Genomic DNA, 56,217 nt, shown 5'->3' with positions numbered 1-56,217 from the left:
ATGGTGATCGACGCCGCCAAGGGCATCGAGGCGCGCACGCGCAAGCTGTTCGAGGTCTGCCGCCTGCGGGACATCCCCATCGTCACCTTCGTCAACAAGCTCGACCGCGAGGCCCGCGACCCGTTCGAGCTGCTCGACGAGATCGAGAAGACGCTGGCGCTCGACGTCGCCCCGGTCACGTGGCCGATCGGCACCGGCCGCAACTTCTCCGGCACATACGAACTCGGCGGCAACCGCGTGCGCCGGCTCGACGCCGCCGAGGATGCCGGGATGGTCACGGTGTCGGGCCCGCAGGATCCGCTGTTCGACGAGCTCCTCACCGAGAACGGCGCGGCCGACGCGTGGCGCGAAGAGGTGGAGCTCGCCGAGGGCGGGCTGAAGCCATTCGACCTCGACGCGTTCCGCGAGGGCCACCTGACACCGGTGTTCTTCGGCTCGGCGCTGCGCAATTTCGGCGTGCGCGATCTCATCGACGGTCTCGCCAAGGTTGCGCCGCCGCCGCGCGGCCAGGACGCCGACAAGCGCCTGGTCGAGCCCACCGAGCCGCGCATGACCGGCTTCGTGTTCAAGATTCAGGCGAACATGGACCCGAACCACCGGGACCGGATCGCCTTCATGCGGGTCTGCTCGGGCAAGCTCAACCGGGGCATGAAGGCCCGGCTGGTGCGGACCGGCAAACCGATCTCGCTCTCGGCGCCGCAATTCTTCTTCGCGCAGGATCGGGCCATCGCCGACGAGGCCTATGCCGGCGACGTGGTCGGCATCCCGAACCACGGCACGCTGCGCATCGGCGATACGCTGACCGAGGGCGAGGATCTGCTGTTCCGCGGCGTCCCGAGCTTCGCCCCCGAACTCCTGCGCCGGATCAAGCTCACCGACGCCATGAAGGCCAAGAAGCTGCGCGAGGCGCTCCAGCAGATGGGCGAGGAGGGCGTCGTCCAGGTGTTCATCCCGCAGGACGGCAGCCAGGCGATCGTCGGCGTGGTCGGCGCGCTGCAGCTCGACGTGCTCAAGGAGCGCCTGCAGGCGGAGTACGGCCTGCCGGTGGACTACGAGACCTCGCGGTTCTCGGTCTGCCGTTGGGTGTCTTCGGACTCGGAGGCGGAGCTCGACAAGTTCATCGATTCGCACGGCTCGGCCATGGCCAAGGACCTCGACGGGGCCCCGGTCTTCATGGCGACCACGGCGTTCTCGCTCCGCTACGAGGAGGAGCGCTACCCGGCGGTGCGCTTCACCGACGTGAAGGATTACCAGAAGCGGGCGGCCTGAGGCGGTCCCGCGCCTGATGCCGCCGCCGCCCTTGTCTAAGGTGCCCGCATCCGCGGGCAACGCGGGTGCCCGTCGGGCAGCGCGGCGGTCGCGTCGGCATCTCGGGACGCGGTTGAGGGTGCTGGATGCCCGGTCTGACTTCTCTCAGAACTTCCCCAGCATCGGAAATTCCACGCTCAGGGATGATTCCGCCGCCATCGGCGCCTCGCGCCGGCGCGGCTTGCGGTTGAGCACCTGCTTCAGCTTCGCCTTCAGCACCGCCATGTCGAACGGCTTGAGGATGAAGGCGTCCGCCCCCGCCTGGTGGGCGAGGTTGATGTCCTCGAAGTCGAAGGACGATTCGGTGAGCATGAAGGGCGTGTTCATCAGCGCGTCGTCGGCGCGGATCTCGCGCAGGAGGCTGAGGCCGTCCATCGGCTCCATGTCGAGGTCGGAGATCACCAGGGCGTAGCGGCGCTGCCGAAGCCGCTCCAGCGCCTCGGGCCCGCTGGTGACGCCCTCGACATCCGGGAATCCGATCCGGGTCATCAGCATCACGATGAGGCGCAGGAGCTTCTCCTGGTCGTCGACGATGAGGATCGGGGGCGTATCGCTCTCGGACATCGCTCGGCTCAGACGAAGAGGTGGTCGATGCCCTGGCGGGTCATCGTGTCGGATTGCAACAACAGGCACAGACCGTGGATCGCCGAGGCCTTCGGCGTGCCGCGTTGGAGCATAGGCAGCAGATTGGCCTTGGCAAACAGCGTGTCGTTGGCCGCCGTGCGCTGGGCGCTCTTGAAGGAGTGGACGAATTCCCGCTTGGCGATCTCGCGCCACTCGCTGATCTGGACGTCCCGGTGGCGGGTGTCGGCGCTGATCCGGTCGAAGGTCTCGTGCACCGACGAGCGCTCGCCCTCGATCACCTGGCAGGCGAAGTTGCCCTCGATGACCAGGAAGCTGGTGATCACCGCGAACTCGTTCTTCTTCTGCGCCGTCCGCCCGATCTCGCCGATCTGCTCGGACCGCTTGGCCGGGTCCGACGACAGGTTCAGGCGCGAGAAGTAGATGATGTGGACGAGGCTCGTCCGTTTCGCCCGCATGATCCCGAGATCCGAAATCCGTCCCACGCGTACCGGACCGGACGCTCCGCACCCGATCCCGGTCCGCGCACGACCCTGTCCGCGCACGACCCTCGCACGCGCCGGATAACACGCTGTAAACGCCGGCCGCCCCGCGCGGACGCGCCGGACGGGCACCGCCCGGCAGGATCTGCCGGGCCAGCCCGCCGGGTGGGTCAAGCCTGCCGGGTCGAGGGCGGCCGACCTCTGATCCGTCAGTGACTTAGCGGTGGCACGGCGGTTGCCAACTCCACGGTCTGCGGGCCGTCGCGGCGCGCATCGGGATCGCTCGCCATGGACCTCTTCACCGCCCTGCAGACCTCGGTCTCAGGACTGCAGGCGCAGTCCTACGCCATCAGCAACATTTCCGGGAACATCGCGAACTCGCAGACGACTGGATACAAGCGCGTCGACACCAGCTTCGTCGACATGATGTCCGAAACGACACCGAAGCGCGAAGTCGCGGGCTCTGTGCTCGCCCAGTCGCAGCTGACCAACACGATCGCCGGCAATGTCGTGGCGTCGAGCGTGCCGACCAACATGTCGATCAGCGGCACGGGCTTCTTCACGGTGGTGCAGAAGACGGGTGACGCGAACGGGGCCGCCACGTTCGGCGGCACCAACGCCTACACGCGCAGGGGCGACTTCGCCCCGACGGCGGACGGTTACCTGATGAACGGCGCGGGCGGCTACCTGACCGGCAACAATCTCGACCCGCTCACCGGTCAGGTCACCAGTTCTGGGCCGGTCGTGATCGGCAACCCCGTCCTGCCGGCCCAGCCCACCACGACGGTCACCTACGCGGCCAATCTGCCGGCGACGCCGACCACGAGCGCGTCGACCACCCCGCCGAACAGCATCGCCGGCCCCTCGATCACCGCCTACACGCCCAGCGGCGCGCCCGTGGCGATCAACATGCGCTGGACGCAGCTCACCAGCACCGCGACGGGGTCGACGTGGAAGCTGTCCTACGACAGCGGCACCACGGGCAATCCGACCTGGACGGACGTGGCGACGCCGTTCGCTTTCGACGCGACCGGCAAGCTCACCTCCCCGAGCGCGAGCGCCGCAGCGCCCAACACCGTGACGGTCGATCTGAGCGGCGACACGTTCTCAGGTTACACGTTTCCGAACCTGACCTTGGACATCTCCGGGGGGCTGACCCAGTACGCCGATGCGAGCGGCGCCGTCACCACCGGCACGCTGAGCCAGAACGGCAACACCTCCGGCACGCTCACGAGCGTCGCGGTCGGCACCGACGGAAAGATCAGCGGCACGTTCTCCAACGGGTCGGTGAAAACGCTCGCCACCGTGGGGATCGCCCAGTTCGCCAACCCGGACGGTCTGAAGGCCGATTCCAAAGGCAACTACCTGCAGACCGCCGATTCCGGTCCGCCCCTCGCGGGCCTCGACGGCAGCACGATCACGGGCGCCAGCAACGAGCAATCCAATACCGACATTGCCACCGAGTTTTCTAAGATGATCGTAACGCAGCAGGCCTACTCTGCGAACACGCGCGTCATGTCGACGGCCCAGACGATGATGTCGGACCTGCTGAATGTGATTCGCTGAGTGAGGACGCGCACCCGAACGCGGAGGCCGTGACATGTCGCTGAACGCGCTTTCCACCGCGACCGCAGGGCTCGCCGCGACGCAGGCGGCGATCAACCTCGTCTCGCAGAACGTCGCGAATGCCGGCACCGCGGGCTACGTCAAGCGGACGATCACGTCGGTCGCCACCGGGCCCAACAATTCGGGTGTCGCCACCGGCACGATCACCCGTACCTTCGACGCGGCGGCGCTCAAGCAGCTCCGCCTCGAGACCTCGGGCGCCGCCTACACCAGCACGAAGGCGGGGATCATCTCCCAGCTCGATTCCCTGTACGGCACGCCGGGGAGTTCGACGTCGCTCGACGGCACGATGAACACCTTCACCGAGTCCCTTCAGGAACTCTCCGCCAATCCGACGTCCGCGGCGGCGCGCACGACCGTCCTGGGCAACGCGTCGGCGGTGGCCAGCCAGATCAACAGCGCAGCCAGCACGGTGCAGACCCTGCGCAGCGGGATCGAGTCTCAGCTCGGCACCGACACGACCACGGCGAGCACGCTCCTCTCCAGCATCGCGAGCCTCAACACCAAGATCCAGAACACCACCGACGACACGTCCCTGGCCGATTTCCAGGACCAGCGCGATCAGGCGATCAACAGCCTGTCGAGCTACATGGACGTCAAGACGGTCTCGCAGAGCGACGGAACCGTCTCCGTCATGACCCAGTCGGGCGCGACTCTGGTGGACCGCGGAAACGCTGCGAAGCTGACCTTCGACGGGCGGGGCAGCCTCGACCCCAATTCGACCTACTCCACCGATCCGAGCCAGCGTTCGGTCGGGACCATCACCGCCACGCTGGCGGGCGGCGGCAAGATCGACCTCGGCGAGCCCGGCGTGCTGCGCTCCGGAAGCCTGGCCGCCCAGTTCGAGCTGCGCGACCAGACGCTGCCGCAGGCCCAGCGCCAGCTCGACGACCTCGCGGCGGGCCTCGCCACCGCGCTCACCAACACCGGCACCACCGGCACGCTCAGCGGCGGCGCCAGCACCATCACCGTCGGAGTTATGCAGCCCGGCAACACGCTCACGGTTCCGGTCACCGACACCACCGGGACCGTGCGCAACGTGACCCTTGTGGCCTCGGCGACCGCGAGCGGAACGATCGTGCCGGCCGGGCAGACCAGCGACGCGAACGGCCTGACGCTGACCTTCAACGCCAGCGGCGGCCCGGCCAGCTACGCGACGGCGATCCAGGCGGCGTTCGACACCTTCGCGGCCAGTCCGGCCGCGGCCGCCTACAAGCTTCCGGCGCTGGGCGTGACCGGCGGGACGGCGACCAGCTCGAGCGTGCCCCTGACGCTGACCGCGGGCGGCAAGGTCGCTGCCGCCGCGACGTCCAGCGTCTCGGCGGTCTCGGTCTCCGACCTCAACACCGGCAACCCGTCGATCGCCCTGTTCGTCGACGGCAACGCCAACACGCTCTACACGGGCTCCTTCGACACCGGTTCGCAGCTCACCGGCTTCGCCCAGCGCATCACCGTCAACAGCAACGTGCTGGCCACGCCGTCGGCCCTCACCGCGACGAGCGCGACCGATACGAGCACCTCCGGCGCGCGCGCGCAGAAGCTGTTCACGGCGCTGACCTCCACGCCGCAGACCTTCTCGTCGTCGAGCGGCATCGGCGGCGTCTCCGCGCCGTACCACGCCAGCGTCATCGGATTCGCGCAGGACATCATCGCGTCGCAGGGGGCCGCCTCGGCCAACGCCTCGGCTCTGGACGACACCCAGCAGACCGCTCTGTCCACCGCCCAGGGCCGGTTCGCCGCGGGGGCGGGGGTCAACATCGATCAGGAAATGTCGAACCTGATCGCCCTGCAGAACGCCTACGGCGCCAACGCCCGGGTACTGAGCGCGGCCCGCGACATGCTCAACCAGCTGCTGCAGATCTGATCATGACGACGATCACCCCCTTCGCGGCCGGCTCCTACCTCACCAGCCGCAGCGCCTCGCAATTGCTGACGCTGAAGAATCAGCTCAACGACCTGTCGAACCAGGTCTCGAGCGGGCAGGTGTCGCAGACCTATGGCGGCCTCGGATCCGGCCGGTCCACGGCGCTCGGCGCCCAGGCGACGCTCAGCGCGCTCACCGGCTACGCGGCCGGCATCACCGCCGCCCAGACCCGGACGACCCTGGCGGTGACCAGCCTGACGCAGGTCGCCAGCCTCGGCACCGGCGCCCGCGCGGCGCTGAACAACGGATTGCAGAGCGTCTCGGCGGGGTCCGTCTCGGGGCGCGTGACCGCCCTGGGCGATCTGCAGACCGCGCTGGACGCCCTCAACCAGTCGGCAGGGGGCAACTACCTGTTCGGCGGAAGCGATACGACGACGCAGCCCGTGGTCGACGGGGATACGATCCTGAACGGAACGACCGATTCCAGCGGCAACACGCTCGACGGGCTCACGACGCTGATCAACCAGCGCGTCACCGCGGAACTCGGCGCCGGCAAGAACGGCCGCCTGACGCAGTCGCCGCCCCCGACTTCGCCCAACACCACCACGTCGGTCACGATCACGGACGAGACCAACAGCCAGACCCGGGGCAAGTTCGGCTTCACCCTGGCCGCGGCACCGACGGCGACCGGGGCAATCACCGCCACGTTCAGCACCCTGCCCAGCGGCGCCAACAGCTTCACCCTCGGCCTGTCGGGACAGCCCGCCGCCGGCGACAGCGTCACCTTCAAGCTCAACATGCCGGACGGCACCGCGACGACCCTCACGCTCACGGCGGCGGCGACCGCGGATTCCACCTCGACGACCAGCTTCGCCATCGGGTCGAGCGTCACCGACACGATGAACAACCTGTCCAAGACCCTGGACAACGCGCTCAAGGGCGCGGCCAGCGGCACGCTGGCGGTGAACGCCACCGCGGACGTGGCGTCGAACTTCTTCACCGGATCGGTGAAGGGCGGACCCTCGGGCACCGGCGTGATGCCCGAGCGCATCCAGTACGATGCCGGTGGCAACCCGATCGGCTACCAACCGGCGACCCCGCAGGACACGGTGCTCTGGTATCAGGGCGAGAACACCTACACGGCCACGACACCCCCGACCCAGACCCCGGCGATCGACACGCAGTCGGTCCAGGTCAGCGGGAGCGCCAGCATCGGCACGGGCGCCCGGGCCATCGACCCGGCGGTCCAGAATGTCCTCGCCGGCCTCGCCACCATGGCGTTCGCCCTGCCGACAACCAGCGACGCCAACACCCGCGCGACCTATCAGACGGTGCTCAACAAGGCCGGGACGCTGCTCGCGTCCGCCGACACGAGCCCCAGCGTCCAGGACACAGTCACCCAGCTCTCCCTCGCATCGTCGCACCTGTCCGGCGCCAGCACGACCAACAAGGCCACCCAGAACACCGTGCAGAACACCCTGGACGGGATCGAGCAGGCACCCACCGAGGAGGTGGTGGCCAAGCTGCTCGACGTGCAGAACCGGCTGCAGGCGAGCTACCAGGTCACCGCGACGCTCTCGAAGCTCTCGCTGGTCAACTACATCAGCTGAGGCGGGTCCCGGATGTCGACGGCGCCTGCGCTATGAACCGGCATCCCTTTGTCGTGATTTGAGTCTCGATCGGCCGCCGCGATCACAGTCTTGCCGTTTTCCCACGGTGAACCGCGGTGCGTGGACCTGTTTGCGCGCCGCCGTTGATCCGAGGGGAGGTTCGCATGACGCTCTCCGAACCCGTCGAACTCGTCCGTCGTCTCGGGGCCGCGCCGCGGGACGGGGCGATCGCCACGGTGGAGCAGGCGGTCGACGCGTACGGCGCCGGATATCACCGTCCCGACGACCGCTCCACCGCCCTGGACATCCTGCTCCGCGACCTCGCGCGGCTGCGCGTGCAGGAACCCGCCCTCGACCGGCTCATCGGCACGGTCGAGCGTTACATAGACCGGCTGCACCGGGATCTGGTTTGGCCGGACGGGATGCGCGCGCTTGCCTGAGATCCGTTTGCCGCAGATCCGCCTGCCGGGCGCCGTGATCGCCTGTGCCGTGCTGCTCTTGGCTGGCCAGGCTCTGGCGCTCGACCTCCGCCAGATCCCGACGGCGCCGAAGCCGCTGCCCTGCCCGTCGAAGGGCCCGGGTTTCGTTCGCATGCCGGGGACCGACAGCTGCATCCGCGTCTCCGGCCACGTCGCCGCCGGGCTGGATCTGCGCGCGGGACACGCCGCCGCCGCAGCCCCGACGGTCGCCGGCCGCCTCGCCATCGACAACCGCGCCGACACGGACCTCGGCGAAGTGCGGACCTACCTGCGGATCGGCAACGGCCGCCGCTGAAGCCGGGGCCGGTCGGCTACAGGTCCCGCGACAGGACCAGCGGCCCGCTGCGGACGCCGCGGCCGTAGGGAGACGGGGCCGGCGCCTGACGGCCGTAACCCGCCGGCATCTGCGCCCGCGCGATCTCCTCCGCCAGCGACTTGATCAGTCCCTCCGAGACCGTCCGGGCGCTGTCCAGCACCGACTGGTTCGCCTCCACGACCACCGTGAAGCGCTTATGCGCCGTCCGCAGGGTCTCGACCCCCTCCGGGTTGAAGCGCTTAAGCGCGACGGCGTTCGCCTTGGCGACCTCCAGGCCCTGCATGTAGGCGGCGGCGAGCGCCGCCTTGGGCTCGGCCGCCACGATCCCCTCGCGCAGCCGCCCGGCCCGGACGTGGCCGGCCTCCTCGGCCAGCACCGTCTCCAGGGCGGCCATGTTGCCGAGGACGCCCGCGACGAGCGCCTCCGCGCTGAGGCGGTCCGCGACGCGGAGCGGTTCAGCTCTTTGCACCGGTCGCTCCATCGGCGGTGGTCCCCTGCAGCTTCATGATCTCACGGAACACCGAGTCGGCGATGCCGACGCCGCCGCTCTTCACGATCTGTCCCGCGTATTCCTTGGTCAGCATCGAGCGGTAGATCCCGCCGCCCGTGCCGTTCTCGCCCAGCGGCCCGTCGGTGCCCTCCGACTGGGTCAGCCGGTCCAGGCTGGATTCCAGGAACATCGATTCGAATTCGGTCGCGGTCTTGTGCGCCTTGGCGGTCTTGGCGGCCTTGATGATGCCGTCGACGGCGCTCCCGGCCGCGCCGGTCCCGACGCTGGCGGCGGCCTTGGCGGCGATGGTGGCGAGCTGCAGCATGGTTCGGCCCTCCTGGTCCCTCGGGTTACATCAGCTCGATATCGGCCTGCAGCGCGCCGGCCGTCTTGATCGCCTGCAGGATCGAGATCAGGTCGCGGGGGCCGACGCCGAGGGCATTCAGCCCGTCCACGAGCTCGCGCAGGCTCACCCCTTCCTTGACCAGGGCGAGCTTGTTGCCGTCGCCGGTATCGACCTTAAGCCCGGTGCGTGGGACCACGGTGGTGCGGCCGTTCGACAGGGGGGCCGGCTGGCTCACCTGCGGCTGCTCGGTGATGGTCACGGTGAGGTTGCCCTGCGCGATCGCCACCGTGGAGACGCGCACGTCCCGGCCCATGACGATGATGCCGGAGCGTTCGTCGACCACCACCCGGGCGGTCTGGTCGGGTTCGACCTTCAACTGCTCGACCTCGGTGATCAGCCGGATCATGTTGCCGTTGTAGCGGGCCGGGATCTGGATCGTGATGGTCGCCGGATCGGTGGGCTCGGCGGTGTCGGCGCCCATGAAGTCGTTGATCGCCGCCGCGATGCGCTTCGAGGTGGTGAAGTCGGGATTGCGCAGGGACAGGCGCAGCGTGCGGGCGTCCGTCAGCTTGAACGCGACCTCGCGCTCGATGTTGGCGCCGTTGGAGATCCGGCCGTTGGTCGGAACGCCCCGGGTGATCTTGGCGGCGTCGCCCTCGGCGGAGAAGCCCGCGATCGCCACCGAGCCCTGCGCCAGGGCGTAGACTTCGCCGTCGGCGCCGAGCAGCGGCGTCACCAGCAGGGTGCCGCCCTGTAGCGACTTGGCGTCGCCGAGCGACGAGACGGTCACGTCGATGCGGGTGCCCTGCGCGGCGAAGGGGGGCAGGCTCGCGGTCACCATCACGGCGGCGAGGTTCTGGGTGCGCATCGTCGCGCCGCGGGTGTTGACGCCGAGGCGCTCCAGCATGGCCTGGAGCGACTGCTTGGTGAACGGGATGTTGTTGAGCGTGTCGCCGGTGCCGTTGAGGCCGACCACGATGCCGTAGCCGACGAGCTGGTTCTGGCGCACCCCCTCGATCGAGGCCAGGTCCTTCACCCGCGACAGGGCCGCAGCGGGGCCCGACGCGGCGGCGAGCAGCAGCATGCCCGCGAGGGCGCCGAGCAGGGCGCGGAGGAGGAACGCGGGACACGGACGCATGCCGGTATTTCGAGGGTGAACGGACATGCCGTCAGCCTGCGAACGGCGTGCCAGCCGGACCGGATCGGCAAGCCGTTGACAGGACTGAGTTTTCGCAATCGCATGACCGACCCGGCAGCGATCGGCGCCGGGACCGAAGCTGCCGACCCGGCAGCTTCTGCCGCCCCGTTTACCGGCGCTTAACCATAGGGACCGAGGGTCCGATCCTGCGCAGCGGCGCAAGATCGTTCGGGCGCATCGTCGTCTTCCGAAAGCCGGACGATCTTGCAAAACGATATGCGGGGAGCAACGCGGACCGGATCATGCGCGTCGACACTCGCCAGCCGATCCAGAACGCGGGCGGCGTCGCAGCCAGCCGGCGGCCCGAAGGCGGGGGCAGCTTCAGCCTCGGCGCGTCCCCGAGCGCCCCCGCGGGCGCCGGGGCCCCGGCAGCGGCAGCGACGCTGGCGGGCCTCGATGCGGTCCTGCTCCTTCAGGCGGAGAGCGAGACCCCGCAGGAACGGCGGCGCCGCTCGGCCAAGCGCGGCCACGACCTGCTCGACGGCCTCGACCGGCTCAAGGCGGCGATCCTGGGCGGCCGCGTCGCGACCGGGGAGCTGCGCGCCATCGCGGGCCGCCTTGCGGAGCGCGCGGGCTCATCGGGCGATCCGCATCTCGATGGGCTCATGGCCGAGATCGAGCTGCGGGCGGCGGTGGAACTCGCCAAGCTGGAAGCCCGGCGCGGCGCCTGACCGGCCATCCCGGCGCACTCCCATCCGCCCCGTCCGGATGAGGGAAGACAATCGGACATGCCGCAGGCTTGCGGCGTCCGGGCCACCGCGTCGCGGACCGTTACCCCGCCCGCCGCTTCGGCCCCGTCGGCATCAGCTGCGGCTCGCCCGGGCCGGTCTCGACGCCGAGATCCGGCACCGCGATGATCGGCGCGCCCCGCAGGTCCTTGCGGGTGACGATCGCTCCGCGCTCCTCCAAATAAGCCAGCATCCGCCGGGCCCGGCCGCCCGAGCTGGTTCCGTAGGCCTCGGCCAGCATGGTGTCGGTCGGGCAGGGCGCGCCTTCGATCGCCGCCCGAGCGACCACCAGGAACAGCCCGGCCAGATCGTCCGGCAGGCCGGCGGCGATGCCCTGCGCCCGTTCCCAGCCGGAATTGTCGGCGACCGCGCCGCCGGCCTCGGCCCGGGCCACGGCGAGCCGCCGCTTGAATTCGGGCAGGCCCATCGTGTCGCCGCGCAGGCGCCGGATCCGGCAGCGGACCGTGAAATCCTGGTAGAGCGTCGCGGGGGTGCAGGCGGCCGCGTCGGCATCCGCCAGCACTGAGGCCAGCACCTCGGACAAGGCCGGCTCGCGGGCCTCCGGGTCCATCGCCTCCTCTTCCGGCTCCTCCGCGGGGGCGGGCGGGCGATAATTCGCCAACTGGACCAGAACGTCCGGCGCGGCCGCCGGGCGCGGCTTCGGACGGGGCGGAAGCGGCGTGCCGGTCTCCCCCGCGCTCGCCGTCAGGATTAGGGCACGCGCATCCTCCAGCGGGCCGGGGAGGGGGACGAGCACCGGCGAGCCGCTCCGGCTCACGGTGCGGGTCGGCCCGACCGCGATGGTGAGCGGGCGGCGCGACAGAGCGGGCCCCAGCGCCACGAAATGCCCGCGCGGCAGGTCGCGAAACGTCTCGGCCTGCCGGCGCTCCAGGCCGAGGAGGTCGGCGGCGCGGGCCATGTCGATGTCGAGGAAGGTCCGGCCCATCAGGAAGTTCGAGGCCTCGGCGGCGACGTTCTTGGCGAGCTTCGCCAGCCGCTGGGTGGCGATGATGCCCGCCAGTCCGCGCTTGCGTCCGCGGCACATGAGGTTGGTCATGGCGCCGAGCGAGAGGCGCCGCGCCTCGTCCGAGACCTCGCCGGCGGCGGCCGGCGCGAAGAGCTGCGCCTCGTCCACCGCGACCAGCATCGGGTACCAATGGTCGCGGTCGGCGTCGAACAGGCCGCCCAGGAACGCCGCGGCGGCGCGCATCTGCCCGTCGGCGTCGAGGTTCTCCAGGGACAGCACCACCGAGACCCGGTGGGTGCGCACCCGGGCGGCGATCCGCTGCAGCGCGACGTCGTCGCCGTCGGCCTCCACGACCACGTGGCCGTAGAGGTCGGCGAGGCTGGCGAAATCGCCCTCCGGGTCGATGATCGCCTGCTGCACGAGCCCGGCGCTCTGCTCCAGCAGGCGCCGGAGCAGGTGCGACTTGCCGGAGCCGGAATTGCCCTGGACCAGGAGCCGCGTGGCGAGCAGTTCGGTGAGGTCGAGGAGCGCGGGGCGCTCGCCGGTCAGGCCGAGATCGATGTCGGAACGCATGGCGCCTCATAGCATGCCGCCGGCGGATCGGGACGCCCCGCCGGGACTCTGTCCACGCTTCGCATCACGCCGCGCCGTGGTGATGGACCCGTCTTTCCGGGGCCGCGCAGCAAGCCCGCAATCCGGAACGTCGACCTGGGCCAGGGCCGGCTCTGTCGGCGGTTACGGGTCCCGGGCTCCGCTGCGCGGCTCCGGGACGACCAAGAGGGTGTGGTGAACGGATGGGGCAAATGCCGGATCGCGGGTCGCCAGCACCCGTTCCGGACCGATCGGCTCCCCCCGGCCTGGACCCTGGCGCCGCGGCCCTGTAGGCCCACGGCCCTTCCCCGAAATGAATCCGGACACGCGACACGATGGCGGCCTGCGGCCTCGATTTCGGCACGTCGAACACCACCCTCGGGGCCGCCGGTCCGGATGGGCCGATCCTTCTGCCCCTCGAGGGTGCGCACCGGACGATTCCCAGCGCGATCTTCTTCGAACTCGGGCGCGAGCCGGTGATCGGCCGCGCCGCCACCGCCGCCTATGTCGAGGGCCATTCCGGCCGCCTGATGCGCGGCCTGAAATCCGTGCTCGGCACGCCGCTGATGGAGGAGGCGACCCCGGTAGGGCGCCAGCGCCTGCGCCTGCGCGACATCATCGCCCGCTACCTCGCGGCGGTGAAGGAGCGCGCCGAGGCCGCCTGCGGCCGGAGCCTCGACAGCGTGGTCCACGGCCGCCCGGTCCATTTCGTCGACGGCGACCCGGAGGCCGACCGCCGCGCCGAGGAGACGCTGCGCGCCATCGCCCGCGATGTCGGCTTCAAGGACGTCTCGTTCCAGTACGAGCCGATCGCCGCCGCCCTCGACTACGAGCGCCAGGTCCGCTCGGAGGAGATCGCGCTGGTCGCCGATATCGGCGGCGGCACCTCGGACTTCTCGATCGTGCGCCTGTCGCCGGAGCGCCGGGGCCGGACGGACCGGGGCGGCGACATCCTGGCCAATGACGGCGTCCGCATCGGCGGCACCGATTTCGACCGGCAGCTCAGCCTCGGCACGGTGATGCCGCTGCTCGGCCTCGGCAGCCCCATGCGCCGGGGCGACCTCGCCGTGCCGAACGCCTACTACCACGACCTCGCCACGTGGTCGGCGATCAACCGGCTCTACAACGCCAAGACCCTGCGCGAGATCGACGAGGTGATCCGCGACTGCGCCCGGCCCGACCTCGTCGCGCGGCTGCGCGCCGCCGTGGAGGGCGAGCGCGGGCACGCCCTGGCGGGCGCCGTGGAGGGCGCCAAGATCGCGGCCTCCGAGGACGGCGCCACGGACCTCGATCTCGGCCTGGTGGAGGGCGGGCTCACGGCGCGGATCGACCGCGCGACCCTGTCGGGGCAGACGGGCGACCTCGCCCGGGCGGTGGCGGCCCGGATCGGCCGCTGCCTGGCCCAAGCCGAGCTGGCGCCGGAGCGCATCGACGCCCTGTTCCTCACGGGCGGCTCGACGGGCCTGCCGCATCTGCGCGCCGCGCTGACGGCGGCGCTGCCTGCCGCCCGGGTGGTGGAGGGCGACACGTTCGGCTCCGTGGGCCTGGGGTTGACGATCGAGGCGGCGCGTCGCGGGGGGTGAGCGGTTCAGCCGCCCGGGGGCGGGCCTGCACCGTTCCAGGGTTCAGGATCCGTGCGGTGACGGTCACCACCGACCCTCCCGACAGCGACGAGGTTCGAACGTTTGAACGACGCGGTTCCGGGGACCGGACCCCGATTGACGCGTCCGCGCCGATCCCCGACAAGGCGGTCCCTCCCGCTCGGAGACACCGGCGGCCCTTCCGGGCTCCTCCCCGCCGCCCCGCCCGATGCTGTTCAACTCCTTCGTCTTCCTCCTGGCCTTCCTGCCGGCCGCCCTGATCCTGCACGCTCTGGTGGCGCGCGCGGCGCCGGCATGGCGGCTGCCGCTCCTCGTCGGCCTGTCCGTCGTGTTCTACGGCTGGTGGGACGTGCGCTTCGTGCCGCTGCTCGCCGGCTCGATCCTGGCGAACTGGGGCATCGCCCGGGCCTACCGACGGCGACCCGGACGCTGGCTGATCCCGGCCGCGATCGCCGGCAACCTCGCCCTGCTCGGGGTGTTCAAGTATCTCGACTTCTTCGCCGGCCTCGCCAGCCTGATCCCGGGTCTGGAGGCGCCGCGGCTCGGCCTCGCGCTGCCGCTCGGAATCTCGTTCTTCACCTTCCACCACATCATGTACCTGGCCGACCTGCGGGCCGGCCGGGCGCCGGCCTTCGGACTGGTGAAATACGCCCTCTACATCGCCTTCTTCCCGCAGGTTCTCGCCGGCCCGCTCGTGCGCTGGAGCGAGATCATGCACCAGTTCGACGCGCCGCCCTACGCGCGGCCGGACGCCGCCGAGCGCTTCGCCCGCGGGCTGATGCTGCTCACGGTGGGGCTCGCCAAGAAGGTGTTCCTCGGCGATCCCCTGGCCGATTACGTCAACCCGGTGTTCCAGGCCGCCGCCGCCGGCAAAGCCGTCACCGTCGCCGAGGCGTGGCAGGCGACGCTGGGCTTCACCTTCCAGATCTATTTCGACTTCTCCGGCTACACCGACATGGCGCTGGGCATCGCGCTGCTGTTCGGTCTGGTGCTGCCGCAGAACTTCGACGTGCCCTACCGTGCCACCTCGCTGCGCGACTTCTGGCGCCGCTGGCACATGACCCTGTCCCGGTTCCTGCGCGACTACCTCTACGTCCCGATGGGCGGGAACCGGCACGGCCTGCCGCGCCAGATCGGGGCGCTCGCCGCCACCATGACCCTCGGCGGTCTCTGGCACGGGGCCGGGCTGACCTTCCTGGCCTGGGGCGGGCTGCACGGGCTCGGGCTCGGGGCCGGTGTCCTGGCCCGCCGGGCCCGGGTGACGATCCCGGCGCCGCTGGGCTGGCTGCTCACCAGCCTGTTCGTGGTGCTGACCTGGGTGCTGTTCCGCGCGTCGAGCTTCGAGGCGGCCCTGGTGGTCTTCAAGGGCCTGTTCGGGCTCGCGCCCCGGGGCTCGGGCTTCAAGTGGCGCACCATCGCGGTCGCCGCCCTGATCGCCGCGGTCGGACCCACCGCCTGGACGGCGGTCCACCGTCTGCCGCCGCGGCGGCTCCTCGCCTTCGGCTTCGCATTCCTGTTCGTGCTCGTCCTCCTGAAGATCGGCGACGATGCGAACTACGAATTCATCTACTTCCAGTTCTGAGGATGGACGCCGCCCGCCCCAAGACGGATCGGACCTGGCGCGGCTTCGCCCGTACCCTGCTGCTGTCCGTGGCGGGCCTGTTCGTGGGCTACCTCGCCGTGGTGGTCCCGGTCGACCCCTACGACACCGGCCGCTCGACCCTCCTGTCGCGGGGCGCGGTCCGGCCGCAGGGGCCGCGGACCGCGTCGGCCGTGCGCGGGCGCGACCCGGCCTATACCGGTGCGGTGATCGGAAATTCGCATATTCAGCTCATCGAACCGGCGGCGCTGAGCCGGCTCACCGGCATCCCCTTCGTTCAGCTCTCGGTGCCGGCGACGGGACCGATGGAGCAGTTCGCGCTGCTCGGCTGGTTCCTGCAGCACCACGCCCGGCCCGACGCGATCGTGCTCTCGGCCGACGCGTTCTGGTGCGCGGACGACCCGGCCTTCCCGAGCGAGCACGGCTTCCCGTACTGGCTGATCGGCGACTGGCCCGGCTACCTGAGGGGCCTGATCCGGTTCTCCGCCGCCCAGGAGACGGTCAACCGCCTCGGCTGGCTCCTGAACCCGCACCGCAAGACCGCCGCCGTGGATGGCTGGTGGGACTACGAGCGCAACTACCTCGGCCAGGGCTTCGGCATCGACCCTGCCAAGAAGGCGGCGCTGGACAAGCCGGTCGGATCCGAGGCCGAGCCGCATCACGGCGGCCCGTTCCCCATCGCCGACCGCCTGCGGGCCGAACTGGGACGCATTCCCGCCCGGACGCCCGTGGTGCTGGTCTTCCCGCCCGTCTACGCTCGCGGCGAGCCGTCCCCCGGTACGCCCCGGGCGGCAGCCGAGACGGCGTGCCGGGCGCAGGTCCGGTCCGTGCTGGCGGCGCATCCCCTGAGCACGGTGGTCGACTGGCGCGACGGACGTCCCGAGGCGTCGGATCCGGAAGAATTCTTCGACCAGACCCACTACCGGCTGCCACTCGCCCGTTCGCTCACGATTGAAATCGCCGCTGCGATCGTTCGATTGCGGACACGGATGACAGAGTAAAAGGTCTGTACCGTGGCCGGTTTGCCGCATCGCGCCGTGCAATGATGCCCTGTTACAGGCCCCGCGCCGGTGCGCGTTGTAGCGTTGGGACACCTCGACTATACGGCAGCTCACGTTAGCGCCGCGCACCGGCCCTCCCATGGTGGGCGGCTCGAATCCAGCGAGGGTGACGCATGGCGAAGGTGACGCTGGAGGACGGCTACGTCCCGTCCGACGACGAGCCCTTCATGAACGACCGGCAGCGCGAATATTTCAGACGCAAGCTGCTGAGCTGGAAGAACGATATCCTGCGCGAGGCGCAGGACACCCTCGTGGCGCTCCAGAGCGAGAACGAGAACCACCCCGACCTCGCCGACCGGGCATCGTCCGAGACGGACCGGGCGATCGAGCTGCGGGCGCGGGACCGCCAGCGCAAGCTCACCGGCAAGATCGACGCGGCGCTGTCCCGCCTCGAGGACGGGTCCTACGGCTTCTGCGAGGAGACCGGCGAGCCGATCTCCCTGCGCCGGCTCGACGCGAGGCCGATCGCCACCCTGTCGCTTGAAGCACAGGAGCGGCATGAGCGGCGCGAGCGGGTCTATCGCGACGATTGAGCCCGATTCGGCCCGCGCCCGTCAGTGACGGGGGGCAGGTCCGGACAGCCGTTGCCCCGCAGCGCGGCCGCGCCGGCCCCTACTGCGTCAGCCGCAGCGCGCCGATGCTCGCCTGGATCTTCTGGAACGCTCCGATCAGGTCGTCGGCGGTATTGGCGAGGAAAAACTGGCCCGGTGACGAGGCGCAGTTCATGAGGAGCGACTGGCCCGCCGAATCGATCGGGTCTGAGGGGATGCTGAACCCGATCGTGTAGATCGAGATGTTGACGGCCTTGGCGTTGGTGCAGGCCTGCGCGGTGAGCGCGTCGAGCGCGCTCCGGGCGCTCGGGGAGTCGGAGACGTTCTGGTTCGTCGAGGGCATCCGCGCATTGGCGCTCGTGCCGTTGGCGTTCTGGAAATAGCCGGCGGCGAAGTAGAGGGACCCGGTAGGCGCGTTCGGGTTGGCCGTCCAGCTGTTCGTGCCGTCGGTCATCAGGATGATGATCTTGTTGATCGTGGTCGCATTCGTCGTGCTGGACGACGTCGTGTAGGCGGCGGGCGCGTTCAGGCTCGAATAGGTGCTCGAGAACACGCTCTTCGGGGACAGCGTCCGCCAACCCCACATGAAGCCCTCGTGGATGTTGGTCGAGCCCAGCGGCGCCATGTTGCCGATGAGCGTCTTGAGGGCGTTCTGATCGCTCGTCAGGGGCAGCAGCGGCTGGGTCGTGCACCCGAAGTTCGGGCCGTTCGGGATCCCGATGTAGCTGCTCGACGTGGCGTTGCGCGGGCTCACGTATTTGCAGTCCCGCTTCAGCGCCAGATTATATGTCAAGGTCTTGATCGGGCAGCTGCCCGTTGAGCTGCTGGTGTCGTCGTCGATATAGCTGTTGTACGAATAGGACGTGCCGTTGGAGTCGCTGAAACTCCGATAGGTCGAGCTGGCGTCACCGGGCTCGTCGGGGGCGAAGAGCGGGACGAAGTACGAATCCTTGTTCCCGGAGGTCGGCGCACCGTCCTGCACGTTCAGCGGGTAGGGGAGCGACTCGAGGCAGCCGCCCCAGCCCCAGTTGGCGTTGACGCCCTGGAGCTTCGCGAAGATGTCGAACCGGCTCGTGAAGTTGGAGGTGTTCGGGAAGGTCACGTTGGTCCAGTGCAGGCTGGACAGCCCGCTCTGGTCGATCCACGAGGCATAGCGATAGGTCGCCGGGTTCACCGCCACGGCGCCCGCGAAGGGCACGATCGAGACCCGGGTCGCGCTCGAGAAGGCCGAGTTGGTGTAGACATAATTGACGAAGTTCGTCGCCGCGGTCTGGACCGCCTGCAGCTTCGACTGACCGCCGCTCGACTCGGCCATCGATCCGGTGTTGTCGAGCACGAGCGCGATCTCGAAGGTCTTCGGCAGGGGCGTGGCGCATTGCGACTTCGCGCCGGGGTTGATGCGCGTGGTCCCGGTAAGCTTGCCGAAGAAGGTCGTCGACACCTTGTGGGCGGTCAGGGTGATCTGGCGCGGGTTGCTGGTGATGACCAAGGGGTCCACCGACAGATCGGTCGCCCCCATGGCGCCGACCATCGTCGTCTGCGCGAGGGTGTTGAGATCGGGCGTCGTCGTGGTCAGCGGCGTCTGGCACAGGAGGAGCGCGGTGGCGTCGGTCGCCGCCTGCAGCTTGGTCTCGAGCCGGGTCGCGAATCCGTAATCGACCGCGGCACCGGAGAGCATCAGCATCGGCATGCTGATGAAGGCGAACAGGATCGCGACGTTGCCGCGGCGGTCCCGCGTCAGGCTGCGCCGGGCGGGGGGGTCAGGGTGTCGAGCCATCACACGCCTTCGCACCGCTCATCGGCACCACCACCTCGGTGTAGGTGTTCGTTCCGTACGCCTTGCCGCCCCGGGTCGGCCACGGCACGCTGCTGGCGAACGTGATGGTGCTGGCGACGCCCTTGGCGAGCTTCACCAGCGCGCTGCCGATCATCGGCGTGTAGCTGACGCTCACCTCGGCCAGGACGTAGCGCATCCCGGCGGTCCGGTAGCCGGCCGGCACGGTGAGGTCGTTGGCCGCGCCCGTGACCCGGGCCGTGGCGTTGGCGTTGGCGGTGCTGGAACAGACCGTCGCAGTCGCAACGGTGCCGTTCAGGCTCACGCCGATGGCGCTCACGACGACCTTCACCTTCGAGGTGTCGAACGGGCGCATCACCAGCGTGGCCGACGCGATGATGTCGTTCATCACTGTCGTGCTGATCGGGTTCTGCGCGTCGCCCTGGGCGGTCAGGTCGGCCACCGTGCGGGTGAGCAGGGTGAGCTTGCGCCACTCGTCGATGGCGTGCGCCAACTCGGTCATGCCCGCCCAGATCGCCAGGAGGACCGGCAGGATGATGGCGAATTCGACGATGGCGGTGCCCCGGCGGTCGCCGCGAAACCCCCTCGACCTGCGGGCGAGGCGCCTCAGCACGGGCTCGCTCCGACGATCTGGTAAGGCTCGGTGCGGAACACCGCCGTCGAGGTGAGGAGGCTCGATCCGACCCCCGGCCCGCTGGTGAACTTCTTCGTGCTCAAGCTCATAAGGTTGAAGAAGGTCGGGAACTGCACGGCGGCGGTGACGACCACGATCGTGCCCGGCTTGGCGCAGGCGTAGTTGGTGCCGAAACTGGTGTTCCACGTCCCCGTGGCGGCGTTGATGGGCGTCGTCGGCGTGGCGCTCGAGAAGGTGCTCGACGTCGCCACGTCGATCTTGACGCTCTGACAGTTGAACACGTTGGCGATGGTGGCGCTGGCCGGGCCGCACATCACCGTCTTCAGGGCCGCGAGCAGTGTTGCGGGATCGGTCTGGCCCGCATTGGCCTGCTGGAACTGCCCGGTGAAGATCGTGCGGACGGCGTTCTGGAGCGCGCGATCGAAGTTCTGGGTGGCCCAGATCTGGAAGGCGATCTGGAACACCGCGCCGCACAGTGCGAGGAACGGGAGGGCCACGAGGGCGAACTCCACCGCGGCCGCGCCTTCGGAATTCCTCCGCAGGCCGGACAGCAGGCTACCGAACGTAATTCCCTTCAGTCGGTGGATGTCTGCTCGGCCATTCATGCGATTTGGCGGCTGCCGAAAATAAGCATCCAAGCAGATGTGGCGCTGAGCCTTTGCAAAAGTCTTAATATAAACGCTCGCTGTGACGCGTTCGGGCATTTCGGTGTTGACGCGCCCGGTTCCTGAGCGCCGCGTCCGGTGGACGCGGCTTGACGCGTCGGCTCCCCGCGCCACCTCGTCGTGACCAGGCTCGGCCGGAGACCCGTATGAGATCCACCCTGACGGCGCTCGTCGCGGCCGCGGCGCTCGCGCTCGGCGGCTGCGACGCCCCGAAGCCGGGCCCGTCCGGGCCGCCCGGACCGAAGGGAGATCAGGGACCCGCCGGGCCGCAGGGTCCGGCGGGCCTGAACGGCGCCACCGGGGACCGCGGGCCCGCGGGCGAGCGCGGTCCGGCCGGTCCACCCGGGGCTCCCGGACCGGCCATGAACACGCAGATCCGGCTCGACGTGGCCTGCCACCGGGACGAGGAACTGATCGGCGCCTATTGTCGGGGCATGGCGGTCCTGCCCTCCGTCACCGTCACGGACGGTGTCGCCACGGTCGGCTGCCTCGACATGAATGCCAAGACCGCACACGACGCCCAACCGGTGGCCGTCTGCATGAGGAAGCCATGACGCCCGCGATCCCCGCTGCGCCGATCGCCCTGCTGTTGGCCGCGCTGGTCTCTTCGGCGGCGGCCGCACAGACGGTCGTGCCGACGGAGCGCACGGCGATCGACCTCGTGCGGGACCGGCGCACGACCGGTTTCACCACGATCGCCCGGACCCTGGCGTATGCCGAGCGCGCGACGGGGGGCGCCTTCCGGCTCGGCGGCTACAAGGTCGATTACCGCCCGGCTGCGCCCTTCGCCCGGGTGCGGATCTGCTACCGCCTGGGGATCGATCCGCCGACCTGCGGCCTCGATTATCGCGTCGCGGTCAATCCGGCCCATGTCGAGCCCGCCGACCGCTACGACGGCCTGACCCGCGACCTCGAACACGGACCGCAGGCCTTCCTCCGGGCGCTCGCCCGGGAGGCCGACCTCCAGCGCCAGCCCGTCTTCCTCCGCAAGGTCGAGGCTGCGCTCGAGGCGTTCAACCCGTACGACTGGCGCTGAGGTTCGGGGCGGCGCAGCGTCCCCGAGATGTCTTGCGTCGTTCCGGTCCCGTCATCCGGCCCGCGCGAGGCGGCGCGGCCAGCCGAGCAGGCGCTCCGGCGCGAAGGCGGCGACCGGCACGGACGGCGCCCGGCCCGTTGCGAGGTCGGCCACGATCTCGCCGGTGATCGGGCCGGTGGACAATCCGATATGGCCGTGGCCGAAGGCGAAGATCAGGCCCGGGTGCCGGGGTGCCCGCCCGATCACCGGCATCCCGTCCGGCGTGGACGGCCGGGATCCGAGCCACGGCTCGTTGTCGAGCGGTCCCCCGAGGCGCAGCGTGCCCTGAGCCTCCCGCGCCGCCGCCTCGATCTGCGTGTGATCCGGGGCCGCGTCGCGGGCGTTGAGCTCCACGCCGGACAGCACCCGCACCCGGTTCTCGCCCATCGGCGACAGGATGGACCCGGCCCCGGTGTCGAGCACCGGCCGGGTCAGCGGCGGGCTGTCCGGGTGCAGCGCGTAGTGGCGGTGGTAGCCGCGCTCGGCCGCCACCGCGAACCGGTAGCCCAGCGTCCGGGCGATCGCCCCTGAGGCGGCGCCGGCCGCCAGCACGACCTGCCGGGTCCGGACCGCGCCGGCCTCGTGGTCGACCCGCCATCCGGCTGCCTCCGGCACCATCCGCGCGACGCTGCCGCGCAGCCGGCGGCCGCCGAGACCGGCGAACAGCGTCTCGCAGGCTTCCACCAGCCGGCCCGGCTCACGCAAAGATCCGGTCTCGGTGAGCAGCATCGCCCGGGCGTAGGGCCGGACCAGCGCGGGTTCGAGGTCGCGCAGTCCGGCCGTGTCGAGGATCTCGAAGGTCACGCCGTGGCCGGCGAGGATCTCGCGTTCGAGGGCGGCGGCCGCGAATGCGGCCTCGGTCCGGTAGGCCTTGAGCCACCCGGTCCGCTGCAGCCGATCGCCGGTGCCCGCCCGGGCGGCGAGGCGCTCATGGGCCGGATAGGCGGCGCTGGTCAGCGGCAGCAGGGCGTCGGCCGCCCGGCGCCAGCGCGACGCGCGGGCGCTCGCCAGGAAATGCGCGGTGTAGGGGAGGATCCGCGGCAGGTGCGCATAGCACAGGCGCAGACCGCAATCGGCGTTGCGCAGGTAGGCGGGGAGCTTGCCCCACAGGGCCGGGCTCGACATCGGCAGGATCGAGCCGCGGCTGATCACGCCGGCATTGCCGTAGGAGGTCCGGGCCCGCGCTTCGCCGGGATCGCACAGGACGACGTCGAGCCCGCGATCCTTGAGCGCGATGGCGCAGGCAAGCCCGACCATCCCGCCGCCGACCACCACGATGTCGGCCTTCTCGTCCGTTGCCATCCCGCCTCGTCCCGCGCCAAACGGCACCTTCTGGCGGGTTTTCGCGGCGCGGGATAGCGGGCCCGGATCGGGGAGGCATGATGGGTGCGCCCGCGCGAAGACCCGCGCACATCCTCGCGCAGATCGGCTAGAGAACGGGTCATGACCCTCGTTCGCTTCGCCCCGTCGCCGACCGGCTACCTCCATATCGGCAATGCCCGGCCTGCCCTGCTCAACGCCCTGTTCGCCCGCAGGACCGGGGGGCGCTTCCTGTTGCGCCTCGACGACACCGATGCCGAGCGCTCCACGGAGGTGTTCGCCGACGCCATCCGGGAGGATCTGGCGTGGCTCGGCATCGAGCCCGACCTGTTCGCCCGCCAGAGCGCCCGCAAGGCGCAGCACGACGCCGCCGCCGAGCGGCTCCGCGCGGCCGGCCGGCTCTATCCCTGCTATGAGACGCCGGAGGAGCTGGAGCGGCGCCGGCGACGCCAGCTCGGGCGCGGCCAGCCGCCCATCTACGACCGGGCGGCGCTTCAGCTCACCGCGGAGGACCGCGCCGCCCTGGAGGCCGAGGGGCGCCGGCCGCACTGGCGCTTCCTCCTGGAGGCGCGGACCGTGACTTGGGACGATCTCGTCCGCGGCCCGGCCCACGTCGACTGCGCGTCCCTGTCGGATCCGGTGCTGATCCGCGCCGACGGCAGCTACCTCTACACGCTGCCGTCGGTGGTGGACGATGCCGATCTCGGCATCACGCACGTGATCCGCGGCGAGGACCACGTCACCAACACCGGCGTGCAGGTGCAGATCTTCGAGGCTCTCGGTGCGGCGGTGCCGGTCTTCGGCCACCACAACCTCCTCACCACGGCGGACGGCGAGGGGCTGTCGAAGCGGCTCGGCCACCTGTCGCTGCGCGGCCTCCGCGAGGCCGGATACGAGCCCGCCGCCGTGCGCTCGCTGGCGGTCCTCACCGGCTCGGCCGAGTCGGTGCGGGCGGTCCCCGATCTCGACACGCTGGCGGGCCTGGTCGATCTCGGCGAGATCTCCCGGGCGCCGGCCCGGTTCGACCCGGCGGAACTCGACGGCCTCAACGCACGCCTGGTCCACGCCATGCCGTACGCGGAGGTCGCCCCGCGTCTGGCCGGTCTCGGCATCCCGCGGGAGAGCGCTGAGCCGTTCTGGCGGGCGGTGCAGCCCAATCTCGGTCGGGTCTCGGAGGCGCGCGATTGGTGGACCGTGGTGGCCGGCCCGGTCGACCCGGTGATCACCGACGCGGCGGTGATCGCGGCCGCCCGCGAGAGTCTGCCGCCGGAGCCCTACGGCCCGGAGACCTGGAAGGCGTGGACGACCGAGATCCGGAGCCGCACCGGCGCCAAGGGGAAGGGCTTGTTCATGCCGCTGCGCCTCGCGCTGACCGGGCTGGAGCACGGGCCGGACCTCGGCGGTCTGCTGCCGCTGATCGGCCGGGAGCGCGCCGCGCGGCGGCTGGCCGGCGCGACCGCCTGATCGGCGACCCGCGCGGCGCGCGGGTCAGCGCGGGCGGGCCTCGATCAGCGCGGAATCCAGAAGGAAGCTGCCGTCGGCCTCGATGCCGAAGTGGCTGGCGACTTCGGCGGGCGCCGCCGCCTGCAGGGCCCGGATCGCCGCCACATGGGTCGCAGGCGTGCGCATCCGGGCGATCCAGCTCGCGAACTCCATCCGCGGCCGGCTCGCGACCGCGACGCCGGGGCTGAAGCCGGCGGCGTCCAGCAGGGCGCGCCATTCCGACACTCTGTAGTCGCGCACATGCGAGGGGTCGCGCAGCAGTTCCACGGCCTGCAGATGCGTATCGAGCAGCGGATCCTCGGGCGCGACGATGTCGCTGACCACGAGAAGTCCGTCCGGCCGCAGCACCCGCCGCGCCTCCGCCAACGCCGCCGGCACGGCGCGCCAGTGATGGGCGCTGTACCGGGTCAGGACCGCGTCGAAGGCCGCGTCCGCGAAGGGCAGGGTCTCGGCGGCGCCCTGACGGGTGTCGATGCGATCGAGACCGCGTCGAGCCGCCTCGGCGGCGACCGCCGCCAGCATCGCCTCGGACAGGTCGTAGGCGGTGACCACGGCGCCCGCGGCGGCGGCCGTGAAGGCGACATGCCCGCCCCCGCAGCCGAGATCGAGCACCCGCGCGCCGGGCCGGGCCTGGATCACCGCGCCGATCCGATCGAGATCGGCGCCGGCCGCGTGCACGGCGCTGGTCACGTAGGCGGCGGCCTGCGAGCCGAACTGATCGACGACGTGTCGGGCGTGATTGCGCGCGCTCATGGGCGGATCTCCGGTTCAGTTCGTCAGCGGCGCGAGGCGGGACAGCCGCAGGGCGACGATCAGCGCCAGACCGTACAGGCCGCCCACGAACAGCACCACGCCGGTCCAGCCGGCATGGGCGAAGAACCAGCCGCCCGCGGTCCCGAGCACCGAGGAGCCGAGGTAGTAAAGGCACAGGTAGACCGAGGAGGCCTGCGCCCGGTCGCGCCGGGCGCGTCGCCCGACCCAGCTGCTCGCCACCGAATGCGCCCCGAAGAAGCCGACCGTCGCCACGACGACGCCGGCGACGATCAGCAGGAGGTTGTCGGCGAGGGTCATCAGGATACCGGCGAGCCCGACCCCGGTGGCGAGCCACAGCACCCGCCGCCGGCCGAAGCGGCTCGCCAGCTCGCCCGCGACCGGGCTGCTCACCATGCCGGCGAGGTAGACGGAGAAGATCAGGCCGATCACCGTCTGGCTCAGGGAGAACGGCGGATCGAGCAGGCGGAACCCGATGTAGTTGTAGATGCAGACGAAGCCGCCCATCAGCAGGAACGCCTCGGCAAACAGCCAGGGGAGGCCGGCATCGCGAAAATGTTGGGTGAAGCTGCCGGGCACGTCCCGCCAGGCCATCCGCCGCGGCACGAAGCTGCGCGAAGGCGGCAACCAGCGCCAGAACGCCAGGGCGGCGACCAGCGCCAGCCCTCCGATCGTTGCCAGCCCGACCCGCCAGTTCACATGGTCCGCCATCACGCCGCTGATCAGGCGTCCCGACATGCCCCCCAGCGCGTTGCCGCCGACCAGGAGCCCCATCGACAGGCCGATCGCCTGCGCGTCCATCTCCTCGGCGAGATACGCCATCGCCACCGCGGGCAGGCCGCTCGCGGTCAGCCCCGCGAGGGCCCGCAGGACCAGGAAGCCGTGCCAGCTCGGCACGAGGGCGGCCACGATGGTCAGGATCGCGGAGGCGAACAGGGAGGCCAGCATCACCGGTTTGCGGCCCCAGATCTCCGAGAGCGGACTCACCACCAGCAGGGCCAGGGCCAGCAAACCGCAGGGCAGCGACAGGGCGAGGCTGCTCTCGGCCGGCGACACGCCGAATGCGTCGGAAAAAATCGGCAGCAGCGGTTGCACCGCGTAGAGCACCGCGAAGGTCGAGAACCCGGCCGCCGCCAGTGCCAGCGCCGTGCGGCGGAAGACCGGCGTCCCCGACCGGATCAGCCGCCCGTTGCCTTCGCTCTCCATCATGGTCCCGCGCTGCCGGTGTCGCCGGGTGGTGGAACGCAGGGTGCCTCGCGTCAACCGCGGTAAACGCCCCGCCATCGCGCGGGTGATGCAGACCGGATCGAGCGCCGCGACAGGCCGTGGCCCGTCGCGGTCGGATTTGACGGCCCGCTCAGCGCGGCGGCGCAGCCTGTCCCGTTCCCTGCTGCAGAAGCGGCGTGATCCGCCGGACCGTGACGCGGCGGTTCTCCCGCGAGGCGTTCTGCGTGTTCACCTTCAGGTACTGCTCGCCGTAGCCCTGGGTGGTCAGGTTCTCGGGCGGGACCTGGAACTGCTGGGTCAGCACGGTCGCCACCGATTGCGCCCGGCGGTCCGACAGGGACAGGTTGTCGATGTCGGAGCCGACCGCGTCGGTGTACCCTTCGATCAGGAAGACCTCCTGCGGATTGGCGCGGATCGCCCGGTTGATCGCCCCGGCGATCACCGACAGCCGCGCCGCCTGGTCCGGCGTCACCGTGAACGATGCGGTGTCGAAGTTGATCGTGTCGATGTCCACCGAGCGCATCCGGGCGCGCAGGTCGGGGCTGTAGCGGACCTGATCCAGGGTGTAGCGTCGGTCGATCGCCACCACCGGCGGGGCCGTGAGCGCCTCGTAGACCGAGCCCTCGTCCGCCTGGTCGTACTCCACCACGTAGCGGTCGCGGGGGATGCGGATGTCGGGCGGCGGCAGCACCACGACGTCGTCGTAGATCGGCCGCGGCGGCCCGGCGTAGCTGTTGTCGATGATGACCACCTCGCGGCCGTCGCGGAACCGGCGATAGCGACGCAACATCCGTCCGTCGTCGTCCGTGACGGTGACGATCTGTTCGCCGCCGGGCCGGTCGATGAAGCTGTAGAAGTCGGCGCCCCGCCGTTCGGAGCGGAAGCCGCGCGGGTCGATGTCCCGGAACCGCTCGTTCTCATCGTGGCGGATCAGGTAGGTGTCGCGGTCGCGCACGATGATGCGGCCGGGTTCCCGGTAGAAGGTGCGGCCGCCCTCGCTGTACTCGCGGCGGTCGCGGCGGACCTGTTCGTAGTCGCGCACGTCGTCGTCCTGGCGGAAGCCGCCGGCGACGTAGCCCGGCTGACCGGGCGTGTTGAAGCCGCCGTTCTGCCGGGCGGAGCCGCCCGGACCCGGCTGTCCGGGCTGCGCGGCGCCCAACGGCGCTTGGCCGGGGACGGGCGCTTGACCGGGAGCGGGCGCTTGACCGGGAGCGGGCGCCTGGCCCGGTGGCTGGAACGGCCGACCGGGAAGCCCGGGCGCCATATTGGGAGGTGCCGGCCGGCCGGGATCGGCGCCGGGACCGGTGTTGGGTTGGGCACGGCCGTCCGGCCGCGGCTCGGGCTGAACATCCTGGCGCTGAACCGGGCGGCCCGGCACGCCGGGTGCCATGTTGGGCGGCAGCGGGCGGCCCGGTTCCCCGCCGGGACGCGTGTTCGGCTGAGGAGCATTGCCGGGCTGCGTGTCCTCACGCCGGCCCGGGCCGCCGGGGATAGGCGGTGCCGCGCCTGGCCCCGTCGGCCGCGCATTGGGGGCGGTCCCGCTTGAGCCGTCGGGACGCGGGCCTGGAGGCCCGCGATCGGGCGCGGCATCGCGCGGCCCGGGACGGTTCGGTGCCGCGTCCGCAGGAGCGCGATCCCGGTCCGGGGCCTGCCGCTGCTGCTGCTGGACCGGTGGGCGCTCCGCGTTCGGTCGTGAAGGTGGCGCCCGCCCGTCATCCCGGTCCGGGGCCTGCGGCCGATCGGGGCCGGGCCGCCCGGGCGGCGTCGCACGCTCCTGAACTCCCCTGTCCTGGGGTCCCCTGTCCTGGCCTCCCCGGTCCGGACGATCGGCTTGCGGGTCCGGGCGTTCCGGCCGTGCGCGCGGGCGCTCCTGCTGCCGCTCTTGCGGCCGCTCCGGCTGTCGCTCCTGGACCGGTGCCCGCTGCGGTGCGTCCGGCCTGCGGTCCGGCGCATGGTCGCGCCCTCCCGGCTCGGCCTGCGGCTGACGCGGGGCCGAAGGCTCGGGACGCTCGCGCGCGGCCGGGGCAGGCGCCGGCCGCTCGGGTCTTGGCTCGGGCCGCTCGCGACCGGCCGGCGGACCCGCCGGTCCGGGACGCTCCTGCGGCGGCCGCTCCGGGCGTGGTCCCCCATGCGGCGGCTCGCCGCCGCGCGGTCCGCGCTCGTCCGGTCCGCCCTGCGCCATCAGGATCCGGTCCGGCGATGCCGCGGCGAGCGGCGGGCCAACGAGGATCGGAAGCACGGTTCCGGTGAGGAGGACCAGTCTCAGCAGGCGCATCGCGACCCCGTGTCGGTTCAGGACGAGCCGAACACGGAGCGCAGCCTTTGGTTCCCCGCCGACGCGTGGGGACGGCGTCAGGGCATCAGGCGCTGGGGTACCGCGATCACGCCGGGGGCGATGATGCGCACGGCAATGTGATCCGGCTTGGCTTCGCCGGCCTTCGCCGCCTCCGCCTTTCCGGCCTCGTCGGCGGACAGGCCGTCCCCGACTCGGGTCTCGGCCGAGACCCGGCCGGCGGCGTCGGCGGCGATCTCAGCCGCGGTCCGGTCGGCCCGGCCCACCAGGGTCAAACGGACCTTCGGCCGCGAGAGGGCCTCGGCCTGCATCGGCGTGACGAAGATATCGCCCTTGTGCCGCACCAGCATGCTCTCGGCTTTCACCAGGGATTGCGCCCAGGTCTTGCCCTCCGGCTTGCAGGAGCAGTTCGGCACGAACTCCTTGCGGAACTTGAAGGCGTTCGCGAGGCTCGTGTAGGCGCGGCTGCCTTTGACCGAGGCTGCATGCTTCAGCGCGTCGTCCCCGTACGGCATCGAGTAGGCCTGGGCCTCGGCTCCGGGGCAGAGCGCCTGACACATCTCGTCGGCGCCGCCGCGCCCGTCGGGCAGGTTCCGCATCGGGAAGAAGCCGCCGTCGCAGGTCCGTACGCAGACCATCTGCGGACCGCCCCGGGCATAGCTCTCCCCGGTTCCGGCATAGGTTTCCCGGGCCGGGCAGGTGGAGGCGACGAGGCCCTGAAGCTCGCGCTTGCGGCTGACGCTGTCATCGATCGCCGCGCCGCCATACGTGGCCTTGAGAGCGCGGATCCGCTGCTCCACGGCGCCGCATTGCGGCGGGCGCGTATCGAAGAACAGGAATTTGCCGCCCTCGCAGTTCAGGCCCCGGAAATACGCCTCCAGCCGCCCGATCTCGTCGTTGAGGGCACGGGTCGTGCTCGCCCCGTTCTGGAGCGCGGCCAGCTCGGCCCGGTAGCGGCGGCACTGCGGCGACGGCAGCGGCGCGACCGGCTTCACCTCCGCGACGGGCGGATCGGCCGGCGCGTCCTGCGCCGCGGCGGGAGCCGTCAGACGCCCGGACAATCCGAGGGCGAGGAGTGCGATCAGGATAAATCGGCCGCGCGGACGGACGATCGGGCGGTGAGGCATCGGCTGCATCGCGTTGATCGGCTGCGCGCGACCCGGAGGGGACCGGGCTTGCACGCATCCGGCTTCGGGACCGAAGCAGCGCCACTCTACGCCCCCTCGAAAGGGGGCAACACCCCTCCTACATGGCGCCGGCAAGCTTCAGGGGGGATTGGCGCGTGATGTGGTTTCGGAGTCTCACCTATGTTGGGTTCCTGGCCCTGGCTTCGGCGGCGGCCGGACCTGCGGCAGCCCAGGAGCCGGATCGCATCTTCGACAAGTCGACCGTCTGGCGCCCGCTGACGCCCAACGACAAGCTCGTGGTCTACGGTATCGACGATCCGGCGGTGGCGGGGGTCGCCTGCTGGTACACGCAGCCCGAGAAGGGCGGGATCAAGGGTACGCTCGGCCTGGCCGAGGACGTCTCGGACATCTCGCTGGCGTGCCGTCAGACCGGTCCGGTGGCCTTCAAGGGCAAGCTTGCCCAGGGCGAGGTGGTGTTCAGCGAACGCCGCTCGCTGATCTTCAAGTCGATGCAGATCGTGCGCGGCTGCGATGCGCAGCGCAATACGCTGATCTACATGGTCTATTCGGACAAGGTCATCCAGGGCTCGCCGAAGAACTCGACATCCGCGGTCCCGATCGCGCCTTGGGGAACACAGCCGGCGCCACGATGCGCCGAGGCCATGAAGTAGCGAGCTCCGCGGGGGGGCGTCGCCGCCGCGATGCGGTCAGTCGCGACAGGTGATGCGGATCGGGCGCTCCGAGGGGCTGGCGATCGGCTGGCTGATGGCGCCGGTGTATTCATCGGCTGCGGCGACGCCGTACGCGTCGGCGGCCGCATAGCCCTGCGCCTCGCACCACGCGTTGGCGACCACCTGGCCGCAGGCGCTGTCCGGCGTCGTCAGGCACTCGCCGACGCCGTAGCCGTCGCTCGAGGGGATCAGGAAGGTCTTCTCGACATGGCCCGGCGCCTTCGCGGGCGTCTCTCCGTCGCTTCCGGCCAGGGCGGCGTGCGCCAGCCCGGCGGTGGCGAAGGTGAGAGCGAGGAAAACGGCGGCCGAGCGTCGCATGGAGGGTCCTTGGCAACAGGATCTGTGCTGAGAGGCGCGTGGTCCGGACGGTCCGACGACGCGGTTAAGGAAGCCTTACCCGCAGGACCGGGCGTGCTTCTCGAATTCCTCACGCTTTTGGGTTAGCCCCATCGGGCGGGCGACGCCGTCGCGGCGATGCAACAGGATGCTGTGGCGACGCCGGCGGGACCGCCACGTTTCGGCCGTTCTTCGCCGCGCGACCCTCGGCGGACGGAGCGGGTCGAGGCCGGGGCGGCGGCGCGATCCGGCCAAGATGCCGGCAGGGGAGGTGGGTTTCATGGCGCCGATGTTGCGGCTCTACAACACGCTCACCGGCGCCAAGGAGGACTTTGCGCCGATCGATCCCGGGCACGTCCGGTTCTACGCCTGCGGGCCGACGGTGTACGACGCGGCGCATATCGGCAACGCCCGGCCGATCATCGTCTTCGACCTGCTGTTCCGGCTGCTGCGCCACCTCTACGGGCCGGCGCACGTCACCTACGCGCGCAACGTCACGGACGTCGACGACAAGATCAACGCCCGCGCCGCCGAGCGCGGCATCTCGATCCGCGAGCTCACGGACGGGACGCTGGCGCAGTTCCACCGCGACGTGCGCGACCTCGGCGTGCTGATGCCGGAGGATGTGAACGTGGCCGGCGAGCGCCTCCGCTTCGTCGAGCCCCGGGCCACCGACCACATCGCCGAGATGGTGGCGATGATCGACGCGCTGGTCCGCTCCGGCCACGCCTACGTGGCGGAGGAGCATGTCCTGTTCGACGTCCCGTCGATGCCCGAGTACGGCCAGCTTTCCGGCCGCCCGCTCGACGAGATGGAAGCCGGGGCGCGGGTCGAGGTCGCGCCCTACAAGCGCTCGCCGCTCGACTTCGTGCTCTGGAAGCCCGCCAAGCCCGGAGAGCCGTCCTGGCCGTCGCCCGCCCGGATCGCGGCGCCCGGGCGCCCGGGCTGGCATATCGAGTGCTCGGCCATGTCGGCCAAGCACCTCGGGCGGACCTTCGACATCCATGCGGGCGGCATCGACCTGATTTTCCCGCATCACGAGAACGAGGTCGCGCAGTCGCGCTGCTGCTTCAGCACCAACGTCATGGCCAATGTCTGGCTGCACAACGGCTTCCTCCAGGTGGAGGGCGAGAAGATGTCGAAGTCGCTCGGCAACTTCATCACCATCCGCGACGTGCTGAACGACTGGCCGGGCGAGGTCGTGCGCCTCACCATGCTCAAGACCCATTACCGGCAGCCGATCGACTGGACGCTGCGCGGGCTGGAGGAGTCGCGCCGCGTCCTCGAGCGTTGGTACAACGCCGCCGGCGACGAGGCCCCGGCCCCCGGCGTTCCCGACGCGGTGGTCGAGGCGCTGTGTGACGATCTCAACACGCCGGCGGCGATCAACGAGCTTCATCGGCTCTCGGGTGGGCCGGAGGCCCGGCCGGCCGATCTGCGGGCCGGCGCGAACCTGTTCGGCTTCCTCGCCAGCACCCGGAGCGACCGCGCGCGCAAGCGCGTCGAATCCTCCGGCGTCGACGTGGCGGTGGTCGAAGCGCTGATGGCGGAGCGCAGGGCGGCCCGGGCCGCCAAGGACTGGGCCGCCTCCGACCGGGCCCGCGACGCGCTCGCCGCCCTGGGTGTCGCCGTGAAGGACAACAAGGACGGCACGACCACTTGGACGGTGGCCGGCTGACGGCGGCGCGAGCGCGGCGGCCGCGTCCTTGCGACCGCTTGCCCTGCCGCCTCCGGGCGGCATCTGTGGTCAGGGGCCAGTCGCCGCGAGAGACCAGCACGTGAGAAACTTCTGGACCAACGGCGTCTCCCGCGCGGCCGCCGGACCGGCTTTGGCCTGCGTGCTCGCTTTGTGCGGGCCGGCTTCGGCCATCGAGGGCGGTGCGCCTGCGGGTCGCGACGCCCTCGCGCAGGCCACGGTCGCCATCGGCACGATCACGCAGCCCGAGGAGGCCCTGCGTCTGACCCGCTGCACCGGCGTGCTGATCGCGCCCGACCTCGTGCTCACGGCGGCCCATTGCGTGAACGGGGATCCGCTCGGCGCGCTGGTGGTCTTCTTCCGCGGCACCGAACCGGCGCCGCCGGTCTACGGGGCGCGGGTCGCCGCCCGCTACAGCCCGGATCCGGGCGAGATGCTGCCCAACGCGGCACCCGACGTCAGCCTCTCGGATCTCTCCCTCGACCTCGCGGTGCTGCGCCTGACCGCCCCGGTGCGCGACCGGCGCCCGGTGCCGCTGGCGTCCGACCCCGGCCGGGTGCCGAAGAGCCTGCGGATCGCCGGAGCGGGCCTGTACGGACGCACGGTCGGGCGCCTGCGCACCGCGACGCTGACCCCGCTGGCGGCCAGCAGCACCGGCCTGACGATCGCCCGGGCGAAGGGCGCCCGGATCTGCTTCGGGGATTCCGGCGGCCCGGTCGTCGCGCAGGATCGGCGCGGCTTGTACATCTGGGGCGTCGCCAGCGCGGTGATCAGCCGGGCCGCCCCCTGCGGCGGCTACGTGGTGATCGCGCCCGCGGCCCAGGTCTTTTCCGCGACCGGGATGCGGTGAGGCCCCCGGACGTGCTTCGCCGGGGCGTGCGCCCCCTCGAAATGCGAAAACCCCGCGCGGCCTGACCGCACGGGGTTTTTCGAATACCGGTGAGCGGGCGGATCAGACCGCCATCCGCTCCTCGCCGTCCATCGGCTCGCGCAGGACGTAGCCGCGGCCCCAGACGGTCTCGATGTAGTTCTTTCCCTGGCTGGCGTTGGCGAGCTTCTTGCGCAGCTTGCAGATGAACACGTCGATGATCTTCAGCTCCGGCTCGTCCATGCCGCCGTAGAGATGGTTGAGGAACATCTCCTTGGTGAGCGTCGTGCCCTTCCGGAGCGAGAGGAGTTCCAGCATCTGGTACTCCTTGCCGGTGAGATGCACCCGGGCGCCGCCGACCTCGACGGTCTTCTGGTCGAGGTTCACCACCAGGTCGCCGGTGGTGATGACCGACTGCGCGTGGCCCTTCGACCGGCGCACGATGGCGTGGATGCGCGCCACCAGCTCGTCCTTGTGGAACGGCTTGGTCAGGTAGTCGTCGGCCCCGAAGCCAAGGCCCTTCACCTTGTCCTCGATGCCGGCCATGCCCGACAGGATCAGGATCGGCGTCTTGACCTTCGCCACGCGGAGCGAGCGCAGCACCTCGTAGCCCGACATGTCGGGCAGGTTCAGATCGAGGAGGATGATGTCGTAATCGTACAGCTTACCGAGATCGACACCCTCTTCCCCGAGGTCGGTGGTGTAGGTGTTGAAGTTCTCGGACTTGAGCATCAGCTCGATGCTCTGCGCGGTTGCGCTGTCGTCCTCGATCAAAAGTACCCGCATCGTCGGTCCCCAGCCCAGCCGGCCGCATCAGCGCGCAGACACGTCCTTATCGCTCGCCCGCCCACCGGCCTGTGGACGGGCGCCCCGTCGCCCTTGACGTGAACGCTATGGATTAATCGTTAACAAAACCTGATTCCTGCCCGCAAGCGTCTCGTTCGCAGTTCCGTCAGCTTGACAGGAGAAACTTTGCGTCTCCGGTCCCGCTCAGGGTCCTGATTCCAAACCGTCCGCGTCCAGATCGTCCGCCCATCGCGGCCTAAGTACTTCCCGCGTCACGCTTCGGTCGCCGCTGTGATCCGTGGGCCACAGCCGACCGCCTTCGTTGAGCTCGGCCGCGACCGATCCCGGATCGAGCCGCTACGTGCCCGTGGACCGCAGTGTTAAGGAGGCCGGTAAACGAAGCGTTGAGAGCCAGGCCGATGACACAGGATCCGGCAAGAACCGTTTCTTCCCTCGCAACGGCCCGTGCCGCCCTCGAGCGGGTGGGCGTGCTCGAAACCTTCGGCCGGGTGGTGGCGATCCGCGGCCTGCTGGTGGAGGTCGCCGGGCCGGTGGCCGCGATGCGGCTCGGCGGCCGGATCGACGTCGAGGGCGCCAACGGTCTCGGTCTCGTCCCCTGCGAGATCATCGGTTTCCAGGGCGACCGCGCGCTCGCGATGCCGTTCGGCTCCCTGGACGGGGTCCGGCGCGGCTGCCCGGCCTATGTGCGCGACGAGGCCGCCGGCGCCATCCGTCCGTCCGGGGGATGGCTGGGACGGGTGATCGATGCCCTCGGGCGTCCGGTCGACGGGCTGGGTCCGCTGGCGCAGGGACAGGACGTCTACCCGCTCCGGGCCGACCCGCCGCCGGCGCATGCCCGCACGCGGGTCGGCGGCCCGCTCGACCTCGGGATCCGCTGCATCAACACCTTCCTGACCATGTGCGCCGGCCAGCGCATGGGCATCTTCGCGGGATCCGGCGTCGGCAAGTCGGTCCTGCTGTCGATGCTCGCCCGGTACACCGCCGCCGACGTGGCGGTGATCGGTCTGGTGGGTGAGCGCGGTCGCGAGGTCCAGGAATTCCTCCAGGACGACCTCGGCGCAGCCGGCCTCGCCCGCTCGGTCGTGGTGGTGGCGACCTCCGACGAGCCGGCGCTGATGCGGCGCAACGCCGCCTACGTCACCCTCTCGGTGGCCGAGTACTTCCGCGATCAGGGCGCGAAGGTCCTGTGCATGATCGACTCGATCACGCGGTTCGCCATGGCCCAGCGCGACATCGGCCTCGCCGCCGGCGAGCCGCCCACCGCCAAGGGCTACACGCCGACGGTCTTTTCGGAATTGCCGCGCCTGCTGGAACGGGCCGGCCCGGGGGTCGGGCAGGGGACGATCTCGGCGCTCTTTACGGTTCTGGTCGAGGGCGACGACCACAACGAGCCGGTGGCCGACGCGGTGCGGGGCATCCTCGACGGCCACATCGTCATGGAGCGGGCGATCGCCGAGCGGGGCCGCTATCCGGCGATCAACGTGCTGCGCTCGGTCTCGCGGACCATGCCGCGCGCCTGCGATCCGGCCTGGCTGCCGGTGGTCCGGCGGGCGCGCCGGGTGCTGTCGACCTACGCCGACATGGAGGAGCTGATCCGCCTCGGCGCCTACCGCGCGGGCTCGTCGCAGGAGGTCGACGAGGCCGTTGCGCTCATGCCGGATCTTGAGGCTTTTCTGGGGCAGGGTAAGGAAGAAGCAACGTCCATCGGCGATGGTTACGAACGGCTCGGCCAGATCGTCGGCAGGGCCTAGGCATCCTGCGCCGAGGCGGAGCCACCGCGCCCTCGGATCGGATGCACGAGTGAGAACCCGAGCGGAGCTGCCTGGCGCAGGTCCGGTCAGGGGCACGGGTCGGGCAGGGTTCCCGGCTTGGCCTTGAGCGTTGCGTGGAGTGAGCGTCCTGATGAAATCGCGTGACACGCTGATCCGCCTGCGCCGCTTCCAGGTCGACGAGAAGCGCCGGCGCGTGACCCAGATCGAGATGATGATGGCCGATTTCCAGCGCATGGCGGTGGAACTCGACCGGGAGGTCGCCGTCGAAGAGGCGCGCGCCGGAATCACCGATGTCGGTCATTTCGCCTATCCGACCTATGCGCGCGCCGCCGCGACGCGCCGGGACAACATGCGCCAGTCCGCCCAGGCGCTGGAGAGTCAGCTCGACGAGGCGAAGGCCGAACTCGGCGAGGCCTTCGAGGAATTGAAGAAGGTCGAGATCCTCAACGACCGCGAGCGCACCGCCGAGCGCGCCGCCGATGCGGCCCGCGACCAGGCCGCGATGGACGGGATCGGGCTGAACCGCGCCCGGGGCTGACACCGGGCTCGACGGGCGACGGCAGTCTGGGGTGGCCGTAGGCCGAGCGGCGCGACGCGGCACGAAACCGTCATGATCGCCTGACAAGGGGGTCGCGGCGACCTTCAGGCCGCTTGCAGCGCGTCGCTCGCCGGCGCATCAGGGGCTCTCCCCGGGGCGTCGGTGTTTATGAAGAAGCTCAGCGAGTTCATCTGGCCCCTGATCGGCCTCGCGGCCGTGATCGTGTCGGGTTATTTTCTGTACCAGGAACTCAAGACGACGTCGCTCTCGGCGATCTGGGCGGCGATCCTGGCGATCCCGCCGCACCGTATCCTGCTCGCGGCCCTCTCGACCCTCGTCGCCTACGCGGCGCTGGCCTGGTACGATCGGATCGCCCTGCTGCATCTGGGCGTCCATCACATCTCGTTGCTGTTCGTCTCACTCTGCTCGTTCACGACCTACGCGCTGTCGCACAACATCGGCGCCTCGGTCTTCTCCGGCGCCCTCGTGCGCTACCGGGCCTACACCGCCAAGGGTTTGACGGCCGCCCAGGTGGCCGTGCTGGTGGCCCTCTGCTCGTTCACGTTCTTCCTCGGCACGGTCCTGCTCGGTGGGTTCACCCTGGTGGTCGACCCGACGCTGCTGACGCGGCTCGAAGGCAAGCTCCCCGGTTTCCTCACCGATCCCAAGACCGCGCTGGTGGTCGGGATCTGCATGCTGGGCTTTGTCGCCCTGTACGTGGTCGGCTCGATCCTGCGCCTGCGCCCGCTGCACATCCGGTCGTTCAAGCTTGAGTATCCCCGGCCCGGCATCATGGGTCGCCAGCTCCTGGCGGCGCCGCTGGAACTCCTCGGCGCGGCGGGCATCATCTATTTCTCGCTGCCGGAGGCGATGAATCCGGGCTTCATCCCGGTGCTTGCGATCTTCCTGGCCTCGTTCTCGGTGGCGCTCGCCTCGCACGCGCCGGGCGGCCTCGGCGTGTTCGAGATCGTGTTCATCACTGCCATGCACATCACCGACGAGGCGCAGAAGGATGCGATCATCGCGGCGGTGATCATCTTCCGGATCTTCTATTTCTGGATCCCCGCCCTGGTCTCCGTCATCGTGGTGATCGCCTTCGAGCGCTCGCGGCTCGCCGCCGCGATCGGCTCCGCCGCCCATGGGCCCAAGGCGACCGCGGTGCCCGAGCCGCCCGTGATCGTGCCCGGACTCGACGCGCACGCGATGGAGCGGGAGCTCAAGCAGAAGGCGATCTGAGGCGGATCGCAACGCCGGCGGCCGCGTCGTCGGGGCTCGTGTTATCGGGTCGCCGAACAAGGGTGACGACTGGTTTACACACGTCTCCCTCCCCCTCTGCGGGGGAGGGTAGCCCCCGAAGGGGGTCGGGAGAGGGGCAGCGCGACGCTGCGGGCTACGGCACTCAGTGTGCGACCTCTCCGAAAGCGGTTTTTCCTCTCCCGACCCCTGCTGACGCTGGGGCCACACTCCCCCTGCAAAGGGGGAGGGCGCGTGGCAGGTGCGGGGCGGGCCACGAACTCAGCCCGCTCAGCCCCGGAAACCGCGGCGCTCAGATCGAGTTCACCGTCCGCAACCGCGCCCGCGGGTGGATCTCGGCCTGACTCATCACCGGCGTCTCGCGGCGGAACCGCTCGATGATCGAGCGCACGAAGGGCCGCGTCTGCGCCGAGGTGACCAGGACCGGCATCTCGCCCTGGCGGGCGGCGGTCTCGAACCGATCGCGGACCGCGGTGACGAATTCGCTGAGCTTCGAGGGCTGCATCGCCAGGTAGCGCTCCTCGCGCTCGCCCACGATCGACTCCATGAAGGCCTGCTCCCAGGCCGGCGAGAGGGTGATGATCGGCAGGGTGCCGCCCTGGTCCTGGTACTGGGCGCAGATCTGCCGTCCGAGCCGCGCGCGGACGTGCTCGACCACGTCGCGGGGGTTCTTCACCCCGCCCGCCACCTCGGCGATCGCCTCCACGATCGCCCCGAGGTCGCGGATGGAGACGCGCTCGGCGAGGAGGAACTGCAGCACCCGCTGGATGCCGGTGGTCGAGATCTGCGAGGGCACGATCTCCTTGAGCAGCTCGGCATGCTCCTTGGACAGCTCGCGCAGCAGCTTCGAGACCTCCACATGGTTCAGCAGTTCGGAGACGTGCGCCTTGATCACCTCCGTGAGGTGGGTCGAGACCACGGTGGCCGCATCGACGACCGTGTAGCCCTTGAGCTGTGCCTGGTCGCGAAGCGCCGCGTCGATCCAGGTCGCCGGCAGGCCGAAGGTCGGCTCCAGCATGTGCTGGCCGGGCAGCTGCACCTGACCGCCCATCGGGTCCATCGCCATGAACTGGCCCGGGAAGATCCGGCCGGAGCCGGCCTCGATCTCCTTGACCCGGACCACGTAGGAATTGGCGTCGAGCTGGACGTTGTCGAGGATGCGGACGGACGGCATCACGAAGCCCAGTTCCGCCGCGAGCTGGCGGCGCAGGGCCTTGATCTGGTCGGTGAGCCGGTCCTGGCCCTCGCCGTTGACCAGGGCGAGGAGCGCGTAGCCCATCTCGAGCTTGAGGTCGTCGAGCTTCAGGAGGTCGGTGACCGTTTCCTCCTTGGGGGTTGCCGCGCCCGCGGTGCCGTCGGCCGGCGCGCCCTTCGCGTCGAGGAGCGGCGCCTGCTTGGCGGTCTTGTTGGCTCGCCAGGCCGCGTAGCCCGCTCCGCCGCCGAGCAGCAGGAACGGCAGCATCGGCATGCCGGGCAGCAGGGCGATGAGCAGCATCACGGCCGCCGACATGCCCAGCGCCTTCGGATACTTCGCGAGCTGCTTGCCGAGCGCCTTGTCGGCCGCGCCGCGCACGCCGGCCTTCGAGACCAGCAGGCCCGCGGCCGTCGAGACGATCAGCGCCGGCACCTGGCTCGCCAGGCCGTCGCCGATGGTCAGCAGCGTGTAGCTCTTGGCGGCGTCGCCGAAGCTCAGCCCCTGCTGGGCCACGCCGATGATGATGCCGCCGACCACGTTGATGAACGTGATCAGCAGGGCCGCCACCGCATCGCCGCGCACGAATTTCGAGGCGCCGTCCATGGCGCCGAAGAAGGCGGATTCCTCTTCCAGCGCCGCCCGACGGGCCTTGGCGGCCTTCTCGTCGATGAGCCCCGCCGAGAGATCGGCGTCGATGGCCATCTGCTTGCCCGGCATGGCGTCGAGGGTGAAGCGGGCCGCGACCTCGGCGATCCGGCCCGAGCCCTTCGTGATCACCACGAAGTTCACGATGATCAGGATCGCGAACACGATGATCCCGATGACGAAGTTGCCGCCCATGACGAAGTGGCCGAAGGCCTCGATGACGTGGCCGGCCGCCGCCGTGCCCTCGTGGCCGTGCCCGAGGATGAGGCGCGTCGAGGCGAGGTTCAGGGCGAGCCGCAGCATCGTGGCGATGAGCAGCAGCGTCGGGAAGACGGTGAATTCGAGCGGATTGTCGATCGACAGGCCGGTCATCATGATCAGCACCGACATGATGATCGAGACCGCGAGGAGCAGGTCGAGCAGGATCGCCGGCAGCGGAAAGATCAGGACCGCCAGGATCGCCATGACGCCGGTGGCGAACATGAGGTCCGAGCGCTTGGACAGCGCCTGGATGTCGCCGCGCGTCGGCAGCACGAGCTGGCCGAGTATCGCCGCGGCTCCCATTCGTGCCGGCGCGCTCGCCGTCTCCGCCATCGATCCCATCCGTGTCCGTCCACCGGCGGAGCATTTCCGCGGCAGACCCGGCAAGATCTGCCGGGCGGATGGTTAGCGGCGCGTTAAGGCGTGCGCCGATGCCTGCGGGAACCCGCGCTGGCATTGCCGCTTGAAGGTCGGCAACCGCTCGACTCTGGAACGATCGGGCCGGTCCCATTCCCTCGGGCTGGACCTGCCGTCGCGATCCGCTCGGGCGCAGATCCGAGGATGCCGGAGGTTTCCATGTCCGCACGCGCCCTGACCGCCCTGTTCGACGACTACGAAGCCGCCGCCGGCGCGGTGGACCGGCTCGAGGCCGCCGGCATTCCCCACACGGACATCAGCATCGTGTCGAACCGGAGCGAGACCGGGTCGGCCGTGGCGTCGCCGTCCGGCAAAGCCGCGCCCGCCCCGGCGGACGCCGCCGGCACCGGTGCGACGGTCGGCACGGTCCTGGGCGGGGGCGCCGGCCTGCTCGCCGGCCTCGGACTTCTCGCGATCCCGGGCCTCGGACCGGTCGTCGCCGCGGGCTGGTTGGTGGCCGCTCTGACGGGCGCCGGTGTCGGTGCCGCGGCCGGGGGTCTGATCGGCGGTTTGACGGGGGCGGGCCTCAGCGAGGGCGAAGCCGAGACCTACGCCGAGGGCGTGCGCCGGGGCGGCACCCTGGTGACCGTCCGGGCCGACGAGTCCCGTGCCGATCGCGCCCTGACCATCCTCGACCAGGCCGGCTCGATCGATCTCGACGAACGCGCCGAAGGCTGGCGGGCGCAGGGCTGGACCGGCGGCACCGTCGGCCCGCGCGCCGGCTGACCCTCGCCGGGAAGGCCGGGACCCGGAGGCCCCCCGGAAGGCCGCGTCAGGCCATCATCTTCCGGGCGAACATGGCGGCGCCGAAGAGCGCTGCGGATCCCGCGGTGATCAGGCCGATCATCAGCATCCGCCGCGGCTCGATGGCGGAACTCGCCCGCACCGGCTCGACAATCGGACTGAAGAACTCGATCTGACGGGCGGCCACGATGCGCGACCGCTCGTAGGCGGTCAGCACCTGCTGATAATACTTCTCGGCATTCTTGCGGTCGGTCTCGAGCGCCTCGAACCGCGTGAGGGCGTCGGAGAGCACGCGCTTCTGCTCCGGGTCCTGGCTGGCGGATTGCCGCTCGATCCGGGCGATGTTGTCGTCGAGATCCTTGATCTGCTGCTTGAAGTCCATGATCCGGCGGGAGTCCGGTCCGAGGTCGCGCTGGCCGATCGCGAGTTGGACCGCCAGGTTGATGCGGGCAGCGCGCATTTCCGCGATGAGCTTCAGATTGGTGTCATTTGACTTCTGCGCGTCGAGTATCCCCTCGCGATTGCGCAGATCGCGGGTCGCGAGGCGGATCTCGGTCATCCGCTCCTCGGCGCGCTTCAGCTCGCGCGTGCTTTCCGCGACGGCGTCCTGGCGGGACTTGACGCTGAGGTCGTTCACCATCCGCTCGGCCTCTTTCATCACGGCCTTGGCGAGGGCGAACGACTGATCGGGGTCGAAAGCCGCAACGGTCACCGACAGGATGCCCGAGCCCCCTTCGATCTCCACATCGACGCGCCGCTTCCAGTAGCGGAGAAACTTCTCGATCGGCTTCTCCGGGTCGAAGCGCGAGAAATAGTCGATGCTGTCGCTGCTGAACCACTGACGGATGGGCAGCTGCGCCTCGATCGTCTCCAGCATCGGCCGGCTGAGGATGTATTCGCGGGTGATCAGCGTGTCCTGCGCGGCCATCTGGCTCTGGCCGCTCGAGTTGTTCCCGCCCGTTTCGGACGATCCCTTCTCGGACGACCCGAGGGCCGGCCGAATCGCGAACCGCGCCTCGCTGACGTAGCGGTCCGACGCGATCAGCCCGTAATAGATCGCCCCGGCGAGCGTGGGCAGCACGAAGCAGATGACGAAGAGGATCGGGATCCAGGGATCGTTCTTGACGTGGGTCTGGTAGGACCGGATGCCCTTCCGCCGGTCGGCGAAGCGCGACATGCGCGCGATCTGCCGCAGTGACTCGGAGATCGCCTGCTGGCGGTCCGTCGTCGTGACCGGCTGCCCCTTGGCGTCCCGGATCTCCATGTTCATGGCTTGATTCCCGGCCTCGCCGGCCTCGATGGTCGATCCGCGCGGGTGCACCACGGCATCGCCGCGCCCGTGTCGGGCGGCTCTCGCATGACGACACGGCAAAAGCATGTCGTCGCGCTGTGCGCGGTCTTTCCGCTCACGAAAGTCCAGCAATCGCCACGGCGCCGACACCCACGCGGGCGCGTGGCCGCCTGCATCGGCGCCAGTCCCGAACCGTCGGAGCCGGCGACGGCGGGCATCACCCAGCAGGAAGGAAAATGCCTTTTGTCAGCCCCAGCGTTGACGGCATTCCAGATATGGCATACCAAATACCAGCGAGCGACGCCGTAGATGAGCGACCGCTGGCAGGAGTTGGAACTTTAGCTCCGCATTCGAGCAGAGGGGCGCATGGAAACCGTATCCAGCTGCGCTGCCAGGGGCGGGGACATCCGTGCCGCAGTCTGATCCTTTGGCATCCACACGCGCATCGGACCACGCCGCGGGCCTCGCCGAGGCCATCGGCGATGCCGTGGTGGTGTCCGATCCGGAGGGCGCCATCACGGTCTGGAACGCCGCGGCGGAGCGGATCTTCGGATTCACCGCCGCCGAGGCGTTGGGCCGAAGTCTCGATCTGATCACGCCCGAGCGCCATCGCCGCCGCCACTGGGACGGCTACGCGAAGACCATGCGCACCGGCGTCACCCACTACGGGGCGGAGACCCTGAGGGTGCCGGCGCTCCACAAGGACGGCCGCCAGCTCTCCATCGCCTTCACGGTGGGGATGGTGCGGGACGCTTCCGACCGAGTCACCGGGATCGTCGCGGTGATCCGCGACGAGACCGAGCGCTGGGCGGAGGAGAAGCGCCTGCGCCAGCGCGTGGCCGACCTCGAAGCCATCGCGGATCCGGCCCGCCGGGAGCCTTGAGCCCGACGGACGATCCGACGGTCCCGATCATCACACCGCACAGGGAGAACGCCCAATGAGCAAGCCGCTGGAAGGCATCAAGATCATCGACTTCACCCACGTCCAGGCCGGTCCCGCCTGCACGCAACTGCTCGCGTGGTTCGGCGCCGACGTGATCAAGGTCGAGCGTCCCGGCGCCGGCGATGTCACCCGCAGCCAGCTGCGCCATGTCGAGGACGCGGACGCGCTCTACTTCACGATGCTGAATTCCAACAAGCGCTCGCTCACCCTGGACACCAAGACCCAGGCCGGCAAGGAAGTCCTGGAGAAGCTGATCCAGGATTCCGACGTCATGGTCGAGAATTTCGGTCCGGGCGCGCTCGACCGGATGGGCTTCTCCTGGGCGCGCATCCAGGAGCTGAACCCGGGCATGATCCTCGCCTCGGTGAAGGGCTTCTCGGACGGCCACCACTACGAGGACCTCAAGGTCTACGAGAACGTCGCCCAGTGCGCCGGCGGCGCCGCATCGACCACCGGCTTCTGGGACGGTCCGCCCACCGTCAGCGCCGCCGCGCTCGGCGATTCCAACACCGGCATGCACCTCGCCATCGGCATCCTCACGGCGCTCCACCAGAAGAACAAGACCGGCAAGGGCCAGAAGGTCGCCGTCTCGATGCAGGACTCGGTGATCAACCTCTGCCGGGTGAAGCTGCGCGACCAGCAGCGCCTCGACGCGCTCGGCTACCTGGAGGAGTATCCCCAGTACCCGCACGGGGAGTTCTCCGACGTGGTGCCGCGCGGCGGCAACGCGGGCGGCGGCGGCCAGCCGGGCTGGGTGCTCAAGTGCAAGGGCTGGGAGACCGACCCGAACGCCTACATCTATTTCACGATCCAGGGCCATGCCTGGGCGCCGATCTGCAAGGTGCTCGGTAAGGAGGAGTGGATCTCCGACCCCGCCTACAACACGCCGCGCGCTCGGCAGGACAAGATCTTCGACATCTTCAAGACGATCGAGGAGTGGCTCGCCGACAAGACCAAGTTCGAGGCGGTGGACATCCTGCGCACCTACGACATCCCCTGCGCGCCGGTTCTGTCGATGAAGGAGATCGCCGAGGACAAGTCCCTGCGCGAGAGCGGCACCGTCGTCGAGGTGGCGCATCCGAAGCTCGGCAAGTACCTGACCGTCGGAAGCCCGATCAAGTTCTCCGACATGACGGTCGAGGTGAAGGCCTCGCCGCTGCTCGGCGAGCACACCGACGAGGTGCTGGAAGGACTCGGCTACACGCAGGAGCAGATCCGGGCCATGCACGAGGCCCGGGCGGTCTGATAGAGACCGAACGTTCTCCGCTCTACCGAGACAGGACGGCGCCCCCGCGGCGCCGTCCTTCTCATATGCGAGCCCCGGATCCGATGCGCGCAGTCCTCAGGCGTTTCCTCCCGGAGCTGACCCCGGTCAGCAAGCGCGAGCGCCTGCGCGCGGCGGCCGGGGCCCTGGTGGGCATCCTGGCGACGGGTCTGGTCTGCCGGGCCGCGGTCGGCACCGAGGCTCTGCCGGTCCTGATCGCCCCGATGGGTGCCTCCGCGGTCCTGCTCTTCGCCGTCCCGGCGAGCCCTCTGGCGCAGCCCTGGTCGATCCTCGGCGGTAATCTGGTCGCCGCGCTGGTGGGTGTCACGGCGGCGGCGTGGATGTCCGATCCGTTCGTGGCCGCCTCCTGCGCCATCGGCGTGGCGATCGCCTTGATGATGGCCCTGCGCTGCCTGCACCCGCCAAGCGGGGCCGTGGCGCTGACGGCGGTCCTCGGCGGCCCGGCGATCCGGGCACTGGGTTACGGCTTCGTCCTCTGGCCGGTCGCCGCCAATTCGCTGATCCTGCTCGCGACCGCCCTGCTGTTCAACAACCTGACGGGGCGCGCCTATCCGCACCTGCGCCCGGCCAGCCCGCGGACCTCCGACCCGCCCTCCGACGCCCGGGTCGGGTTCCAAGCCGCCGACCTCGACGCGGCGCTGGAGGAATTCGACCAGTTCCTCGACGTCGACCGCGGCGACCTGGAGCAGATCCTGCGGCGGGTGCAGATGCGCGTCTTCGGCCGCCGCTCCGGGTCGATCACCTGCGCGGCGATCATGTCGCGCGACGTGATCGCGGTGGCCCCCGACGCGCCGCTCGCCGAGGCGCTGGGGCTGCTGCGGCGGCATCGGATCAAGGCGCTGCCGGTCACCGACGAGGGCGCCCGGGTGCTGGGGATCGTCACCCAGACCGACCTCCTCGACAAGGCCGCCTGGGACCGGGCCGGTCCGCGACTGGGCCTCGGCCGCCGGCTGCTCCTGACGGTCGAGCGGGGGCGGGCCCCCCACGGCTGCGCCGCCGACATCATGAGCGCCGTGCAGCCGGTCGGCCCCGACACGCCGGTCGCGGCGCTCGTGTCGCGGATGTCGGAGGCGGGCCTGCACCACCTTCCGGTGGTCGATGCCGATGGACGGCTCGTAGGGATCGTCTCTCAGACGGATCTCGTCCCGGCCCTGCTGGCCGATGCCGACGGCCCCGAGGGGGCCGGACGCGCCCAAGCCGCCGCCGAGCCCGCGCTGGCCTGAGGGTCAGGTTGCCAGGGGGCGGTCGGCCAGGAAGAACGCCACGGCCTGCGCCACCGTGGGGGGCTGGTAGGCGTGCGGCCCGTCATACTCGACATAGGTTACCGGGTAGCCGGCCTCGCGCAGCTTCGGCACGTGGATGCGGGCGCTGCGCCCGATCGGGATCTGCGTGTCCCGGGTCCCGTGCGACAGGAAGATGCGCGGCGCGCCGACCTGAAGATGCACCGACAGGAAGCCTGCCGACGAGACGATCAGGTGGCTCGCCACGTCGCCGTTCGCGAGCCCCAGGGAGAGGGTGTAGCTCCCGCCGTCCGAGTGGCCGGCGAAGCCGATATGGCGGGGATCGAGCAGGAAGCGGTCGGCCACCGCATCGAGCGCCGCCGCGATCCGCTCCCGGTCCGGTCCGTGGCCGGCGATGACGATGTCCCAGGTCGGGAACAGGGATTGCGGGACGAGGAGCAGGAAGCGCTCGGTTCGGGCGTGGCCCTCCAGCATCGGCAGGATGCGCTCGGCGCTGCCGCCGCCGCCGTGGAACAGCACCACGAGGGGGCAGGGCCGGCGTGGATCGAGGCCGTCGGGGACCACCAGCACCGCATCGCGCTCGGCGAAGAGGCCGAGGTCGTGCCGGCCCGGGGGGAGGGCCTGCTTGGTCGGCAGGCGGTGGCGGAAGCGCAGGCGGCCGGCGAGGTCGAGATCGATCATGGCCGATCGCGTCGCCGTGTTGGTCGCGGCATGCGCTTTTCGCCTCCCCGCAAGGAGGAGAGGGCCCAGCGGCCAACGATGTGTGAACATCGCAGCCCTTGCGGGGGAGGGGCGCGTCCCGTCCGCATCAGGAGCGGCCGGACCGCTGAGCGATCCGGCCGGCATGACGACGGTCCGGGCATGCGCCCGGTAAGGCCGCCGCCCTCACTTCTTCTTCTTGATGCCGCTCTGCGGGTTGAGGCTGCCGATGTTGCCGCTCTCGCTGCCGGCGGCCGGATCGATCACGGCGTTGATCAGCGCCGGACGGCCCGAATTCATCGCCTCGTTGACCGCCCGGGTCAGTTCGTCCGGGTTGGTCACGTGATAGCCGGTGCCGCCGAAGGCCTCCATCATCCGGTCGTAGCGGGAATCCGGCACGAACACGGTCGTCGCCGGATCGCGGCCGGTCGGGTCGGTGTCGGTGCCGCGGTAGATGCCGTTGTTGTTGAACACCACGATGCAGACCGGCAGCCCGTACCGGCAGATCGTCTCGACCTCCATGCCCGAGAAGCCGAAGGCGCTGTCGCCCTCCACGCACAGGACCGGCTTGCCGGTCTCGACGGCCGCCGCGACGGCGAAGCCCATGCCGATGCCCATGATCCCCCAGGTGCCCACATCGAGCCGCTTGCGCGGCTGGTACATGTCGATGATGCCCCGGGCGAGGTCGAGGGTGTTGGCGCCCTCGTTGACCAAGATCGCGTCCGGCCGCTCCTTCACGATGGTGCGCAGCGCGCCGAGCGCCGCGTGGAAGGTCATGGGCGAGGCGTTGCTCATGAGCTTGGGCGCCATCTTGGCGATGTTGGCGTCGCGCTTGGCCTTCAGCGTCTCGATCCAGTCGGACGGGGCCTGCTGCCAGCCCTGGCCCATGCCGTCCAGCAGCGCCTGCACGCAGGAGCCGATATCGCCGACCACGGGGGCGACGATCTCGACATTCGAGTCCATCTCCCGGGGCTCGATGTCGATCTGGATGAACTTGGTCGAGCCCGGCTCGCCCCAGCTCTTGCCCTTGCCGTGCGACAGCAGCCAGTTGAGCCGGGCGCCGATCAGCAGCACCACGTCCGAGTCCTTCAGCGCCGTCGAGCGCGCCGCGCCGGCCGAGAGCGGGTGGGTGTCGGGCAGGAGGCCCTTGGCCATGCTCATCGGCACGTAGGGGATGCCGCTGGTCTCCACGAGGGCGCGGATCGCGTCGTCGGCCTGCGCGTAGGCGGCCCCCTTGCCGAGCACGATCAGAGGCCGGCGGGCGGACTTCAGGACCTCGAGGGCCCGGGCGATCGCCTCGGGGGCTGGGCGCTGGGCCGGGGCCGGATCGATCACTTTGACCAGCGAGTTGCGGCCGGCCTCGGCGTCCATCACCTGGGAAAACAGCTTGGCGGGCAGGTCGAGATAGACCCCGCCCGGCCGGCCGGAGCAGGCCGCGCGGATGGCGCGGGCGACCCCGATGCCGATATCGGCCGCGTGCAGCACCCGGAAGGCCGCCTTGCACAGGGGCTTGGCGATGGCGAGCTGGTCCATCTCCTCGTAGTCGCCCTGCTGCAGGTCGACGATCTCGCGCTCGGAGGAGCCCGAGATCAGGATCATCGGGAAGCAGTTTGTGGTGGCGTTTGCGAGCGCCGTCAGCCCGTTCAGGAAGCCCGGGGCCGAGACGGTGAGGCAGATGCCCGGCTTCTTGGTGAGGAAGCCCGCGATCGCCGCGGCGTTGCCGGCGTGCTGCTCGTGGCGGAAGGAGATCACGCGCATCCCCTCGGCCTGGGCCATGCGGCCGAGATCGGTGATCGGGATGCCCGGGACGCCGTAGATCGTCTCGATGCCGTTGAGCTTGAGCGCGTCGATGACGAGGTGGAAGCCGTCGGTCAAGTCGGGCTCCGCCTCGATCTCGGGATTGGTGTGGACGATCTTGGCCAGGGCGGTCATAGGGCGGTCTCTCCCGGAAGATTGATGCTCGGGCTCTCGGAGCCGGTGTGCTGGAGGAAATCCCATCCCCCGCCTCATCCTCAGGGGCTGTGCAGCAGCCTCGGAGGTGTTTTCCGGACGTCTCGGCGGTCCCCGGAGCCCTCCTTCGAGGCCTCCGCTTCGCTTCGACGCTTCAGGATGAGGGGGAGGATGGGAGGTCCGTCAGGGTTGCGTATCCTTCGCGTGGTCGTGGGATCGGCCGGTCACGCCGCCCGGATCGGCCGGGCCGCGAGGGCCGCATGGGGCTCCGTCTCGGCGAGGTAGCGGGCCCGCATCGGGCGAAGCAGGAACATGGCCAACGTCGCCGCCGTGACGTTGAGGACGATGATCAGCGTGAACACGGCCGACCAGCCGTAGGCCGCGGAGAGCAGGCTGGCGAAGGGGACCAGGAACGCCGCGGTGCCCTTGGCGGTGTAGAGCAGCCCGGCGTTGCTGGCGGCGTATTTCGAGCCGAACGTGTCGCCGCAGGTCGCGGGGAACAACGAATAGATCTCGCCGAAGACGCCGAAATACACCGCCGTAGCGAAGACGAACACCATCGGATTGTGCCCGTAGGTCAGGAGCACGATCACCGCGAGCGCCGCGGTCGAGAAGGCGATGAACATCGTGTTCTCGCGGCCGATATGGTCGGACACGAAGCCGAAGAACGGTCGGCCGAACCCGTCGAAGATCCGGTCCAGCGAGATCGCCAGCGTCAGCGCCGCCATCTGGAGGCCGAACAGGTTCACCGGGACGCCGGCCACCTGGAAGTCGTGGGCGATCGGGGCGATCTGCGCCGCCGCCATCAGGCCGCCGGAGGCGACCATCACGAACATCGCGTACATCACCCAGAAGACCGGGGTGCGCACCGCCTCGCGGGGGCTGCGGTCGACCTTGGTCTGCGGCAGGCGCAGGCTCTTGCGCTGGACCTGCATGATCGTCGACGGCTTGCGCAGCAGGAACGAGAGGGCGAAGACCACCGCACCCTGGCCGAGGCCGAAATACAGGAACGCATCCTGGTAGCCGCTCGTGGCGATCGTCCGGGCGATCGGCACCACCGTGAGGGCTGCGCCCGCGCCGAAGCCCGCCGCCGTGGCGCCGGCAGCGAGGCCGCGCCGGTGCGGAAACCATTTCAGCGCGTTGCCGACGCAGGTCCCGTAGACCGAGCCGGCGCCGATGCCGGCGATGACGGCTCCGAGATAGAGCAGGAACAGGCTGTCGGCGTAGGCGTCGATCGTCCAGGCCAGCGCGATCATCACGCCGCCGAAGGCCACGACGATCTTCGGGCCGTAGCGGTCCACGAACCACGCCTCGACCGGGACCAGCCAGGTCTCCGTGGCGACGAAGAGCGTGAAGGCGAGCTGGATCGCCGCCCGGCCCCAATGGAATCGCTGGTCGATCGGGTCGACGAACAGCGTCCAGCCGTATTGCAGGTTGGCGATCATGGCCATGCAGATCACGCCGAAGGCGAGCTGCCACCATTTCGCCGAGGGCGAATCCTGGCGTTCCATCCCTGAGCCTCTCTCCTGGGCGGCGCGGCCTTGCGGTGGCGGCGTCTCACGTAACCCCGCCGATCATGCACATCCTTTCCAGGTATGCAATATACCAGCGTGAAACGGCGGGCTGGATGTGTCAGGGCGGCGATATTATTCCGCCTGGGCCGCCCGAGAAACCGGGTCCCGCAGGAAGCTCGGCCCGCGCTAGGCCCCGGCGGCCAGACCGCCATCCCGGGCCGACCGGCGGAATCCGCGTTCCGCATACGGCGACCCGTCAGACCCTTGTACCGCCGGCCGTCGCCTCGACGTCGCCGGTCCCTGTGATCCGGGGCCGCCTGCGCGAAGGACCGGATGGGCGATCAGACCCGTCCGCGTCAATCCGCAATCCCGGTCCAGTCAGGGCCCCAGGCCCCCAGGGTCGGCTCTTCGGCCGGAACCAGGGTCTCGTCGAGAACGGGGATCGCCGCGGTATCGGCCGGGATGCCGATCAGCGCGCGCGCGGCGGCCCAGTCCGGCCCGTCGCCGACCGCCGCCAGGGCGTCGCGGTCCAGTCCGCTGATCCGGCCGCGGTCGAGCCGCAGAAACGCCCGGCCCGTCTCGGCTCGCACGAACCGGATGGCCGCCATCCGCCGGAGGCACTCGCGGAGGAAGGCGGTGTTCGCCGCTGCCGAGAGGTCGGCGCCATTGAAAACCGGTTCGGGCCGACGCGCGAAGATGTCGACCTTGCGGAAGCGGTCGATGTCGATCAGCCCCTTCACGTCGAGGATGTTGAGGATCCCGCCGGCCCAGAACGCGATGGTGCGCGGTCGCTCGCCGAGCGGCACGCTGTTGTCGAGGAATTCGCAGACCACCTGCTTGTCCCGGGCGAGCGCCCAGTTGAAGAACAGGCGCGGCATGCCGGTATAGGCCTCGACGTTGTGGGCGAGCAGATCCTCGACGGCCTTGAAGCGGCCGAACAATTCACCCCGCTTCCAGGCGCGCTCGACCGTGTCGGCCGGGGGCGTCACCATGAACTGCATGTAGACCCGGTCGCCGAAACGGGTGAGCAACTGCCCGCCGCCGTCGGATCCGGCCTCGGCCTGGAAGCTGTCGAACCGGAAGCGGTCGATCAGCAGGTTGGAGATCCGCCGCTCGGCCGCCTTCCGCGTGACGTAGCGGTCGAGCTTCATGTCGACGATCTCGACCTCGTAGCCGGTGAGCGTCCCGGCGTAGCGGGCGGCCTCGCCCAGGCTGCCGTAGTCGAGGAGATACTTGCGCCAGACGTCCGGGGTGATCACGGCGAAATCGGACCACGCCATGCCGAGGCGCCTGGCGAGGTCGAGCTGATAGGGGCGGATCGTGCTCTTGCCGGACGCCGAGGCGCCCTTGACGTTCATCACCACCGGATGGTCCTGCGGCGCGAGCCGGCGGTAGCCGTGGGCCTCCACCACCGCGGCGATCCACGGCTCGATCTGCTCGCCGATTCGGCGGCTGCCGTAGCCGTTCGACACCAGCGTCCCGGCGAGAGTCCGCAGCAGGTTTGCGTCACGGACCAGGGTGTTCTGCCGGGCGATGAGGCCCGACACCACGCAGCGCAGGGCCTCGCAGGCGGCGATCTCGAGCCCGTCGCCTGATTCGGCCGCGCGCCGCTGCCAGGTTTCGAGCTGGCGCAGGGCCCGGGTCGCCCGATCCTCGCGGGGAGGCTCGACGATCCGGGGACGGCGCCCGAGGAGCCGGTCGAGCCAGCCCGGTTCCGGCGGGGGGATCGCCGGCCGGTCGTCCAGGATGGCGGCGACCTCGCGGGCGAGCACCGCGTCGGCCTCGGCGCGGATCGACGCGAGGGCGGCCTCGACCTCGCCGAGGCGGGGCTCGACGCCCTCGCGCAGGATCGTCGCGACGATGGCCCGGAAGTTCACGCCGAGATCGGCGTAGACCGCGCCCACCGGCACGGACAGGTCGGACATGACCCGGATCAGCACCTCGTGGACGACGAGGCGGCCGGCCCGGAAGCGCGTGAGCTGTCGGGCCGGCAGGCCGCACAGGTCGCTCAATTCCAGCGCGTCGCGCAGCGGCGTCTCGACGTGCTCCGGGCGATAGACGGTGACCAGCGGCAGGAAGGCCGCCGGCAGGTCGGACCGGACGCCCGGATTCCACGGGCCGATCGGCGGTTCTCGGGTACGGGCTGTCGTGTGCGTCACCCGCGCGTCATCCTCCCCCGCCAAGGGGGAGGCGGGGCGCGCGATGTATCGGGATTGCGGGCGCGGCGGGGCCCACCCGCCTCCGCCGATGCGGAGCGCCGGAAAACCCTAGAACACCTTCTGGAACCAGCCATGGGCATCGTTCGTGTTGCCCCGCTGGATGTCGACCAGAAGGCTCCGCAGCCGCTGCGCCACCGGGCCCGCCTTGCCGGTCCCGATGGTGAAGCTCTCCTCCCGGCCCTTCACGGTGCCGATCGGCGTGATCACCGCGGCGGTGCCGCAGGCAAAGGCCTCGGTCAGGCGGCCCCCCCGGACGTCGGCCCGCCAGGCGTCGATCGTGTAGGGCTGCTCCTTGACGGTCAGGCCCGCTTCCCGGGCCAGCGTGATCACCGAGTCGCGGGTGATGCCGGGCAGGATGCTGTCCGAGAGCGGCGGCGTCACCAGCGTCCCGTCCGCGAACACGAAGAACACGTTCATGCCGCCGAGCTCCTCGATGTAGCGGCGCTCGGCCGCGTCGAGGAACACCACCTGCTCGCAACCCTGGGCCGACGCCTCCGCCTGCGCCGCGAGGCTCGCCGCGTAGTTGCCGCCGCACTTGGCGGCCCCCGTGCCGCCCGGTGCCGCACGGGTGAAATGCTCCGAGATCCACACCGTCACGGAGCCGGACGGGTCCTTGAAATACGAGCCCACCGCAGAGGCGATCGTCACGAAGAGGTATTCCGAGGCGGGCTTGACCCCGAGGAACGCCTCGCTGGCGATCATGAACGGCCGCAGATAGAGACTGCCGTCCTGCGTGGTGGGGATCCAGGCGCGGTCGATCTCGACGAGCTTGCGCATCGCCGCCACGAACGCGTCCTCTGGGAAGGGCGCCATCGCCATGCGCTCGGCGGAGCGGCGGAAGCGGCGCGCGTTGGCATCCGGCCGGAACAGGGCGGCGCCGCCATCGGCGGTGCGGTAGGCCTTCAGACCCTCGAAGATCTCCTGCGCATAGTGCAGCACCGCCGCCGCCGGATCGAGGGGGAGCGCTTCGCGGGCCTGGATCCGCGCATCGTACCAGCCGCGGCCGGCCGCGTAGCGCGCCACCACCATGTGGTCGGTGAACACCTTGCCGAAGCCGGGATTGTCCATCAGCGCGGCCCGCTCCTCGGCGGTCCGCGGGGCGGGATGACTGTGGATCTCGAACGTCAGGTCGCTCACGGTGTGGTCCTCATCGGCTGAGGCTCTTATGGCGCGCTCCGGCGCGCGAATCTACGGATCCGTCGCATGACGGCGCTGCCGCGCCTGTGCGTCACGCGACGGTCGTGGGCTCCGACAGCTGCAGCCGGTGCAGGCGCGCGTAGGCGCCCCCCGCGGCGATCAGATCGTCGTGCCGCCCGGTCTCGATGATGCGTCCGGATTCCATCACGGCGATCTGGTCGGCGTCGCGCACCGTCGAGAGGCGGTGGGCGATCACCAGGGTCGTGCGGCCGCGCATCAGCCGGGTCAGCGCCTCCTGGACGAGGCGTTCCGATTCGGAATCGAGGGCCGAGGTGGCCTCGTCGAGGAGCAGGATCGGCGCGTCCTTCAGGAAGGCGCGGGCCAGCGCCACCCGCTGCCGCTCGCCGCCCGAGAGCCGGCCGCCCGCCGGGCCGACCCGGAAGTCGTAGCCCTCCGGCAGGGCGGTGACGAAGTCGTGGGCCGCCGCCGCCCGCCCCGCGGCGGCGATCTCGGCGCGGGACGCCCCGGGCCGGCCGAAGGCGATGTTGGCCGCGACGGTGTCGTCGAACAGCACGACCTCCTGCGAGACCACCGCCACGGCCGCGCGCAGGGAGCCCAGGGTCACTGCGCGGACATCCTGGCCGTCGATGGTCACGTGGCCGTCGATCACGTCGTAGAGACGCGGCACCAGGTTCAGCAGCGAGGATTTTCCGGACCCCGACCGCCCGACCAGGGCCGTCACCGACCCGGCCGGGACCGCGAGGTCGATGCCCTCCAGCGCCGGGGCGTCCGGCCGGTAGCGGAAGCGGACGTCCGTGAAGCGGATCGCCCCGGCGGTCACCGCCAGGGGCCGGGCGCCGGGCGCTTCCCGGATGCCCGGAGCCTCGTCCATCACGTCGAAATAGCGCCGGAGCGCGGCCGACGCTTCCTGCAGGATGGCGTTGAGGTTGCCCAGCGCCCGGGCCGGCTGGGCGGCGAGCAGCAGCGCCGCCACGTAGCCGGTGAAGTCGCCGACGGTCTTCTCCCCCGCCAGCACCCGCTGCCCGACCAGCACCAGCACCCCCGCGACCGCGATTCCGCCGCCGATCTCCAGGAGCGGATCGAGGCGCCCGCGGGCATTGGCGGCCTTCATCTTGAGGCGGCGCACCTCGTCGAGGGCCTGGGCGGCGCGGCCCTTGAGGTAGGCCTCCATCGCGTAGGTCTTGGCCACCCGGGCGCCCTGCAGGCTCTCGGAGATCAGACTGGCGGTGGCGCCCATCTGCTCCTGCGTGGAGGTCGAGACCCGCCGGAGCTTCCGGCCGATCCGGCCGATCGGCCCCGCCACGAACGGGACCGCGACCGCGGCCACGAGTGTCAGCACCGGGTCCATCCAGACCAGCGCCGCCACGAGGCCGATCAGCATGGCGATGTCGCGCAGGAGCACCGTCGAGATGCGGGTCAGCGCCTCCTTGATGAAGGAAAAGTCGGTGGTGAAGCGCTGGGTCAGGGCGGCCGGGCTCTCGCGACCGAGCTGGGCGAGATCGGAGTCGATCAGGTGCCCGTAGAGCGCCGCCTGCATGTCGGCTTCGACCCGGGTGACCACCCGATTGGTCAGCACCGTCTGGCCGTAGAGCGCGAAGCCGCGTGTGGCCGTCACCACGATCACCACCAGCGGCCCGTAGGCGATCGCCGCCGCGTCCTTGCGGTCGAAGGCGTCGAAGGCGGCCTTGATCAGCGCCGGGTAGAGCCCCGTGGACGCGCCGACCAGCGCGATCAGCACCAGCACCACCGTGAGGGTGGCCCGGTGCGGGTACAGCCAGGTGCGCCAGAGCCGGATGAGGAGGGGAACCGTGTCGCCGGGAAGGCGCGCCATGAGACCTACCGGGTCGGATCAGAGCCGCCCTCGGGCAACATGCGCGGCGGCAGCGGTTTGCCGCCGCCGCCGCCGCGGATCAAGGCTTTTGCTCAGCGGTCGTCGCCGCCAGGCCCGCGGTCGTCGTCGTGGCCGTGGCGCCAGCCGCCGCCCATGCCGCCCATCCCGCCACCCATCGGCCGCATGGGCCGCGCGAGGATCATGGCGCGCCGCTTCTGGTCCGGGTCGAGGCTGGCATAGAGCGGCTGCGACGCGTCGGCGAGCTTGCGCAGGGCCTCGCCGCGGGCGGTCGCGGCATCCGCCATCGCCCGCAGGGCCGCCGGGGCGTCGTCGCCGAACTTGGGCCGGTCGCGCATCGCCTCGCGCCGCTGCTGGCGCATCTTGGCCATGTCGCGGATCGCCGATTCCACCGGCGGCCAGAGCTTCTCCTGGTCGGGATTGAGCTTCAGGCCCGCATGCAGGGCGGCGATGCGGGCATCCGCGAAGGCCGCCCGATCCTCGGGGCTGAGCGCGCTCCAGCGGCCGTGCCCGCGGAAGCCCTCGGGGCCGTGGTCGCGGGCGATGGCCGCGCCGGCCAGCCCCAGGCCGAGGGCACCGGTGACAAGGATCGCGGCTCTCAAACGTCGGGACATGGACATCTCCGTCTCACGCGCGGGGCGCCGCGGCGGCCCACGGCCCGCAACTGCGCCCCACGCCGCGCATTCGGCGCCGGGCGTGTATCCCGCTTGTGTATGTAACACTGTTACATTAGGGGCGGGTCCGTCAGAGCGAGCGGGAAGGCGGAACGGTGCGGCGCGCATTGAGAATGGTCGGGGCGGCGGCCCTCCCGATCCTGTCCCTGTGGCTCGGCTTCGCGGACCCGGTCCGGGCCGAGCCCGAACGTGCGCCGGTCCGGGTCACGGCCAGCTTCTCGATCCTGGCGGATCTGGTCCGGCAGGTCGGAGGCCCGCTGGTGGCGGTGACGGCCCTGGTCGGCCCGGATTCCGATGTCCACGGCTTCAGCCCGTCCCCG

The 56,217-nt window shown here is 70.5% G+C and carries 50 protein-coding genes (2 of these 50 running past the window's edge); 25 read left to right on the top strand and 25 right to left on the bottom strand.

The genetic code is table 11. The features are described from left to right. Positions 1-1,269 carry the 3' portion of a peptide chain release factor 3 gene (locus tag MKL01_RS07770; RefSeq protein ID WP_243904636.1) on the top strand. It extends 345 nt beyond the left edge of the window, so the window shows 1,269 of its 1,614 coding nt (coding positions 346-1,614); the start codon falls outside the window, past its left edge; the stop codon is at positions 1,267-1,269. Between the two features lie 144 nt (positions 1,270-1,413). On the opposite strand, the gene MKL01_RS07765 is transcribed toward MKL01_RS07770, so the two are convergent. Next, on the bottom strand, positions 1,414-1,872 hold the full coding sequence (locus MKL01_RS07765) for a response regulator (RefSeq protein WP_243904635.1): 459 nt from the start codon (positions 1,870-1,872) through the stop codon (positions 1,414-1,416). 8 nt (positions 1,873-1,880) lie between these two features. Next, a complete protein-coding gene (locus MKL01_RS07760) occupies positions 1,881-2,348 on the bottom strand; it encodes a BLUF domain-containing protein (RefSeq protein ID WP_243904634.1) in 468 nt (155 codons plus the stop codon). A gap of 312 nt (positions 2,349-2,660) precedes the next feature. On the opposite strand from MKL01_RS07760, the gene MKL01_RS07755 reads away from it, so the two are divergent. From MKL01_RS07755 to MKL01_RS07735, 5 genes are all read left to right on the top strand, one after another. Then, on the top strand, positions 2,661-3,938 hold the full coding sequence (locus MKL01_RS07755) for a flagellar hook protein FlgE (RefSeq protein ID WP_243904633.1): 1,278 nt from the start codon (positions 2,661-2,663) through the stop codon (positions 3,936-3,938). 34 nt (positions 3,939-3,972) lie between these two features. Continuing rightward, the gene (flgK, locus tag MKL01_RS07750; RefSeq protein WP_243904632.1) at positions 3,973-5,862 is read left to right on the top strand and encodes a flagellar hook-associated protein FlgK; all 1,890 of its coding nucleotides are present in this window, start codon (positions 3,973-3,975) and stop codon (positions 5,860-5,862) included. A 2-nt stretch (positions 5,863-5,864) separates the two neighbouring features. Further along, complete coding sequence (locus MKL01_RS07745) at positions 5,865-7,472, top strand: flagellin (RefSeq protein WP_243904631.1); 1,608 nt, start codon at positions 5,865-5,867, stop codon at positions 7,470-7,472. Between the two features lie 164 nt (positions 7,473-7,636). Further along, entirely contained in the window at positions 7,637-7,912 is a 276-nt protein-coding gene (locus MKL01_RS07740; protein WP_243904630.1) for a hypothetical protein, read from the top strand. After that, positions 7,905-8,246: a porin gene (locus MKL01_RS07735; protein ID WP_243904629.1), complete on the top strand. Its 342-nt coding sequence runs from the start codon at positions 7,905-7,907 to the stop codon at positions 8,244-8,246. The genes MKL01_RS07740 and MKL01_RS07735 overlap by 8 nt, the downstream gene beginning before the upstream one ends. Before the next feature lie 16 nt (positions 8,247-8,262). Here the strand turns inward: MKL01_RS07735 and MKL01_RS07730 are convergent, their stop codons facing one another. Genes MKL01_RS07730 through MKL01_RS07720 form a run of 3 tightly spaced genes read right to left on the bottom strand, consistent with a single transcriptional unit; the run spans position 8,263 to position 10,241 of the window. Continuing rightward, entirely contained in the window at positions 8,263-8,736 is a 474-nt protein-coding gene (locus MKL01_RS07730; protein WP_243904628.1) for a hypothetical protein, read from the bottom strand. Continuing rightward, positions 8,723-9,082, bottom strand: coding sequence for a rod-binding protein (locus tag MKL01_RS07725; protein WP_243904627.1), 360 nt, complete (start codon positions 9,080-9,082; stop codon positions 8,723-8,725). Before MKL01_RS07725 ends, MKL01_RS07730 begins: the two co-directional genes overlap by 14 nt. 25 nt (positions 9,083-9,107) lie before the next feature. Then, positions 9,108-10,241 carry a flagellar basal body P-ring protein FlgI gene (locus MKL01_RS07720; protein WP_409566216.1) on the bottom strand — a complete coding sequence of 378 codons (1,134 nt, stop codon included), beginning with the start codon at positions 10,239-10,241 and terminating at the stop codon, positions 9,108-9,110. A gap of 302 nt (positions 10,242-10,543) precedes the next feature. Here MKL01_RS07720 and MKL01_RS07715 point away from each other — a divergent pair, with 302 nt between their 5' ends. Next, positions 10,544-10,972, top strand: a complete 429-nt coding sequence (locus MKL01_RS07715; RefSeq protein WP_243904626.1) for a flagellar assembly protein FliX — start codon at positions 10,544-10,546, stop codon at positions 10,970-10,972. 100 nt (positions 10,973-11,072) lie between these two features. Here the strand turns inward: MKL01_RS07715 and MKL01_RS07710 are convergent, their stop codons facing one another. Next, positions 11,073-12,569, bottom strand: coding sequence for an ATP-binding protein (locus tag MKL01_RS07710; protein WP_243904625.1), 1,497 nt, complete (start codon positions 12,567-12,569; stop codon positions 11,073-11,075). A gap of 353 nt (positions 12,570-12,922) precedes the next feature. Between MKL01_RS07710 and MKL01_RS07705 the strand changes: the two genes are divergently transcribed. The 4 genes from MKL01_RS07705 (at position 12,923) to dksA (ending at position 17,382) form a co-directional block, all read left to right on the top strand. Then, positions 12,923-14,170 carry an Hsp70 family protein gene (locus MKL01_RS07705; RefSeq protein ID WP_243904624.1) on the top strand — a complete coding sequence of 416 codons (1,248 nt, stop codon included), beginning with the start codon at positions 12,923-12,925 and terminating at the stop codon, positions 14,168-14,170. A gap of 226 nt (positions 14,171-14,396) precedes the next feature. After that, complete coding sequence (locus MKL01_RS07700; RefSeq protein ID WP_243904623.1) at positions 14,397-15,770, top strand: MBOAT family O-acyltransferase; 1,374 nt, start codon at positions 14,397-14,399, stop codon at positions 15,768-15,770. A gap of 2 nt (positions 15,771-15,772) precedes the next feature. Next, entirely contained in the window at positions 15,773-16,789 is a 1,017-nt protein-coding gene (locus MKL01_RS07695; protein WP_243904622.1) for a hypothetical protein, read from the top strand. Positions 16,790-16,962: 173 nt separating this feature from the next. Beyond that, a complete protein-coding gene (dksA, locus tag MKL01_RS07690) occupies positions 16,963-17,382 on the top strand; it encodes an RNA polymerase-binding protein DksA (protein WP_243904621.1) in 420 nt (139 codons plus the stop codon). 79 nt (positions 17,383-17,461) lie between these two features. Here dksA and MKL01_RS07685 read toward each other — a convergent pair whose 3' ends face one another. The 3 genes from MKL01_RS07685 to MKL01_RS07675 are packed head-to-tail and all read right to left on the bottom strand — an operon-like array spanning position 17,462 to position 20,341. Then, the gene (locus MKL01_RS07685; RefSeq protein ID WP_243904620.1) at positions 17,462-19,177 is read right to left on the bottom strand and encodes a pilus assembly protein; all 1,716 of its coding nucleotides are present in this window, start codon (positions 19,175-19,177) and stop codon (positions 17,462-17,464) included. Further along, a complete protein-coding gene (locus MKL01_RS07680; protein WP_243904619.1) occupies positions 19,161-19,808 on the bottom strand; it encodes a TadE/TadG family type IV pilus assembly protein in 648 nt (215 codons plus the stop codon). Before MKL01_RS07680 ends, MKL01_RS07685 begins: the two co-directional genes overlap by 17 nt. Next, positions 19,802-20,341, bottom strand: a complete 540-nt coding sequence (locus MKL01_RS07675) for a TadE/TadG family type IV pilus assembly protein (RefSeq protein WP_243904618.1) — start codon at positions 20,339-20,341, stop codon at positions 19,802-19,804. The genes MKL01_RS07680 and MKL01_RS07675 overlap by 7 nt, the downstream gene beginning before the upstream one ends. Before the next feature lie 299 nt (positions 20,342-20,640). Here MKL01_RS07675 and MKL01_RS07670 point away from each other — a divergent pair, with 299 nt between their 5' ends. Further along, complete coding sequence (locus tag MKL01_RS07670; protein ID WP_243904617.1) at positions 20,641-21,048, top strand: hypothetical protein; 408 nt, start codon at positions 20,641-20,643, stop codon at positions 21,046-21,048. After that, positions 21,045-21,530: a hypothetical protein gene (locus tag MKL01_RS07665; RefSeq protein WP_243904616.1), complete on the top strand. Its 486-nt coding sequence runs from the start codon at positions 21,045-21,047 to the stop codon at positions 21,528-21,530. The genes MKL01_RS07670 and MKL01_RS07665 overlap by 4 nt, the downstream gene beginning before the upstream one ends. Positions 21,531-21,581: 51 nt before the next feature. Here the strand turns inward: MKL01_RS07665 and MKL01_RS07660 are convergent, their stop codons facing one another. Next, positions 21,582-22,871 carry an NAD(P)/FAD-dependent oxidoreductase gene (locus MKL01_RS07660; protein WP_243904615.1) on the bottom strand — a complete coding sequence of 430 codons (1,290 nt, stop codon included), beginning with the start codon at positions 22,869-22,871 and terminating at the stop codon, positions 21,582-21,584. A gap of 141 nt (positions 22,872-23,012) precedes the next feature. Between MKL01_RS07660 and gltX the strand changes: the two genes are divergently transcribed. After that, positions 23,013-24,353, top strand: a complete 1,341-nt coding sequence (gene gltX, locus MKL01_RS07655; protein ID WP_243904614.1) for a glutamate--tRNA ligase — start codon at positions 23,013-23,015, stop codon at positions 24,351-24,353. A gap of 24 nt (positions 24,354-24,377) precedes the next feature. Here the strand turns inward: gltX and MKL01_RS07650 are convergent, their stop codons facing one another. The 4 genes from MKL01_RS07650 to MKL01_RS07635 form a co-directional block, all read right to left on the bottom strand. Then, positions 24,378-25,145 carry a class I SAM-dependent methyltransferase gene (locus tag MKL01_RS07650; protein WP_243904613.1) on the bottom strand — a complete coding sequence of 256 codons (768 nt, stop codon included), beginning with the start codon at positions 25,143-25,145 and terminating at the stop codon, positions 24,378-24,380. Positions 25,146-25,160: 15 nt separating this feature from the next. After that, entirely contained in the window at positions 25,161-26,369 is a 1,209-nt protein-coding gene (locus tag MKL01_RS07645; protein WP_243904688.1) for an MFS transporter, read from the bottom strand. 151 nt (positions 26,370-26,520) lie between these two features. Next, positions 26,521-28,665, bottom strand: a complete 2,145-nt coding sequence (locus tag MKL01_RS07640) for an OmpA family protein (protein WP_243904612.1) — start codon at positions 28,663-28,665, stop codon at positions 26,521-26,523. Between the two features lie 77 nt (positions 28,666-28,742). Beyond that, the gene (locus tag MKL01_RS07635; RefSeq protein WP_243904611.1) at positions 28,743-29,810 is read right to left on the bottom strand and encodes a DUF2865 domain-containing protein; all 1,068 of its coding nucleotides are present in this window, start codon (positions 29,808-29,810) and stop codon (positions 28,743-28,745) included. A 158-nt stretch (positions 29,811-29,968) separates the two neighbouring features. Here MKL01_RS07635 and MKL01_RS07630 point away from each other — a divergent pair, with 158 nt between their 5' ends. After that, on the top strand, positions 29,969-30,481 hold the full coding sequence (locus MKL01_RS07630) for a CreA family protein (RefSeq protein WP_243904610.1): 513 nt from the start codon (positions 29,969-29,971) through the stop codon (positions 30,479-30,481). A gap of 36 nt (positions 30,482-30,517) precedes the next feature. On the opposite strand, the gene MKL01_RS07625 is transcribed toward MKL01_RS07630, so the two are convergent. Beyond that, positions 30,518-30,859 carry a hypothetical protein gene (locus MKL01_RS07625; protein ID WP_243904609.1) on the bottom strand — a complete coding sequence of 114 codons (342 nt, stop codon included), beginning with the start codon at positions 30,857-30,859 and terminating at the stop codon, positions 30,518-30,520. 298 nt (positions 30,860-31,157) lie between these two features. Here MKL01_RS07625 and cysS point away from each other — a divergent pair, with 298 nt between their 5' ends. Beyond that, positions 31,158-32,555, top strand: coding sequence for a cysteine--tRNA ligase (cysS, locus tag MKL01_RS07620; RefSeq protein ID WP_243904608.1), 1,398 nt, complete (start codon positions 31,158-31,160; stop codon positions 32,553-32,555). Positions 32,556-32,655: 100 nt separating this feature from the next. Beyond that, complete coding sequence (locus tag MKL01_RS07615; protein ID WP_243904607.1) at positions 32,656-33,423, top strand: S1 family peptidase; 768 nt, start codon at positions 32,656-32,658, stop codon at positions 33,421-33,423. Between the two features lie 102 nt (positions 33,424-33,525). Here the strand turns inward: MKL01_RS07615 and ctrA are convergent, their stop codons facing one another. Continuing rightward, positions 33,526-34,227: a response regulator transcription factor CtrA gene (ctrA, locus tag MKL01_RS07610; RefSeq protein WP_243904606.1), complete on the bottom strand. Its 702-nt coding sequence runs from the start codon at positions 34,225-34,227 to the stop codon at positions 33,526-33,528. A gap of 419 nt (positions 34,228-34,646) precedes the next feature. Here ctrA and fliI point away from each other — a divergent pair, with 419 nt between their 5' ends. From fliI to MKL01_RS07595, 3 genes are all read left to right on the top strand, one after another. Next, the gene (gene fliI, locus MKL01_RS07605; RefSeq protein WP_243904605.1) at positions 34,647-35,999 is read left to right on the top strand and encodes a flagellar protein export ATPase FliI; all 1,353 of its coding nucleotides are present in this window, start codon (positions 34,647-34,649) and stop codon (positions 35,997-35,999) included. Positions 36,000-36,150: 151 nt separating this feature from the next. Further along, positions 36,151-36,558, top strand: coding sequence for a flagellar export protein FliJ (gene fliJ / locus MKL01_RS07600; RefSeq protein ID WP_243904604.1), 408 nt, complete (start codon positions 36,151-36,153; stop codon positions 36,556-36,558). Between the two features lie 168 nt (positions 36,559-36,726). Continuing rightward, the gene (locus tag MKL01_RS07595; protein ID WP_243904603.1) at positions 36,727-37,794 is read left to right on the top strand and encodes a lysylphosphatidylglycerol synthase domain-containing protein; all 1,068 of its coding nucleotides are present in this window, start codon (positions 36,727-36,729) and stop codon (positions 37,792-37,794) included. 310 nt (positions 37,795-38,104) lie between these two features. Here MKL01_RS07595 and flhA read toward each other — a convergent pair whose 3' ends face one another. Continuing rightward, positions 38,105-40,246, bottom strand: coding sequence for a flagellar biosynthesis protein FlhA (gene flhA / locus MKL01_RS07590; RefSeq protein ID WP_243904602.1), 2,142 nt, complete (start codon positions 40,244-40,246; stop codon positions 38,105-38,107). Positions 40,247-40,489: 243 nt separating this feature from the next. Here flhA and MKL01_RS07585 point away from each other — a divergent pair, with 243 nt between their 5' ends. Then, positions 40,490-41,056, top strand: coding sequence for a general stress protein (locus tag MKL01_RS07585; RefSeq protein ID WP_243904601.1), 567 nt, complete (start codon positions 40,490-40,492; stop codon positions 41,054-41,056). Between the two features lie 46 nt (positions 41,057-41,102). Here the strand turns inward: MKL01_RS07585 and MKL01_RS07580 are convergent, their stop codons facing one another. Beyond that, positions 41,103-42,344: a capsule biosynthesis protein gene (locus MKL01_RS07580; RefSeq protein WP_243904600.1), complete on the bottom strand. Its 1,242-nt coding sequence runs from the start codon at positions 42,342-42,344 to the stop codon at positions 41,103-41,105. A gap of 448 nt (positions 42,345-42,792) precedes the next feature. Between MKL01_RS07580 and MKL01_RS07575 the strand changes: the two genes are divergently transcribed. From MKL01_RS07575 to MKL01_RS07565, 3 genes are all read left to right on the top strand, one after another. Further along, positions 42,793-43,248 carry a PAS domain-containing protein gene (locus MKL01_RS07575; protein WP_243904599.1) on the top strand — a complete coding sequence of 152 codons (456 nt, stop codon included), beginning with the start codon at positions 42,793-42,795 and terminating at the stop codon, positions 43,246-43,248. Between the two features lie 55 nt (positions 43,249-43,303). Continuing rightward, on the top strand, positions 43,304-44,554 hold the full coding sequence (frc, locus tag MKL01_RS07570) for a formyl-CoA transferase (protein WP_243904598.1): 1,251 nt from the start codon (positions 43,304-43,306) through the stop codon (positions 44,552-44,554). Between the two features lie 83 nt (positions 44,555-44,637). Then, on the top strand, positions 44,638-45,816 hold the full coding sequence (locus MKL01_RS07565) for an HPP family protein (RefSeq protein ID WP_243904597.1): 1,179 nt from the start codon (positions 44,638-44,640) through the stop codon (positions 45,814-45,816). A gap of 3 nt (positions 45,817-45,819) precedes the next feature. On the opposite strand, the gene MKL01_RS07560 is transcribed toward MKL01_RS07565, so the two are convergent. The 7 genes from MKL01_RS07560 to MKL01_RS07530 all read right to left on the bottom strand — a co-directional run bounded on the left by MKL01_RS07560 (position 45,820) and on the right by MKL01_RS07530 (position 55,837). After that, positions 45,820-46,515: an alpha/beta hydrolase gene (locus tag MKL01_RS07560; RefSeq protein WP_243904596.1), complete on the bottom strand. Its 696-nt coding sequence runs from the start codon at positions 46,513-46,515 to the stop codon at positions 45,820-45,822. A gap of 204 nt (positions 46,516-46,719) precedes the next feature. Next, entirely contained in the window at positions 46,720-48,465 is a 1,746-nt protein-coding gene (gene oxc, locus MKL01_RS07555; protein ID WP_243904595.1) for an oxalyl-CoA decarboxylase, read from the bottom strand. 242 nt (positions 48,466-48,707) lie between these two features. After that, a complete protein-coding gene (gene oxlT / locus MKL01_RS07550) occupies positions 48,708-49,994 on the bottom strand; it encodes an oxalate/formate MFS antiporter (protein ID WP_243904594.1) in 1,287 nt (428 codons plus the stop codon). A 359-nt stretch (positions 49,995-50,353) separates the two neighbouring features. Beyond that, positions 50,354-52,156: a zeta toxin family protein gene (locus tag MKL01_RS07545; protein ID WP_243904593.1), complete on the bottom strand. Its 1,803-nt coding sequence runs from the start codon at positions 52,154-52,156 to the stop codon at positions 50,354-50,356. Between the two features lie 108 nt (positions 52,157-52,264). Next, on the bottom strand, positions 52,265-53,353 hold the full coding sequence (locus MKL01_RS07540; RefSeq protein WP_243904592.1) for a branched-chain amino acid aminotransferase: 1,089 nt from the start codon (positions 53,351-53,353) through the stop codon (positions 52,265-52,267). Positions 53,354-53,444: 91 nt separating this feature from the next. Beyond that, on the bottom strand, positions 53,445-55,205 hold the full coding sequence (locus tag MKL01_RS07535; protein WP_243904591.1) for an ABC transporter ATP-binding protein: 1,761 nt from the start codon (positions 55,203-55,205) through the stop codon (positions 53,445-53,447). 92 nt (positions 55,206-55,297) lie between these two features. Then, positions 55,298-55,837 (bottom strand): Spy/CpxP family protein refolding chaperone, encoded by a 540-nt coding sequence (locus MKL01_RS07530; RefSeq protein ID WP_243904590.1) that lies wholly within the window; start codon positions 55,835-55,837, stop codon positions 55,298-55,300. 173 nt (positions 55,838-56,010) lie between these two features. On the opposite strand from MKL01_RS07530, the gene MKL01_RS07525 reads away from it, so the two are divergent. Next, positions 56,011-56,217, top strand: partial view of a metal ABC transporter solute-binding protein, Zn/Mn family gene (locus MKL01_RS07525; protein WP_243904687.1) — the beginning only. Its footprint extends 747 nt past the window's final position; the window shows 207 of its 954 coding nt (coding positions 1-207); its start codon is at positions 56,011-56,013; its stop codon lies off the right edge, out of view.

Source organism: Methylobacterium sp. J-070 (assembly GCF_022829385.1).
Lineage (GTDB): Bacteria > Pseudomonadota > Alphaproteobacteria > Rhizobiales > Beijerinckiaceae > Methylobacterium.
The sequence above is the reverse complement of the archived record's forward strand: the minus strand, read 5'-3'. Positions and strand labels throughout refer to the sequence as shown.

Coding starts and splice junctions, on each gene's coding strand:
- MKL01_RS07535 (WP_243904591.1), bottom strand. CDS start 55,205: ATGGCGCGCCTTCCCGGCGACACGGTTCCCCTCCTCATCCGGCTCTGG.
- flhA (WP_243904602.1), bottom strand. CDS start 40,246: ATGGCGGAGACGGCGAGCGCGCCGGCACGAATGGGAGCCGCGGCGATA.
- MKL01_RS07635 (WP_243904611.1), bottom strand. CDS start 29,810: ATGCCTCACCGCCCGATCGTCCGTCCGCGCGGCCGATTTATCCTGATC.
- MKL01_RS07740 (WP_243904630.1), top strand. CDS start 7,637: ATGACGCTCTCCGAACCCGTCGAACTCGTCCGTCGTCTCGGGGCCGCG.
- fliJ (WP_243904604.1), top strand. CDS start 36,151: ATGAAATCGCGTGACACGCTGATCCGCCTGCGCCGCTTCCAGGTCGAC.
- MKL01_RS07665 (WP_243904616.1), top strand. CDS start 21,045: ATGACGCCCGCGATCCCCGCTGCGCCGATCGCCCTGCTGTTGGCCGCG.
- MKL01_RS07625 (WP_243904609.1), bottom strand. CDS start 30,859: ATGCGACGCTCGGCCGCCGTTTTCCTCGCTCTCACCTTCGCCACCGCC.
- gltX (WP_243904614.1), top strand. CDS start 23,013: ATGACCCTCGTTCGCTTCGCCCCGTCGCCGACCGGCTACCTCCATATC.
- MKL01_RS07725 (WP_243904627.1), bottom strand. CDS start 9,082: ATGCTGCAGCTCGCCACCATCGCCGCCAAGGCCGCCGCCAGCGTCGGG.
- MKL01_RS07645 (WP_243904688.1), bottom strand. CDS start 26,369: ATGGAGAGCGAAGGCAACGGGCGGCTGATCCGGTCGGGGACGCCGGTC.
- dksA (WP_243904621.1), top strand. CDS start 16,963: ATGGCGAAGGTGACGCTGGAGGACGGCTACGTCCCGTCCGACGACGAG.
- MKL01_RS07640 (WP_243904612.1), bottom strand. CDS start 28,665: ATGCGCCTGCTGAGACTGGTCCTCCTCACCGGAACCGTGCTTCCGATC.
- frc (WP_243904598.1), top strand. CDS start 43,304: ATGAGCAAGCCGCTGGAAGGCATCAAGATCATCGACTTCACCCACGTC.
- MKL01_RS07765 (WP_243904635.1), bottom strand. CDS start 1,872: ATGTCCGAGAGCGATACGCCCCCGATCCTCATCGTCGACGACCAGGAG.
- MKL01_RS07630 (WP_243904610.1), top strand. CDS start 29,969: ATGTGGTTTCGGAGTCTCACCTATGTTGGGTTCCTGGCCCTGGCTTCG.
- MKL01_RS07585 (WP_243904601.1), top strand. CDS start 40,490: ATGTCCGCACGCGCCCTGACCGCCCTGTTCGACGACTACGAAGCCGCC.
- oxlT (WP_243904594.1), bottom strand. CDS start 49,994: ATGGAACGCCAGGATTCGCCCTCGGCGAAATGGTGGCAGCTCGCCTTC.
- MKL01_RS07565 (WP_243904597.1), top strand. CDS start 44,638: ATGCGCGCAGTCCTCAGGCGTTTCCTCCCGGAGCTGACCCCGGTCAGC.
- MKL01_RS07705 (WP_243904624.1), top strand. CDS start 12,923: ATGGCGGCCTGCGGCCTCGATTTCGGCACGTCGAACACCACCCTCGGG.
- oxc (WP_243904595.1), bottom strand. CDS start 48,465: ATGACCGCCCTGGCCAAGATCGTCCACACCAATCCCGAGATCGAGGCG.
- ctrA (WP_243904606.1), bottom strand. CDS start 34,227: ATGCGGGTACTTTTGATCGAGGACGACAGCGCAACCGCGCAGAGCATC.
- MKL01_RS07695 (WP_243904622.1), top strand. CDS start 15,773: ATGGACGCCGCCCGCCCCAAGACGGATCGGACCTGGCGCGGCTTCGCC.
- cysS (WP_243904608.1), top strand. CDS start 31,158: ATGGCGCCGATGTTGCGGCTCTACAACACGCTCACCGGCGCCAAGGAG.
- MKL01_RS07670 (WP_243904617.1), top strand. CDS start 20,641: ATGAGATCCACCCTGACGGCGCTCGTCGCGGCCGCGGCGCTCGCGCTC.
- MKL01_RS07595 (WP_243904603.1), top strand. CDS start 36,727: ATGAAGAAGCTCAGCGAGTTCATCTGGCCCCTGATCGGCCTCGCGGCC.
- MKL01_RS07710 (WP_243904625.1), bottom strand. CDS start 12,569: ATGCGTTCCGACATCGATCTCGGCCTGACCGGCGAGCGCCCCGCGCTC.
- MKL01_RS07660 (WP_243904615.1), bottom strand. CDS start 22,871: ATGGCAACGGACGAGAAGGCCGACATCGTGGTGGTCGGCGGCGGGATG.
- MKL01_RS07720 (WP_409566216.1), bottom strand. CDS start 10,241: ATGCGTCCGTGTCCCGCGTTCCTCCTCCGCGCCCTGCTCGGCGCCCTC.
- MKL01_RS07530 (WP_243904590.1), bottom strand. CDS start 55,837: ATGTCCCGACGTTTGAGAGCCGCGATCCTTGTCACCGGTGCCCTCGGC.
- MKL01_RS07560 (WP_243904596.1), bottom strand. CDS start 46,515: ATGATCGATCTCGACCTCGCCGGCCGCCTGCGCTTCCGCCACCGCCTG.
- flgK (WP_243904632.1), top strand. CDS start 3,973: ATGTCGCTGAACGCGCTTTCCACCGCGACCGCAGGGCTCGCCGCGACG.
- MKL01_RS07580 (WP_243904600.1), bottom strand. CDS start 42,344: ATGAACATGGAGATCCGGGACGCCAAGGGGCAGCCGGTCACGACGACG.
- MKL01_RS07700 (WP_243904623.1), top strand. CDS start 14,397: ATGCTGTTCAACTCCTTCGTCTTCCTCCTGGCCTTCCTGCCGGCCGCC.
- MKL01_RS07685 (WP_243904620.1), bottom strand. CDS start 19,177: ATGGCTCGACACCCTGACCCCCCCGCCCGGCGCAGCCTGACGCGGGAC.
- fliI (WP_243904605.1), top strand. CDS start 34,647: ATGACACAGGATCCGGCAAGAACCGTTTCTTCCCTCGCAACGGCCCGT.
- MKL01_RS07760 (WP_243904634.1), bottom strand. CDS start 2,348: ATGCGGGCGAAACGGACGAGCCTCGTCCACATCATCTACTTCTCGCGC.
- MKL01_RS07715 (WP_243904626.1), top strand. CDS start 10,544: ATGCGCGTCGACACTCGCCAGCCGATCCAGAACGCGGGCGGCGTCGCA.
- MKL01_RS07745 (WP_243904631.1), top strand. CDS start 5,865: ATGACGACGATCACCCCCTTCGCGGCCGGCTCCTACCTCACCAGCCGC.
- MKL01_RS07650 (WP_243904613.1), bottom strand. CDS start 25,145: ATGAGCGCGCGCAATCACGCCCGACACGTCGTCGATCAGTTCGGCTCG.
- MKL01_RS07755 (WP_243904633.1), top strand. CDS start 2,661: ATGGACCTCTTCACCGCCCTGCAGACCTCGGTCTCAGGACTGCAGGCG.